This is a genomic window from Streptomyces sp. P9-2, from assembly GCF_051903975.1.
Taxonomy (GTDB): domain Bacteria; phylum Actinomycetota; class Actinomycetes; order Streptomycetales; family Streptomycetaceae; genus Streptomyces; species Streptomyces cellulosae.
The window spans coordinates 3,683,465-3,737,427 of record NZ_CP192633.1 but is presented as its reverse complement, the minus strand read 5'-3'; the positions used below and the strand labels follow the sequence as shown (position 1 = coordinate 3,737,427).

Here is a 53,963-nt window from a genome sequence, read left to right as displayed (position 1 = left end):
TCGCCGATCGCCTCGCTGACGCCCTCGAACAGCTCGGGGTGCTTGTGCACGAGGTGCTTCGCGCCGTACGTGCCCCCGGCCTCCTCGTCGGCGAGGAAGGCGAGGACGACGTCCCGCGGGGGCTTGCGGCCGCTGCGCATGCGCTCGCGGACGACCGCGAGGGTCATCGCGTCCATGTCCTTCATGTCGACGGCCCCGCGCCCCCACACGCACCCGTCGGCGATCTCGCCGGAGAAGGGGTGGTGGGTCCAGTCGTCCGCGTTGGCGGGCACGACGTCGGTGTGGCCGTGGATGAGCAGGGCGGGCCGCGACGGGTCCTCGCCCTCGATCCGGGCGACGGTGGAGGCGCGTCCCGGGTGGGACTCGAAGATCTGGGGCTCCAGGCCGACCTCGGCGAGCTTCTCGGCGACGTACTCGGCCGCCTTGCGCTCGCCGGGGCCCGAGTGGTCGCCGTAGTTGCTGGTGTCGATCCGGATCAGCTCGCGGCAGAGGTCCACGACCTCGTCCTCACCGGTGACGCCCTTGGCCGTGTCCGTCTCGCTCACGTGCTTCCTCCCGCTGCTGGTGTTCCCGCTGGGTTCCCCCTCATCCTCCCTCCCCGGCGCCCCGGCCCCAAGACCCGCCCCGGCCCGTCACACGCCGTTCACGCGACGGCGCGCCGGGGGTGATCGGCCACCCCGGAACACCTGGTAATGTTTATGTCGTCGCCGCGGGGGGAAACCCGCGCGACAGACACCTTGTCCGGGTGGCGGAATGGCAGACGCGCTAGCTTGAGGTGCTAGTGCCCTTTATCGGGCGTGGGGGTTCAAGTCCCCCCTCGGACACGTGGAACCGAGGGCCGCGACCGTGAGGTCGCGGCCCTCGGGCGTTGTACGGAAGGTGCTCCCCCATGACGTCTCGCACGCCCTGCCCCTGCGGTCTCCCCGGGACCTACGAGGAGTGCTGCGGCCGCTTCCACTCCGGCGCGGCCTCCGCGCCCACCGCCGAGCGGCTGATGCGGTCGCGGTACGCGGCGTTCGTGCGGCGGGACGGGGCGTACCTGCTGCGGACCTGGCACCCGCGGACCCGGCCGGCCCGCCTGGACCTCGACCCGGCGATGCGGTGGACCGGACTGGAGATCCTCGCCACGGAGGACGGCTCCGCCTTCCACTCCACCGGCACGGTGACCTTCCGCGCCTCCTACCAGGGCGGCTCCCTGCACGAGCGCAGCCGCTTCGAACGGGTCGGCGGGGCCTGGGTGTACGTGGACGGGGACTTCCCGAGCTGATCGCTCAGGCGGGCAGCCGGGTGTCGACGACGAAGGCGATCTCGACGAGCTGACCGGGGAGGGTCAGTCCGGTGACGCCGAGGACCGTGCTCGCGGGGCGGTGACCGTCGAAGTACGCCAGGTTGGCCTCGGCGGTGGCGGCGGCGTGGCGCCCGAGGTCCACCACGCAGAGGGTCTGCGAGACGATCTGGCGGCGGGTGGCCCCGTAGTGGGCGAGGACCCGGTCCATGTTCGCGTGGGTGCGCTTCAGTTGGGCGGCGAAGTCGCCGGGGTGCGGGAAGCCGCCCGCCTCGTCGAAGGCGAGCTGGCCCGAGACGTGGATCAGGTCGCCGGAGCGGATCGCCTGTGCGTAGCCGAAGTCGCTCTCGGCAGGGATCCCGTAGGTGAAGACGTCACTGGTGGAGGCCATGGGTCGGTTCGTCCTTTTCCTATCGCTCTCTTGTGGTTACCCAGGAACTGTAGGAGAGTGAGCGCCGGCCTGGAAGAACGCACCTTTTCGTAACTGGGGAACCCGATGGTGACCAAGCGTGTGCTGGCGGGACTGCCGGAGGACGCCGATCTGCGGCGCGCGGACTCCCTCGCGCGGGAGATCTTCTCGGACGTCGCCAACAAGTGGGCGCTGCTGATCATCGAGGCGCTCGGCGAGGGCACCCTGCGGTTCAGCGAGCTGCGGGACGAGGTCGAGGGCGTGAGCCACAAGATGCTCACTCAGAATCTGCGCATGCTGGAGCGCAACGGCCTGGTCGAGCGGACGGTGCACCCCACCGTGCCGCCGCGGGTCGAGTACACCTTGACCGAGCCGGGCAAGGCGCTGCGCATCGCCGTGGACGCCATCTGCGGCTGGACGCACGAGCATCTGGACCACGTCGAGCGGGCGCGGGAGCGGTTCGGCGAGCGGTGACCACGGCCGGCCGGGCCGGTCAGGGGGCCAGGATGTCGAGTTCCTGGAGGGCGCCCTCGGTGATCTCGCGGGTGAGTTTCTCCGCGCGGGCGGCGTCGCGGGCGCGGACGGCCTCCGCGAGCTGGACGTGGAGGGTGACGGCGGCCGGGTCGGGGTCCTCGAACATCACGTCGTGGTGCGTGCGTCCGGCCAGCACCTCGGCGACCACGTCGCCGAGGCGGGCGAACATCTCGTTGCCGGAGGCGGTCAGGATGACGCGGTGGAACGCCACGTCGTGGAAGAGGTAGCCCTCCAGTTTGTGGCCGCGTGAGTTCGCGACCATCCCCAGGGCGCACTCGGTGAGTTCGGCGCACTGCTCGGCCGTGGCGTTGCGCGCGGCGAGGCTCGCGGCGACCGGTTCGATCGCGGAGCGCAGCACGGTGAGGGAGCGCAACTGGCGGGGGCGGTCGGCGCCGGCCAGGCGCCAGCGGATGACCTGCGGGTCGTAGACGTTCCACTCGTGGGACGGGAGGACCGTGACGCCGACGCGGCGGCGGGACTCCACCAGGTGCATGGACTCCAGGACACGGACCACCTCGCGCATCACCGAGCGCGACACGTCGAAACGCTGGGCGAGCTCGTCGGTGCGCAGCACGCTTCCGGGCGGATACTCGCCTGCGGTGATCTCGGGGCCGAGGGTGTCCAGTACGCGGCCGTGCAGCCCCCGGCCCGTGGTGCTCATGCACTCAGCGTACGGGGCGGATCACAGGAATAAAAAGTCAGATTTATTCGTCACAGCCTCTTGAAGTTGTCGTACTTATAAGTTTCAGTTGCCGTCGGCATCATCGGCAAGGTGTCGACGAGGACAGCAGACAGTGAGGCAGCGATGAACACCCCCCACGTCGTCGTGGTCATGGGCGTCGCCGGAACGGGCAAGACCACCATCGGTCCCCTGCTCGCGGCCCGCCTCGGCGTTCCGTACGCCGAGGGCGACGACTTCCACCCGCAGAGCAACATCGCCAAGATGTCGGCGGGCACCCCGCTCACCGACGACGACCGGTGGCCGTGGCTCGACGCCATCGGCGACTGGGCGCAGGGGCGCGCGGGTCTGGGCGGTGTGGTCAGCTGCTCGGCGCTGAAGCGGTCGTACCGCGACCGGCTGCGGGCCGTCGCGCCCGGCGTGATCTTCGTCCACCTCACCGGCGACCGCGCCCTCATCGAGGACCGGATGTCGCACCGGCAGGGGCACTTCATGCCCACGGCACTGCTCGACTCCCAGTTCGCCACGCTCCAGCCGCTGGAGCCGGACGAGGCCGGGGTCGCCGTGAGCGTGACGGGCAGCCCCGAGGAGATCACCGGACGGGCGGCCACCGCCCTGACATCGCTCTCCGAGCCGGCCCCGTAAGACCCCACCCCCCACCGGCCCCCATTCCCCCGGGGCCGCACTCTCCCCCGACCCCGTACACCCTAGGGATCCACCGTGACCAGACTCAGCGTCGAGATGCTGGCAGCGGACGTACCCGAGCCGATCACCTCGGCCGGCCACGCTCAGCTGGGCATCGCCGTCCTGGCGGGCATAGCCGTCATCGTCCTGCTCATCACCAAGTTCAAGCTGCATGCCTTCCTGTCGCTGACCATCGGGTCACTGGCGCTGGGCGCCTTCGCCGGCGCGCCGCTGGACAAGGTCATCACCAGCTTCAGCACCGGGCTCGGCTCCACCGTCGCCGGTGTGGGCGTGCTGATCGCCCTGGGCGCGATCCTCGGCAAGATGCTCGCCGACTCGGGCGGCGCCGACCAGATCGTCGACACCATCCTCGCCAAGGCCAGCGGCCGCTTCATGCCGTGGGCGATGGTGCTGATCGCCTCGGTCATCGGTCTGCCGCTGTTCTTCGAGGTCGGCGTGGTGCTGCTGATCCCGGTGGTGCTGATGGTCGCCAAGCGCGGCAACTACTCGCTCATGCGCATCGGCATCCCGGCCCTCGCCGGCCTGTCCGTGATGCACGGCCTGGTGCCCCCACACCCCGGCCCGCTGGTCGCGATCGACGCGGTCGGCGCCAATCTGGGCGTGACGCTGGCGCTCGGCGTGCTCATCGCCATCCCCACCGTGGTCATCGCCGGTCCGCTGTTCTCCAAGTACGCCGCCCGCTGGGTGGACGTCCCGGCGCCCGAGCGGATGATCCCGCAGCGTCCCTCCGAGGAGCTGGAGCGGCGCCCCGGCTTCGGCGCGACGCTGGCCACGATCCTGCTGCCGGTCGTGCTGATGCTCGCCAAGGCGCTCGTCGACATCGTGATCGACGACCCCGAGCACAACGTGCAGCGCGTCTTCGACGTGATCGGCTCCCCGCTGATCGCGCTGCTCGCCGCCGTACTCGTCGGCATCTTCACCCTCGGCATGCCCGCGGGCTTCAGCAAGGAGCGCATCTCCTCCCTGGTGGAGAAGGGCCTCGCCCCGATCGCGGGCATCCTGCTGATCGTCGGCGCGGGCGGCGGCTTCAAGCAGACGCTGATCGACACCGGCGTGGGCCAGATGATCCTGGACATCTCCGAGGACTGGTCGATCCCGGCGCTGCTGCTGGCCTGGCTGATCGCGGTGGCGATCCGGCTGGCGACGGGCTCGGCGACCGTGGCGACCGTCTCGGCGGCCGGTCTGGTCGCGCCGCTCGCGGCCGACATGTCGACCACGCACGCCGCGCTGCTGGTGCTGGCCATCGGCGCCGGTTCGCTGTTCTTCAGCCACGTCAACGACGCCGGCTTCTGGCTGGTGAAGGAGTACTTCGGTCTGAACGTCGGCCAGACGATCAAGACCTGGTCGATCATGGAGACGATCATCTCGGTGGTCGCGGGGGCGCTGGTGCTCCTGCTGTCCCTGATCATCTAGCCGGATCGCGGCTCACGGCGGCCCGTCCGCCCCTCGTCGAGGGGAGGGCGGGCCGCCGTCGTGTAAGGGGCCGCGTGTGTTCAGGGCCGCGTGTGTTCAGGGCCGCGTGTGTTCAGGGCCGCCAGAGGGAGTGTTCGCGCTCGGCCCACTCCCGGCGGACCGAGCCCGTGCGCAGGCCGCGGCGGGCCTCGGGGTCGGCGAGGGCCATGCCGATGTGCCCGGCGAGGACGACGCCGACGGTCAGCGCCAGCCAGTCGTGGACGAAGGTCGCGGCGGTGCGCCGGACCACGGGGGTGAGATGGGTGAACCACATCAGCAGCCCGGTGCCGAGCATCACCAGCGTGGCCCCGGCGATCCAGGCCGCGTACAGTTTCTGCCCCGCGTTGAACTTCCCCGCAGGCCGGGACCCGGGGCGGCGGTCGCGGCGCAGGGCGGCCCGCAGCCAGACCCGGTCGTGCGGGCCGAAGCGGTTGAGCCGGCCCAGGTCGGCGCGGAACGCGCGCGAGACCAGCGCGGCCAGCACGGGGAGGGGCAGGAGCAGTCCCGACCACTGGTGGAGGGTGACGACCAGGGCGCGGCGGCCCACGAGCTGGGCGAGCTGGGGGACGTAGAGGCAGGCGGCGGTGGCCACGCAGACGCCCATGAGCAGGGCGACGGACCGGTGCGCCCGGCGCTGGACGGGGGTGAAGCGCCGTACGGTCGTGGCGGCGGGCGGGGCGTCAGCTCGTGGGGGCATCGTCGCGTCCGTTCGAGCGGCCGACCCAGGCGTCGACGTCGTAGCCGCGCAGTTCCCAGTAGCCCGGTTCGACGTCCTCGGTGACGGTGATGCCGGAGAGCCACTTGGCCGACTTGTAGAAGTACATGGGCGCCACGTAGAGGCGTGCCGGGCCGCCGTGGCCGTGGCCGATGTCCTCGTCCCGCATGCGCAGGGCGACCAGGACGTCCGCGCGGCGGGCCTGGTCGAGGGTGAGGCTCTCGGAGTACGTCCCGTCGAAGCAGGTGAAGCGCACCGCGCGGGCGGTGGGACGCACCCCGGCCGTATCCAGCAGCCGGGACAGCCGGACGCCCTCGAACGGCGTCCCGGGCACCCGCCAGCCGGTCACGCACTGGACGTCCCGCACGATGCGGGTCTGCGGCAGCGCCTTCAGGTCGGCGAGGGCGTAGGAGGCGGGGCGGTCGACGAGGCCGTCGACGGTGAGCCGGTAGGTGCGGGCGTCCTCGCGCGGGACGGACGCGGCGACCGAGTAGTAGCGGAAGCCGCCGCCGTTGGGGAGGAGTCCGGTCAGGCCGGTGGGGTCGCGGTCGGCGGCGCCGGCGAGGAAGGACTCCAGGCCGCGCTGGAGGGAGGGCGCGGCGGCCAGGCCGAGCGCGCCGAGGCCGAGGGTGCCGAGCAGGACGCGGCGGCCGACGGGCGCTCCGCGCGCGTCCGGGTCGCCGGCGCCCGGGACGTCCCGGCCCTGCGAGGGGTGTTCGGGTTTCACCCCCTCATTCGAGCACCCGCGGCCCCTGGGAGACCAGGGAACGCGGGCGCTCGTCAGACTTCGGTAAGGCGCGGGGGCGGAGCTACGGGGTGCGCTCGGCCTCCTTCTCCAGCTGGAACGCCTCGTTGCCCAGGCCGATGCGGGCGTGCGTCTCGGGGGCGCGGGCGCGCAGAACCGCGCCCTGGACAAGTCCGATCACGAGGGCGAGGCCGATGACGCCGGGCAGGATCCAGCGCAGGGCGGAGTCCGGGCCGGCGCCGACCAGCACGTCGAAGTCCTTGACCGTGTACCCGGCGATCACCACGAGGGCGATGCCGGCGACCGCCGAGGTGGCCAGGCGCCAGGCCTGGGCGCTCGCGGCGCCGCGCCGTACGAAGAAGACGACGACGGACAGCGAGGCGATGGCCATCAGGACGATGACGCCGAGCGCGCCGATGTTGCCGCCCCAGGTGAACAGGTGCAGCACGGGCGCGGTCGGGTCGCCGGTCGGCTTGTCGTCGGTGAGCGCGAAGACCAGCACCAGCACCACGGCGATGCCGGTCTGGAGCAGGGAGCCGGTGCCGGGGGCGCCGCTGGAGCCGGTGGTGCGGCCGAAGGCGGCGGGCAGCAGGCCCTCGCGGCCCATGGCGAAGGCGTAGCGGGCGACGACGTTGTGGAAGCTGAGCATGGCGGCGAACATGCCCGTCACGAACAGCACGTGCAGCACGTCGGTGAAGGTGGAGCCGAGCCGGTCCTCGGTGAGGAAGAACAGCAGGCCCGCGCTCTGCTCCTGGGAGGTGGCCACGATCGAGGCGGGGCCGGTGGCGACGGTGAGCGCCCAGCTGCTGAGGGCGAAGAAGACGGCGACACCGGTGACGGCGAGGAACATCACGCGCGGCACCAGGACGTGCGGCCTGCTGGTCTCCTCCGCGTAGACCGGCGCCTGCTCGAAGCCGAGGAAGGCCGCGATGCAGAAGCACAGGGCGGTGCCGACGCCCGCGCCGGTGAGGGTGTCCGGGTTGAAGGCGTGCAGCGACAGGCCCTCGTTGCCGGGGTCGGCGACGGCGGCGATGTCGAAGACGACGACCAGCAGCACCTCGATGACCAGCAGGACGCCGAGCACCTTCGCGTTGACGTCGATCTTCAGCCAGCCGAGCACGCCCACGGCGAGCGCGGCGGCGAGCGCCGGTATCCACCAGGCGACCTCGAGGTCGGCATAGGTGGCGAAGAGGCCGGAGACCTCGAAGCCGAAGATGCCGTAGATGCCGACCTGCAGGGAGTTGTAGGCGACGAGGGCGACCAGGGCCGCGCCCGCGCCGGCGGTGCCGCCCAGTCCGCGGGAGATGTACGCGTAGAAGGCGCCCGCGTTGTGGACGTGACGGCTCATCTCGGCGTAACCGAGGCTGAACAGCACCAGCACGGCGCCCAGGACCACGAAGAGCAGCGGCTGGCCGACGATGCCCATCACCGCGAATGTGGTGGGCATGACACCCGCGACGACCATGAGCGGGGCGGTCGCGGCGAGCACGGAGAGCAGCAGGCCCCCTGTGCCGAGGCGGTCGGCCCGCAGGGCGCGTTCCTGGCCCTTGAAGGTGCTGATCCCCTCGGCCGGGGCTCTGTTGGTGCTCGAACTGTCCGTCGTCATCTCGAGACCGTCCTTGGGTCGGTGGTGGGTGCGGGGGGCGTTTCGGGGTGGGGGTCAGGCCGTGCCCAGGGCGGCGGCGCGTGCGGTACGGAAGGCGGTGAGGCCGTCCCGGTCGGGATACGACCAGGGGGCGGGGGTGGCGTGCTCGCCGATGCGGTGGAAGAGGGCGGCGGCCTCGGCGCCCCGGCCCTCGCACACCTTGGCGTGCGCGAGGAAGTTGAGGTCGACGAGCCGGCGCGGGTGGTCCTCGTGCTCCCACTCCAGCCACCAGTCGAAGGCCGCCTTCATCACCTGCCGGGCGCGGCGTCCGACCCAGTGGCCGGAGGCGGCCGGGTCGGCGGGCTCGTGCCCCGCGGCGGCCAGGGAGCGGTAGCGCTCGGCGTGCGCGATGACCGGCAGGATGGCCAGCGGCGAGTCGGCGGGGGCCTGTTCGGCGGCCCAGTTGGCGAAGTCGTACACCTCGTGCAGCGGGTCGGGGCCCGCCTCCACGCGGCGCTCGGCGAGCCAGCCGACGACCAGGTGGTGGGCGTGGTGGTGTTCGGCGTGGCGGGTGCGGACCTGCTCGAAGATCCGGATCACGTCGCCCTCCGCGCCCAGGGAGCACTCCAGCATCAGCAGCCCGAGCCAGGGCGTCGGGTCGTGCGGCAGCTGCTCGGCGGCCTTGCGGCAGGCCTCGCGGACCCGGGCCGGCTTCTCCTTGCCGCGCAGGGCGCGCCGTACCTGGGCCATGGCCAGCAGCACGGTCGCGTCACCGGAGTCGGGCTCGGCGAGCAGCCACTCGCGGGCCCACGCGGCGCAGTACGACTCCTTCGCGAGCACCGCGATCCGGTGTCCGCGGCGGTCCCAGTCGTCCCCCGTCCTGACCAGCAGCGAGCGGGTGCTCTGCCATCGCCCCTGCGCCAGTGCGGCCCGCGCGGCGACGAGTTCGGCGTCGTCGAGGGCCTCGTCGTAGGACTGTGCCGCTCGCTTGCGGGCACGGCCGAGGGGAGGCGGGGGTGGGGACACCGCGGAACTTCCTCACGCGCTTCTCTTGTCGTCCGGCTCGGGCGAGTGGTCGGTGGCAGTGGTCGGCTGCCGATCGCCACGAGCTGATCACGGACAGCAAACCGTCAGCCAACGGATCACGTCAAGGGCACCCGGCCCTTTACACGCGTCAACTGCGGTCACGAACAGGCAACTTGTGTCGCCGGTGAACGACCTCGCGGGCCTTGACGGTGCAGGTGGGCGGCGCCCGGGGCGGGGCGGACGCTGCTTTGATGGCGGTATGAGCGAGAGCGGAACGAGTGGGACCGGCAGGAAGGCCGTCGGCGGGAGCGAGGCCGGCGGCAGCGACGTCGGCCGGAACGCGGACGAGATCCTCGACATCGTCGACGAGCACGACCGGGTGGTCGGACAGGCGCCGCGCGGCGAGGCGTACGCACGGGGGCTGCGCCACCGCTGCGTCTTCGTCCTGGCCCGGGACGCCGAGGACCGGGTCTTCGTCCACCGCCGCACCCCGACGAAGCTGGTCTTCCCGTCCCTGTACGACATGTTCGTCGGCGGGGTGGTCGGCGCGGGCGAGACGTACGACGAGGCGGCGCTGCGCGAGGCCGAGGAGGAGCTGGGCGTGAGCGGTCTGCCCGCGCCCTCGCACCTGTTCACCTTCCTGTACGACGACGGCGCCACCCGGACCTGGTGGTCGGCGGTGTACGAGGTGCGCTGCGAACTGCCGGTGCGGCCGCAGGCCGAGGAGGTGGCCTGGCACGCCTTCCTGCCCGAGGAGGAGGTTCGGCGGCGGCTCGGCGCGTGGGAGTGGGTGCCGGACGGGCTCGCGGCGTACGAGCGGTTGCGGGCGTATCGGGCCGGGCGGACGGACCGGACCTGACGGGTAAGGTCGCCCCCGTGATCGACTTTGTACGGAACGTCCGGTTGTGGTTCGCCCCCGCCGAGGTGCGGGACGACGGGGTGACGCCCGACTACCGCTTCTCCCTGGCGAACGAGCGGACGTTCCTCGCCTGGCTGCGGACCGCGCTCGCGCTGATCGGCGGCGGGTTCGCGGTGGACCAGTTCCTGCCCGGCCTGCGGTGGGGCTGGCGGGTGGGCCTGGCCCTCGCCCTGCTGGCGTCGGGTGCGCTGTGCGCGCTGCGGGCGGTCAACCACTGGGTGCGCTGCGAGCGGGCGATGCGGCGGGGGGAGGATCTGCCGGTGTCGCGCTTCCCCGCGCTGCTGGGGGTGGTGGTGGCGGGGGTGGCCGTGGTGATGGTCGTGGTGGTGCTGGTGGGGTGGGAAGGGTGACGCCCGGAGTGCTCGGGGAGCGTGATCCCGGGCTGCAGCCCGAGCGGACCCGGCTGGCGTGGCGGCGGACGACGTTGGCGGGGACGGTGGTGGCCGTGCTGGCGGGGAAGGCGGGGGTCGCGGGCGGGGCGTCGGGGAGTGTGCTGGCGGCGGGGGCGGTGTGCTGTGTGGGGTGGGTGGGGGTGTTGACGGTCGCCCATCGACGGATTCGGCGGTTGGCGGGGGACTCACGGGAGCCGGAGCGGCTGGCGGTCCGGTGGGCGGTGGGGGTTGTGGTGTGCGTCCTGTTGACGGCGGGGGGTGGGGTGGGGGTGGTGCTGGGGTAGGGGGGTTCCCGCCCCCGCCGCCCTTCCCTCCCCAACCCGGGGCTCCACCCCTGACCCCGCTCCTCAGACGCCGGACGGGCCACAAGTGGCCCGTCCGGCGTCTGAGGACGAGGCCCGCCAGGGCCGATGAGGGGGTCTGGGGGCGCAGCCCCAGGGACGGGAAGGGGCGGCGGGGGCGAACCCGACCTGCCCCCAGGCGCGCCCTACGAGCCGACCGTCACCACGATCTTGCCCCGTACGTGCCCCTCCTCGCTGCGCCGGTGCGCGTCCGCCGTCCGTTCCAGGGGGAACGTCTCCTCGACGTGGATGTCCAGCACCCCCTGGTCCGCCAGCTCCGACAGCTTGCGGAGGTCGGAAGGGTCCGGCCGGACGAACCAGTACGCCCCGCCGTACCCCGTCACCCCCGGATCCACGATCGACGCCAACCTCCCCTCCGGCACCACCAGATTCGCCGACGCCTTCAGCGCATCCCCGCCCACCGTGTCGAAGACCGCGTCCACCCCCTCGGGGGCGAGCCCCCGCACGCGTTCGGCGAGGCCCTCGCCGTAGCTCACCGGCTCCGCGCCCAACCCCCGCACGAAGTCATGGTTCCGTTCGCTCGCCGTGCCGATGACGCGCGCGCCGACATGCGCGGCGAGCTGGACCGCGACGGACCCCACCCCGCCGGCCGCCGCGTGCACCAGCACCGTCTCGCCCCGCCGCACACGCAGCACCCGGTGCAGCACCTGGTACGCCGTGAGTCCCGCGAGCGGAATCCCCGCAGCCTCCTCGAAGGAGAGCCGGCTCGGCTTGGGCGCGAGGGTGCGGACCGGGGCGGCCACCAGCTCCGCGCAGGTGCCGGCGGAGAGGACGTCCTCGCGGACGTACCCGATCACCTCGTCGCCCTCGGAGAACTCGGGGACCGCGGGCCCGGGGCGGACGACGACGCCCGCGAGGTCCCAGCCGGGGATCACCGGGAAGACGGCCGGGAGGATCGCGTCGAGATGGCCCTGGCGGGCCTTCCAGTCGACCGGGTTGACGGACACCGCCCGGACCTTCACGAGCACGTCGTCGGGGCCCAGCTTGGGGTCGTCGGCCTCGCCGTACTCGAGTACCTCGGGGCCGCCGTACCGTGCGTAGCTGATCGCCTTCATGCGTCGACCCTCCGGGGTCGGCCCCCGGCGTGCAAGCCGAATGACCCGATGTACGCCATTCGCGTCACCGGAGCAGCCGACCGGGGGCCGACGGGGGCCGACCACCACAGGGCGCTCCCCCTATCGTGGACCCGATCACGTTTCGCTCCCGGTCTGGACGGCATACCGACCGGTCGGCATCATGGGCGGGTACTGTCCGCCTGCCCACAGGAGCGACGATGAGTCCCGATCACCCGCCCGGACTGGATCTCGACCGGCTGCGCGAGCTGCTCGAACGCGAGCGGCCTGGTCTGCTCGGCGGCCCGCTCTCCGGCCGGCTGATCGAGGGCGGCAGGTCGAACCTCACCTACACGGTCACCGACGGCGCGTCGACGTGGGTGGTGCGCCGCCCGCCGCTCGGCCATGTCCTCGCCACCGCGCACGACATGAAGCGCGAGCACCGGGTGATCAGCGCCCTGCACCCGACCAGCGTGCCGGTGCCGCGTCCGGTGCTGCTGTGGGAGGACGAGGAGGTGCTGGGCGCGCCGTTCTACGTCATGGAGTACGTCGAGGGCACCCCGTACCGCACCGCCGGGCAGCTCGCCCCGCTGGGCCCCGAGCGCACCCGGAAGGCCGTGCTGAACCTGGTCGACACGCTGGTCGACCTGCACGCCGTCGACCCCGCCGAGGTCGGGCTCGAGGACTTCGGGCGTCCCGAGGGCTTCCTGGACCGGCAGCTGCGGCGCTGGGGCAAGCAGCTCGACGCCTCCCGCAACCGCGAGCTGGCCGGCATCGACGAGCTGCACGCGGCGCTCGGCCGTGAGCTGCCCGTCTCCCCCGCGCCCACCGTCGTGCACGGCGACTACCGCCTCGACAACGCGCTGATCAGCGACGACGAGTCGGTCCGCGCGGTCCTGGACTGGGAGATGTCCACGCTGGGCGACCCGCTGACGGACCTCGGTCTGCTGGTGATGTACAGCAGCCCGCTGGGGATGCCGGACTCCCCCGTGTCCACGACCGCCGAGGCCCCGGGCCATCCGACGCCGGCCGAGCTGATCGAGCGGTACGCCGCGCGGTCGGGGCGGGACGTGGCGGCGGTGTCCTGGTACACGGCGTTCGCGTGGTACAAGCTCGCCGTGATCCTGGAGGGCATCCACTACCGGTACACGCTGGGCCAGACGGTCGGAGCCGGGTTCGACCGCATCGGCGATCTGGTCCCGGTCTTCATCGAGCACAGTCTGACCACCCTTCAGGAAGGCTGACGAGACATGGACTTCGCGTTCGACGCGCGCACCGAGGAGCTGCGCGCCCGGCTCCTCGCCTTCATGGACGAGCACGTGTACCCGGCCGAGGAGGTCGTGCACGAGCAGCGGCAGCGGCTGTCCTCACTGTGGGAGAACCCGCCGGTGGTGGAGGAGCTCAAGGCGGAGGCGCGCCGGCAGGGCCTGTGGAACCTGTTCCTGCCGGACGCCGAGTACGGCGCGGGACTCACCAACCTCCAGTACGCGCCGCTCGCCGAGATCACCGGCCGGTCCCCGCAGCTCGCGCCGACCGCGACCAACTGCGCCGCGCCCGACACCGGGAACATGGAGGTGCTGGCGCAGTTCGGCGACGAGCGGCAGAAGAAGCAGTGGCTGGAGCCGCTGCTGGCGGGTGAGATCCGTTCGGCGTTCGCGATGACCGAGCCGGAGGTGGCCTCCTCGGACGCCACCAACATCACCACGCACATCCGGCGGGAGGGCGACGAGTACGTCGTCTCGGGCCGCAAGTGGTACATCTCCGGGGCCATGCACCCGGACTGCAAGATCTTCATCGTGATGGGCAAGACCGACCCGGACGGGCCGGACATCCGCCGCCAGCAGTCCATGGTCCTGGTCCCGCGGGACACCCCGGGCGTCACCGTGAAGCGGGCGATGCAGGTCTTCGGCTACGAGGACCACTACCACGGCGGCCACGCCGAGGTGGTCTTCGACGAGGCGCGGGTGCCGGTGTCGAACCTGATCGGTGAGGAGGGCGGCGGGTTCGCCATCGCCCAGGCACGGCTCGGTCCGGGCCGGATCCACCACTGCATGCGGCTGATCGGCATGGCCGAGCGGGCGATCGAGCTGATGTGCCGCCGCGCGGTGTCCCGGGAGGCGTTCGGCAAGACGCTCGCCCAGCAGGGCGTGGTGCAGAACTGGATCGCGGACGCGCGGGTCGCGGTGGAGCAGCTGCGGCTGCTGGTGCTGAAGACGGCCTGGATGATGGACACCGTCGGCAACCGGGGCGCGCACACCGAGATCCAGGCCATCAAGATCGCCACCCCGCGCACGGTGGTCGGCATCCTCGACCGGGCGATCCAGCTGTACGGCGCGGGCGGTGTGAGCCAGGACTTCCCGCTGGCCGAGCTGTACGCGGGCGCGCGCACGCTGATGCTCGCGGACGGCCCGGACGAGGTGCACCAGCGGTCGCTGGCCCGCCGGGAGATCAAGAAGTACCTGTAGGGCCTTCGACCGGCTCGTCGGGTGCCGTGAGGCGCCCGGCGGGCCGGTGACGCGTCCAGGGCCTGTCCGGCGGATCAGGTCGGGGGAAAGGCGCGGCGCCTTGCAACCCAGGTGAGCGGGGTCTGGTGCGTCCAGCCGCAAGGCGGAGGAGGGAGTCGGCGCGATGGGGGTCCCTCCCGCGCGAGCGACGCCGAGCGCGGGGGAGTCGGCGAGCGACGACAACGCCGCTGGGGGCACCCCCACGCCCGTTCAGGGCAGTGGGGGGGAGGGCGTGCCGGACCCCGCGTCCCCGGCGTGATCCGCCGGACAGACCCTAGGGACGCAGGGCGCGCAGCAGGAGGTCGGCGAGGTGGTCGGCGACCTGCTGGGGGCTGAGCGGGCCGTCGGGGCGGTACCAGGTGGACAGGTGGTGCACCGAGCCGAAGTGGTAGTCGACGACCAGGTCGGCCGGGGTGGCCGTGGAGAAGACGCCCTCGCGCTGGCCCTCCTCGATCAGCGCGCGGAACCGCTCGTGGTAGCGGCGCCGCTCGGCGCGGACCTGCTTGTTCTTCTCCGGGCTGAGGTGGTGCATGGAGCGGAAGAAGATCGACGCGTCGTCGAGGTTCTCGATGGTGGTGACGACGACGTCGGCGGCCGCGCCGCGCAGCCGCTTCTCGATGGGCTCGTCGGCGTCGGCGAACTGGTCCAGGCGCTCCTGCTGGAGGCGCAGCACGCGCGCGTAGACCTCGTGCAGCAGGTCGTCCTTGGAGCCGAAGTAGTGGTACAGCGCCCCCTTGGTGACGCCGGCCGCCTCGACGATCTCCTGCACCGAGGTGCGGTCGTAGCCCTGCTCGGCGAAGAGCCGGGTGGCGGCGGCCAGCAGCCGCTGCGGCACGGGGGTCCCGTCACCGTCCGTCGTTCTGGGCACTGCCGCCACCCGCCTTTCCGTGTTGCTGTCGGTCGTCGTGCGTCCAGGGAACGCCGTCCCCGCCGGGAGATCTTCCCACTTCACGGAACCGCCGCCGAGGGCACCGCCTCCCCGCCCAGTTTCTCCCCCGGTTCGGGGGGAGGTGCGGGCGGGTCCGTGCCGGAACCCGCCCCGTGGGGGCGGGCGGGCGCCGGCGGGCGTCAGCGGGTGGCCTCCCACTGCCGCTGGACGCGGTTCATGCCGCCGAGCCAGCGTTCGGGGTCGGTGGCGCGGGCGCGGTAGTACTCGGCGACCTCGGGGTGCGGCAGGATCAGGAAACGGTCCTGTTCGATGCCGTCGAACAGGGCGTCGGCCACGTCGTCCGGCTCGATCGCGGTGGGCTTGAGCACCAGGTCGCCGGCGCTGCCGCTGGCGTCGAGCATGTCGGTGCGCACGCCCTGCGGGCAGATCGCGTGCACCTTCACCCCGCGGTGCCGGTACGTGAGCGCCAGCCACTCGGCGAAGGCGTAGGCACCGTGCTTGGTGACGCTGTAGGGGGCGGTGCCGATCATGGTGAGGAGTCCGGCGGCGGAGACGGTGGAGACGAAGCGGCCGCTGCCGCGCTCCAGCCACTCGGGGAGCAGCGCGTGCGCCGCGCGGACGTGCGCCATCACGTTGACGTCCCAGGACAGCGCCCAGTCCTCCTCGCGGAGCGGCTCGCCGGGCTCCCCGCCGTCGCGGCCGACGCCGGCGTTGGCGCACCAGACGTCGACCGTCCCGCCGAGGGCGTCGCGGGCCTCGTCGACGATCGAGGAGGCGTCGCCCGCCACCGCGTGGCCGCCGATCTCCTCGGCGACGGCCTTGGCGCGGGCGGCGTCCAGGTCGTTGACCACGACCCGTCCCCCCTGCGCGGCGAAGCGGCGGGCGAGCGCCGCTCCGATGCCGCCCCCGGCTCCCGTGACGACCACCTTCGCACCCTGCACGGCTTGCACCATCGGTCTCCTCCGACGCGGCTCACGAACGTCCGACCGCGCCAGACTAACCGGTCGGTATGCCGGGAGGAAGGGGCGTTCCGCGCTCCGTCGGTCCGGCTCGTTCCCCGGGGCGGTCAGGCGCGCTAGCGTGCGTGGTCATGACATGTACCGCGATCACGGAGGTCACCGCATGAGGCTGTCCCGACGGAGCCTGCTCGCCACCACCACGGCCGCGGTCGCGGCCTCCGCCGCTCCGGCAGCGGCCGCCGCGGGGCCGGGTTCCGGGCACGGCGGCGGCCGCACGCTGCGCACCGGGTTCGACCGGCTCGCTGCGGACGGCTACGCGCTGCTCGACGGCCGCCGGGTGGGCGTGGTCACCAACCCGACCGGCATCACCCGCGACGTGCGGCACATCGTCGACGTCATGCACGGCGACGACAGAGTGAACCTGACAGCGGTGTTCGGCCCGGAGCACGGCTTCAGAGGCACGGCGCAGGCGGGCGGCTCGGAGGGCCGCTACGACGACCCGGCGACGGGCCTGCCCGTCTACGACACCTACCTGAAGAGCGGTCAGGCCCTCGCCGACATCTTCACGGCGTCCGGCGTGGACACGGTCGTCTTCGACATCCAGGACGCCGGCGCCCGCTTCTACACGTACATCTGGACCCTCTACGACTGCATGGAGGCGGCGCAGCTCGCCGGCCTGTCGTTCGTGGTCCTGGACCGCCCGAACCCGGTGACCGGGCGGGCGGCGCTGGGTCCGGTGCTGCACAAGGAGTTCGCCACCTTCGTCGGACGGAAGCCGATCTCGCAGGCGCACGGGATGACGGTGGCGGAGCTGGCGCTGCTGTTCAACGCGGAGTTCCTCGAGAGGCCCGTCGCCCTGGAGACGGTGAAGATGTCGGGCTGGAAGCGGTCGGACTTCTACGACGCGTCCGGGCTGCCGTGGGTGCCGCCGAGCCCGAACATGCCGACGCCGGAGACGGCGCTGGTGTACTCGGGGACATGTCTGTTCGAGGGTACGAACCTGTCGGAGGGGCGCGGCACGACCCGGCCGTTCGAGCTGCTGGGCGCGGAGGGCGTCGACGGGCGCTGGGCGGCCGCGGCGAACGAGCTGGAGCTGCCGGGCGTGCGGTTCCGTGAGGCGTACTTCGCGCCGACGTTCTCGAAGTTCCAGGGGAAGACCATCGGGGGCGTGCAACTGCATGTGCACGACCGGGAGCGGTTCGACCCGGTGCGGACCGGCATCGGCCTGCTGATCACGGCGAAGCGGTCCTGGGACGGCTTCGCCTGGCGCGCGGACAACTGGATCGACAAGCTGACCGGCTCCACCCAGGTGCGCACGATGATCGACGCGGGCGCGGACACCGACGAGGTGGTGGCGGGCTGGCAGAGCGAGCTCGCGGCGTTCCGCCGGAAGCGGCGGGAGCACCTGCTGTACCGGTGAACGAGGAAGCACCTGCTTCGGCGGTGAACCACGGCAGGTCGACGGGCCTCAGCCGACCTGGGCACGGAAACGGCGGCGGATCGCGGGACGGCGATCCGCCGCCGTCGTGTTCACGCCCCCTTTTCCGCCCCGCCCGCCCCCATGACCTGCGTTTTCACCGCCCCGCGCCGTGCGATGCGGGGTTTATCGGCCGCCGGACCGGTGATCGGTGTGCATATCGGCGGAGCGTTCAGGAACCCGTGGAAGCCGCGGGGAGTTCTCAGAGCGTCGGGAAAGGGCCGCTCCTCCGCCGGGAGGGACAGGAGGCCCGTTACCGCCGGTATCCCCGCGACGACGACAACTGAAGCGCGGGCCAGGGCAGTTGGCCCGGCGTTCCCGCGGCCGGCTGAGGGGGCCATCGGAAAAAGGATGGAGCCGAATCGCGTGCCGACACGTCTATTCGACGACGTCCGTTCGACGACGCCGAAGTGACCGGATTACAGGTGCAGGTGTGACGGAGGTGCAGGACGATGGCCGGTTTCCGGAGTCTGGCGAGACAGGTCCGAGATCCCCGGTGCGATCTGGCGCTGCGGCGCTACTCGCTGCGCAAGTGCCTGGAGCGGTTCGCCCCCTACGGGCACCGCGCGACCTGGGACCACTTGTGCTCGCGGGCCGGGTTCGATCCCGAGGACCGCTCCGTCGACCCGGCGCGGCTCGTGGCCGCACTGGACGAGCTGGAGGAGGCCCGGGCGGTCTGGCTGGCGTACGAGGTGGAGTTCGCCGAGCGCCGCAGGAAGGAGAAGCACGACGGTCTGCGCAGGCCGGGCACTGTGGACGACTGGCACCGGATGACCTGGGGAGGTTTCGGGGTCGCGTGGTGCGACGACCCCAAGGTGCACCCGAGGGAGCCCCTGGCGGAGGTGCTGCGGCGGCTGATCGCCGCGCTGGAGCGCGAGCCGGGTTCGTCCTGCCCCGTGTGCGGGGGTGAGCGGCTCGTCTGGCGCCACGACCTGGATCACGAGCCCTCGGCGGGCCCGGTGTGCACGGAGTGCGGCATCCTGGTCCCGCGTCCCGTGCTGACCCCGGCGGCCCTCGCGGAGTCCCGCCGCGCGAGGCTGCTGGTCTCCGCCTGACCCGGCGGAAGACGAGGGCGACAGGAACGGCAGGACCGACCAGAGCGGCGAGAGCCGTGAGCGACAGCCGACGACGGTGACGAGCGACGACCGGAGCAACGGGGGCACGGGGGTGCGCGCCAAGGACGCCGCACCCCCCGGAGCCCCTGGACGGTAGCAGGCGGTAAACCGGTCGTTCCACGGCTTTGTTCTCAGGACAGTGGGGGCCGATGAGACCCACCTGAGAACCCTGGGAGCCGTCCCGATGTCGACGCTGCGCGTCACCGCCGAGATCCTGACCGTCCATCCGCACCCGAACGCCGACGCCCTGGAGCTGGCCCAGGTGGGCCTGTACCGGGCCGTCGTCGCCAAGGGCGCCTACCGCACGGGCGACGCCGCCGTGTACATCCCCGAGCAGTCCGTGCTGCCGCCCGCCCTGATCGACGAGCTGGGCCTGACCGGCCGGCTGGCGGGCGGGAACCACGACCGGGTCAAGGCGGTCCGGCTGCGCGGCGAGCTGTCGCAGGGCATCGTGTGCCGCCCGAAGGCGCTCGCGGACGTCGACCTGGTGCGGGCCGCCGCGGACGGCACCGACTTCGCGGAGCTGCTCGGCGTCACCAAGTGGGTGCCGCCGGTCCCGCCGGCCATGGACGGCGAGGTGGAGTCCGCGCCGGCCCTGCTGCCCTGGGTCGACATCGAGAACCTCCAGCGCCACCCCGGCATCTTCTCCCCCGGCGAGCCCGTCGTGGTCACGGAGAAGCTGCACGGCACGGCCTGCCTGCTGACGTACTCCGTGGACGAGGACAGGGTCTACGTCTCCTCGAAGGGCTTCGGCGCGAAGTCCCTGGCACTCGGCGAGGACCCGCGCAACCTGTACTGGCGCGCGGTACGGGGTCACGGCGTCGCCGAGGCGGCCGCCGAGCTCGCGGCCCGGCTGGGCGCGCGGCGGGTCGGGATCTTCGGCGAGGTGTACGGCGCGGGCGTGCAGGACCTGTCGTACGGCGCGGACGGGCGGCGCGACACGCTCGGGTACGCCGTGTTCGACGTCTCGGCGGAGATCGACGGCCAGGTGCGCTGGCTGGACGCGGCGGAGCTCCTCGAGGGCCGCCTGCCGCTGGTGCCCCGCCTCTGGACCGGCCCGTACGACAGCGAGCGGGTGCTGGAGCTGGCGGGCGGCCGCGAGACGGTGTCCGGCAGGGAGCTGCACATCCGGGAGGGCGTGGTGATCCGTCCGGTGACCGAACGGCACAGCCCGGTGACGGGCGGGCGGGCCATCGCGAAGGCGGTGAGCCCGGCGTATCTGACCCGCAAGGGCGGCACGGAGTACGAGTGAGGCACGGGCGGGCGGCTCGGAGCCGCCCGCCCGCCGTCACTCGCCGGACTTCCTCCTGCTGCTCTCCGCCATGAGCCGGGAGCCGGTGAGGCGCTCGCCGAAGACGTCGTCGGGGTTGGAGAGCACGCAGCCCTCCAGGGAGAGACACCCGCAGCCGATGCAGTCGGTGAGGTGGTCGCGCAGCCGGTTCAGCTGGCGGATGCGCTCGTCGAGCTCGGAGCGCCACGCCTCGGAGAGCCGCGCCCAGTCGTCGCGGGTGGGTGTGCGCTCCTCGGGCAGCTCGGCGAGGGCCTCACGGATCGTGGCGAGGGGGATGCCGACGCGCTGGGCGGCGCGGATGAAGGCGACGCGGCGGAGGGTGTCACGGGTGTAGCGGCGCTGGTTGCCCGAGGTGCGCCGGCTGCGGATCAGCCCCTTGGACTCGTAGAAGTGCAGGGCCGACACGGCGGCCCCGCTGCGGGCGGAGAGCTGGCCGACCGTGAGCTCGTGGATCTTCTCTGGAATCCGGTGCACTCCTCGAAGCCTACCGACCTCGTCCGGCGGCCCGTCCGTTGACAGGGGCCGCACGGCCGACCATGCTAAGCAGTTGCTTAGGCATGCGCACGCGGATGCGCCTGCGACTACGTGACGCGAGAGGCCGGGACATGGCAGAGCCGAGGATCTTCACGTCCGTCGACGACCTGAAGGCGGCGGTGGGCGAGCAGTTGGGGTACACCGACTGGCTGGAGATCGACCAGAAGCGGATCGACCTGTTCGCCGAGGCCACCGGTGACCACCAGTGGATCCACGTGGACCCGGAGAAGGCCGCGGCGGGCCCGTTCGGCACGACGATCGCGCACGGCTATCTGACGCTGTCGCTGCTGCCCCTGTTCGGTCCGCAGCTGCTGACCGTCGAGGGCGTGAAGATGGGCGTCAACTACGGCACGAACAAGGTGCGGTTCCCGGCTCCCGTGCCGGTGGGCTCGCGGCTGCGCGCCACGGCGAAGATCAGTGCCGTGGACGAGGTGCCGGGCGGGGTTCAGGTGGCCACCGCCTTCACCGTGGAGCGCGAGGGCGGGGACAAGCCGGTGTGCGTGGCGGAGTCGGTGGCCCGGTACTACCTCTAGGCGGACCTGGCGTTCCTCGCGCCCACCATGCGGAGCACGAGGTCGGCGTAGAGCGCGCCGACCTCCTCCGGGGTGCGGGGGCCGTCGACGTTGAACCAGCGGGCCACGTCGATGCAGAGCGACAGCACGGCGAGGGTGGTGCCCGGCACGTCCGGGACGTCGAACTCGCCGGAGCGGACGCCGTCCTCGATGATGCCGCGCACCTCGGCGTCGACCTGGCGGCGCAGGCCGACGATCTCCGCGCGGGCGTCGGGGCCGAGCGAGTCGAGCTCGTACTGCACGACACGGGCGGTCGTACGGCCCCGCGCGTGCCAGCGGACGAAGGAGCTGACCGCGTCGGCGAGCCGCTCGGTCGCGGTGCCCTCGCCGCGGGACGCGGTGCGCAGGATGTCCAGCGCCTTCTCGTGTCCGATGCGGCTGATGCGGTGGAGCAGCTCTTCCTTGGTCTTGTAGTGGATGTAGAGCGCGGCCGGGCTCATGCCGGCGCGGCCCGCGATGTCGCGGGTCGTCGTGGCGTGGTAGCCGCGCTCCGCGAAAGCCTCCACGGCGGCGAGCAGCAGCCGCCGGGCCGCGTCGGGCGTGACCTCACCCCACGGCTGCGTGTCACCGCCGGCCGTCTCCTCCGCCGTACTCATCGCTCACCCCATTCGCTGGCAGGGTCGTCATCCTACCGGCAAGGGTGAGCGGGCGCTTAGCACGGGCGGGGGGGTGGGGAGTGTTTTCGCACCCCGGTGCGTGGGATGTGGCCGGTGCGGGTGCCGGCCGGGGGTGCCGGCGCACCTCGGCGCCGACGAGGTCCGCCGTGCCCACCCTCGCCCATCGCCCCAGCGACACGCATGTCCGCAGTTGACGGCAGCGGGCCGTGACGGAAGCGCCCTGAAGGGGCACGGGGAACTGCGCGACCAGCCACCGACCACCCGCACCCGGCACCGCAGAGGTGCCGCTGCGCCCACCCGTGCCGCCCTAGCGGCACGAATGCCCGCAGTTGACGGCAACAGGCCAGGGCGGAGGCGTCCTGAAGGGGCGCGGGGAACTGCGCGGTCAGCCACCGACCACCCGCACCCGGCACCGCACACGTGTCCCCTCAGAGCTTCTGGAGCGGATCGTAATCCGCCAGCATCTTCTCCAGGCGCGCCTGGTCGACCCTGTTGACGATCTGGCCCGCCTCCTGGCGGTCCCGGATCACCTTCGCCAGGGTGAACGCCGACGTCACCAGATAGAGAACCGCGATGCTCAGAAAGCCGCGGACCCAGGCGTCCGTCTCCAGGTTGTAGATGCCGACGGCGGTGGCCCCGAGGGCCAGGGCGAAGGACGCGACGGCCTGACCGTAGAAGGCCGCCGTGCTCTGCTGCTTGACCGGTGTCTCGCTCATGCCGACAAGAATCGGCGGATGCGGCCGCGCCCACATCCGCCCGCGTACTCAGGCGGTACTCAATCCTCACCGAGTCTCAGAACGCCGAAACCCCCGTCAACGCCCGCCCGATGACCAGCTTCTGTATCTGGCTGGTGCCTTCGTACAGCGTCATCACGCGCGCGTCGCGCAGCAGCTTGCCCGCCGGGTACTCGTCGATGTAGCCGTACCCGCCGTACACCTGCAGGGCGTTGTTCGCGGCCCGTACCGCCGCCTCCGAGGCGAACAGCTTCGCCTTGGAGGACTCCACGGCGAACGGCTTGCCCCGGTCGATCAGATCCGCGACCCGCCAGGTGAGCAGCCGGGCCGCGTCCACGTCGACGGCGATGTCGCTGATCAGCTCCTGGACCAGCTGGTGCCCCGCGATCGGCTTGCCGAACTGCTCCCGCTCGCCCGCGTAGGCCACCGCCGCGTCGAGCGCGGCCTGGGCGATCCCGACGCAGCCCGCCGCGACCGACATCCGCCCCTTCGCCAGGGCGGACATGGCGACCGAGAAGCCCTTGCCCTCCTCGCCCAGCATCGCGGACGCCGGCACCCGCACCCCGTCCAGCACCAGCTCGGCCGTGGCCTGCCCGCGCAGACCGAGCTTGCCGTGGACCGCGCGGCGCGTCAGACCGGGGGTGTCCGTGGGCACGAGGAACGCGGAGACCCCCTGGTGCCCGGGCGCGTCCGTGGACCGCGCGAACAGCAGCACCACGTCCGCCCACGTCCCGTTCGTGATGAACATCTTCGAGCCGTCGATCACATACTCGTCGCCGTCCCGCACCGCCCGCGTCGCGAGGTTCCCCGCGTCGGAGCCGGTGCCCGGCTCGGTCAGGCCGAAGCAGCCGACGTACGCGCCGGAGGTCAGCCCCGGCAGCCAGGTCCGCTTCTGCTCCTCGCTCCCCCAGGCGGCGATCGTCTTGGCGACCAGGCCGAGGGAGACGGAGACGATGCCGCGCACGGACGAGTCGCCGCGCCCCAGTTCCTCGGTGACCAGGCAGTACGCGAGATGGCCGCCGCCGGAGCCGCCGTACTCCTCGTCGATCGTCAGACCGAGGAAGCCGAGCTCGCCGAGCTTCTTCACGATGCCCCGGTCGACCTCCTCGGCGCGGTCCCAGGCGGCGGCGTACGGCGTGACCTCGCGCCGTACGAAGTCCCGGGCGAGCCGGCGAACCGCCTCCTGCTCGTCACTCAGCTCCAGGTTCATCCCGAGTCACCCCATGTGAATGTGAGACGCGCGTGATCGTGCGATCGCGTAACCGTGTACGGGTAAATTAGCACTGCTAGTTTAGGATCGCAGCCCTACTATGTGCGCCATGGCCCGACCGCGCAAGCCCTTGCTCAGCACCGACCGGATCGTGGAGGCGGCGCGTGCGCTGGTGGACGCGGAGGGGCTGGCGGCGGTCTCCACACGCCGCCTCGCCGCCGAGCTGGGGGTGAGCGGGCCGTCGCTCTACAACCACTTCCGCACCAAGGACGAGATCCTGGAGGCGGTGGCGGACTCGGTGAGCGCGCAGGTCGACCTGTCGATGTTCGAGGACGGCAGGGACTGGCGGACGGCGCTGCACGACTGGGCGGTGTCGTACCGCAACGCGCTGCGCGACCACCCCAACATCGTCCCGGTGCTGGCTCGCGGCCCCGGCCGGCGCCCGGCGGCGCTGCGGCTGGCCGACGCGGCCTACGGCGCGATGGTCGAGGCGGGCTGGCCGCCCGCGCAAGCCACGTCCATCGGCGCGCTGATGCGGTACTTCATCATGGGCTCGGCGCTCGGCTCGTTCGCCGGCGGCTTCGTGGACGACGCGAGCGCCTACGACCCCGCGGACTATCCGCACCTTGGTCAGGCTCATCTCCTCGCGGAACAGCAGGAGAAGATCGACGAGCGCGCCTTCGAGACGGGCCTGACGGCGCTGCTGGACGGGCTGGCCCTGCAGTACGAGCAGGTACGGCAGCACGCCTGACGGCGCCTGGCGCCGCACGCCAGGCAAGCCGGACGCGTCACCCTCCGTGCCATGCGGGGCTGCACCCAGCACCGTGCGGCCCGGCGGGGACCGCTCGCGCAGTTCCCCGCGCCCCTCGAAGGGCGACCCCGACGCCCCGCGCGCCGGATCGGCACCGGTCCTACGCCCGCGTCCCCGGACACTTCGGTGAGCGCCGAACCGTCCCTGCCGCATGCTGGAGGGCATGACCTCCAAGGACCCGAGGGCCGGCGCGCTGGCGCGGCTCGCCTCCCTGGCCGCCGACGAGACGCGGGCCGCGTGTCTGCTCGCGCTGCTGGACGGGCGGGCCTGGACGGCGGGTGAGCTGGCCCGGCACTGCGGGGTCGCCGCGTCCACGCTCAGCGAGCACCTGGGCAAGCTGGTCGGCGGCGGGCTGCTGGCCGAGGAGCGGCAGGGGCGGCACCGGTACGTGCGGATCGCGGACGCCCGGGTCGCCCAGCTCGTGGAGGACCTCACGGCGCACATCGCCCCGGACGCCGCCGAACCGCCGCGCGGGCTGCGGCAGTCGGGCGCGGACTCCGCGATGGCACGCGGTCGCACCTGCTACGACCATCTCGCCGGGCGGCTCGGGATCGCCGTCACCGACGCCCTCACCGCGCGCGGACTCCTGCTCCAGGACACCGGGTTCGCGCTGACCGACGCGGGGCTGGACTGGTTCGGCGCGCTCGGCGTGGACCTCGGCGGGCGGGGCCGGCGTCCGCTCGCGCGCGCCTGTCTGGACTGGACGGAACGCCGTCCCCACTTGGCCGGGGCGGCGGGCGCGGCCCTGTGCCGGCACCTGCTCGACCAGGGCTGGTGCGTACGGATCGGCTCCGGGCGCGCCGTGAAGGTGACCGGCGCCGGGGAGCGGGCGCTCACCGACCTGCTGGGGATCGACGCGGCGGCGCTGCGCTGAGGCGGCCGGGACATCCGGCCTGCGGTCAGTCCAGCGCGTGCGCCGGGCACGTCCGCACGATCTGGTCGGACAGTTCCGGCTCGACGTGCCGTACCGCCCGCGCCGGCACCATCGCGCCGACCATCCGGCTGAGCAGCAGCACCGCCCGCTCCCGCGCCTCCTCCGGGGTGACATCCCCTTCTCGCTCGAACTCGCCTCCGAAACCGGCGAGATGTCCCTCCACCCCGGCCGCGTACGACCGCTGCGCCGCCTCGGTGTGCCGGCGTCGATGACCAGGGAGGCGGAGGGGCAGCCACCGTCGGGGGCGTCGCGGTGTTCGGCGGAGAGGTTCCCGCGCGAGCAAGAACCGGCGGCGGGTGCCGCGTCATCGGGGCTGGTCGCGCAGTTCCCCGCGCGCCCCTGGGGGGTGCACCTGCACGCGGCCGGGGCACGCACCCCACGGGTGGCGGACGACCGCCGGAGCCGCCCCGGCGTCTCTGAGGGGTCAGAAGACCACCAGGGCTCGGCCTCCCTTGCCGGCGGTCATCGTGTCGAAGGCGGCCGGGATGCCGTCCAGGGTGATGCGGTCGGTGACCAGGGCGGTCAGGTCGAAGGCGCCGGAGCGGATGTGGGCGGCGAGGACCGGGAGGTCTCGAGCCGGGTCGGAGTTGCCGTAGACGCAGCCGGCGAGGGTGCGGCCCCAGTGGAAGATCTCCAGGGCGTTGAAGGTGACCTGCTCGTGCTTGCCGCCGATGCCGACGACCGTGGTGCGCCCGCCGCGGCGGGTGGACTCCCAGGCGGTGCGGATGGTGCTCGCACGGCCGACGCACTCCACCGCGACGTCGACGCCCTGCTTCCCGGTGAGGGCGCGGATCTGGCGGGCGGTGGTGTCGGAGGCGACGACGTACTCGGTGGCGCCGGCCGCGCGGGCCAACTCCTCCTTCTCCGGGGAGACGTCCACGGCGACGATCGTGGAGGCGCCCGCGATGCGGGCCGACTGGAGCGCGGCCAGGCCCACTCCCCCGACGCCGAAGACGGCGACCGTCTCACCGGCGCGGACGCGGGCGGAGTGGTGGACCGCGCCGTAGCCGGTGAGGACGGCGCAGCCCAGGAGGGCGGCGTCGGCGAGGGGGACGCCGTCCGGGGCGGGCAGCACGCAGGCGCCGGGCACCACGGTCTCCTCTGCGAACGCGGCCACGTTCAGACCCGGGTGCAGGGCGGTGCCGTCGTCGGCGCGGTGGGCGTGCACGCGCGCGGCGCCGTCGAGGGCGTGCGCGCACAGCCACACCTCGCCGCGCCCGCAGGCGGGGCAGGCGCCGCAGGAGGGCGCCCAGTTGAGGACGACGTCGTCGCCGGGCGCGACATGGGTGACGTCCTCGCCGACGGCGACGACGGTGCCGGCGCCCTCGTGACCGAGAATCGCCGGGACGGGCACGCGCATGGTTCCGTCGGACAGGGACAGGTCGGAGTGGCACACCCCGGTGGCGGCGAGGCGGACGCGCACCTCGCCGGGTCCGGGGTCGGGCAGGTCGACGCCGGTGATCTCCAGCGGGGCGCCGACGGCGGGCAGAACGGCGGCTCGTACGGCCATGAGGGTTTCGACTCCCCTAGAACTGGAGGGACTTGGTCTGGAGGTACTCGGCCAGGCCGTGGACGCCGAGTTCGCGGCCCACGCCCGACTGCTTGTAACCGCCGAACGGGGCCAGCGGGTTGAACCGGCCGCCGTTGATGTCGACCTGGCCGGTGTCCATGCGGCGGGCGAAGGCGACGGCCTCCGCCTCGTCACCGGCCCAGACGGCTCCGGCGAGGCCGTAGACGGTGCCGTTGGCGATGCGGAGGGCGTCCTCCTCGTCCTCGTAGCGCAGGACGCACAGCACGGGGCCGAAGATCTCCTCCTGCGCGACGGTCATCTCCGGGGTGACGTCGGCGAGGACGGTGGGGCTGACGTACCAGCCCTGGGGGCGCGGGGCCTCGGGGCCGCCCGCGACGAGGCGGGCGCCCTCGGCGACGCCCTTCTCGATGTAGCCGCGCACGCGGTCCCGCTGGCGGGCGCTGACGAGGGGGCCGATGCGGTCGCCGTACTTGGCGGCGGCGGCCGCGGCCAGCTCCACGGCCTCGTCGTACCGGTCGCGGTGGACCAGCATGCGGGTCCAGGCGCTGCACGTCTGGCCGGAGTTGGACATCACGTTGGCGACGCCGACGTTGACGGCGCGGGCCAGGTCGGCGCTGGGCAGGATGACGTTGGCGGACTTGCCGCCGAGTTCCAGGGCGACCCGCTTCACCATGCCGGCGGCGATCGCGCCGATCCTGCGGCCGACGGCGGTGGAGCCGGTGAAGGACAGCAGGTCGACGTCGGGGTGTTCGGCGAGCGCCTGCCCGGCCACCGGGCCGAGGCCGGTGACCAGGTTGAACACGCCCGCCGGTACGCCCGCTTCGTGCACGCACTCGGCGAAGATCCGGGCGACCAGCGGGGTGTTCTCGGCGGGCTTCACCACGATGGCGCAGCCGGCGGCGAGGGCGGGGGCGGCCTTGGCGACGATCTGGTGCAGCGGGTAGTTCCACGGGGTGATCGCGCCGACCACGCCGACCGGCTCGTGGAACACGGTGGAGTTGCCGATCTTCTCCTCGAACTCGTACGTCGCGGCCAGCTCGGCGTACGAGCCGGCCACCGCGACCGGCACGCCCGCGTGGACGGTCTGGGAGAGCTTCTCGGGGGCGCCGAGTTCGGCGGTGACCGTGGCGGCGATCTCGTCCCGGCGCGCGAGCAGCTGGTCCCGCAGCGCGGTGAGGCGGGCCGCGCGCTCGGCGGGCGGGGTGGCCGCCCAGGCCGGGAGGGCGGCGCGGGCGGCGCGCACGGCGGCGTCGACGTCCTCCACGGTGCCCGCGGGGACGGTGGCGATCACCTGCTCGTCCGCCGGGCCGACGACCTCGATCACGTCCCGCCCGGCGGCGGGGCGCCAGGCGCCGTCGATGTACATGCCGTCGTATGCCTTCATCGCGGTTCCTCCGGAGCGGGGGCGTCCTGTCCGGCTTCCAAACTAGCGATGTTAGTTTTTCCGCGCCAGGGGTTCGGCCGCGTGCCGCCGCTCACTCCTCCAGGTCGGGCAGCCGCTCCGGGCTGGGGCAGATCCGCCGGCCGTGCTGGTCGAAGACGAAGAGGTGGGCGAGGTCGACCAGGAGCGGCACCTGCATGCCGTGCCGGAGGCGGATGTCGGGCGTGGTGCGGACGATGAGGTCGCCGGGGAGCCGGGGCTCGGCGGAGGCGGGGGCGGACGACACGACGGTGGGGTCCGGCCGGCCGGGGCCGTCCAGCGTGGCCACGGCGCCCGGGCGCTCGGCGCCCGTACGCTCGGCCCCCGCGCGGAGGGCGCCGGCGCGTTCCCGGAGGCGTTCCAGCACGGTGCCGCCCTCGCGGCGGCGGCGCCGGACGCCCGGGCGGGCGGGGGCCGGGCGCGGGGCCTCCAGCTCGGGGACGACGGCGGGGCGGGAGCCGGTGTTGAAGTGCACCAGCACCTCGTGGCCCTGGAACTCCAGGTGTTCCACCAGACCGGTGAGGGGCATCTCGCCGGGGCGCGCGGCGGACGGCTTGGCGATCCGCACGGCCTCGGAGCGCAGGCCCACGATGACCTCGCGGCCTTGCTGCACGCGGAGCAACTGGTGGTCCAGGGACAGAGGTTCGGGCAGCCGCAGGAACTGCTTGCCGAGGCTGATGGTCATCGCGCCGTCCAGCGGGGCGCGGACCAGGCCGCAGAGCAGGTTGATGCGCGGGGTGCCGATGAACGCGGCGACGAAGACGTTCTCGGGCAGCGAGTACACCGCGCGGGGCGTGCCGACCTGCTGGAGGACGCCGCCGCGCAGCACGGCGACCCGGTCGCCGAGCGACATCGCCTCCGACTGGTCGTGGGTGACGTAGACGGTGGTGACGCCCAGCTTCCGGGTGAGCAGGGAGATTTCGGCGCGGACGTGGTTGCGGAGCTTGGCGTCGAGGTTGGACAGCGGCTCGTCCATCAGGAACGCGGAGGGGCGGCGGGCGATGGCCCGGCCCATCGCGACGCGCTGGCGCTCACCGCCGGAGAGCTGGGCGGGGAAACGGTCGAGGAGGTCCTCGATGCCCAGCATCCGGGCGGTGGCGTCCACCTTGGGCGACGGGTCGTCGCCGGGGGCCTCGATACGGAGCGGGAAGCCGATGTTGTCCCGGCTGGTCATGCTCGGGTACAGCGCGAAATTCTGGAACACCATCGCCATGTCCCGCTCGGACGGCGGGAGTTCGTTGGCGTACTCGCCGTCGAGGAACAGGCTGCCCTCGTCGATCTCCTCCAGGCCCGCGATCATCCGCAGCACGGTGGACTTGCCGCAGCCCGACGGGCCGAGCAGGACGAGGAACTCGCCGGGGGTGATGGCCAGCGACATCCGGTCGACCACGCGAGCACCTCGCGTGTAGGACTTGCTCACGTCGTGCAGGGTGATGGCGCGTGTCATGAAAGTGCCCCCGGGGGCTCATCAGGGCGCTGCGGCTCCGCGGTCGGACGCCTCGTGCGGGTCGTACGGGGCGTGTGAGTCACGGAAGCTAACGGAAAGTAGGCGGCCAGGGAAGACAACGGACGCGATCGGGGGCGTTCCGTCCGCCTGGTGAGAAACCGGAAGGAAGCATTCGGCGCGGAGGGTCGCGTGCGGGCGCTTCCGGGCCCTCGGCCCGGGGTCGTGCCCTGGGGTCAGGACGAGCCGCCGTCGTCGGGGTTCGAGCCGCTGCGGGTGCCCGAGCGGCCGGGGCGGAGGAGAACGCTCGCCGCACGGCCGGCGGCCACGGTCGCCTTCGCCACCGCATGGGTCCAGCGGGGGCCGCCGCGCGCGGCCCAGAAGACGCAGGCGTAGCCGGCGAGGACGAGAAGCAGGACGGCGATCAGGACGGTCAGGATCATGCGGGCCCCCTCGGTACGCGGGACCTGTCAGGGCCCGGTTGCAACGGGGTCATCCTGCCAGGGTCACCGCGGCCTACGCGCCTCGCACCGGCGCTTCTCGTACGAGGCGGGCGCGTCCCCCGCCGCCCCCTCCGGCGCCGGCCCCGCCGGTGTCCGTACCGCCACCCCCGCCGACGCCAGCAGCAACGCGCCCAGCATCACGAACGGGGCCGCCACGCCCGCCACTCCGGCGATCAGGCCCGCCGTCGCGGGGGCCGCGACCTGGCCCAGGCGGTTGCCCGTCAGGCGGAGGGCCAGGGCGGTGGAGCGGGCGGCAGCGGGGGCCGCTTGGACGACCGTCGTCATGGAGAGTGGCTGGCCCACGCCCAGGCAGAAGCCGAGGGCGGCGAGGACGAGCGCCAGGACCGGCACCGGCAGCGGCAGCGCGACCGCCGCGCACAGCAGTGCCCCCAGCAGGCACGTCACCGTGAGCAGGGCCCGGCGGCCGAGGAGCCGCAGCAAGGGCGTGAGAACCAGCCGGCAGGCGATCGTCGCCGCCGCGCGCAGGCTGAGCAGCAGGCCGACCACGGCCGGGTCGATCCCCCGGTGCTCGCCGACCACCGGCAGGTACGCCGTGAGGATGTCGGTCGCCGACAGCACCGCCACGCTGATCAGCATTCCCCGCCGGCACCCCCCGCGCCCGCAGGATGATCCCTACCGGCACCCGGTCGCCGCGCGCCGTACCGGGTTTCACCGCCCCCGGTTTCTCGATGCGCCACAGCGAGGTGAGCGCGACCGCCCCGCCCGCGCCCGCCGCGAGCAGCGCGACCGCGCTGGTCCGGGCCATGTCCGCGCCGATCAGCGCGCCCGCCGCGATGGGCCCGGCGAGCTGCCCCAGCGAGGCGCCGATGGTGAAGTGCCCGAAGTTGCGGTCCTGTTCGTGCGGCGCGGACTGGCGGGCGACGAGCGACTGCGCGCCGATCACGAAGCACAGGTGCCCGAGACCCATCACCCCGCTCCACAGCGCCATGGTCCACAGCGACCCGGCGACACCGCTGAGCGCGCAGCCCGCGGAGATCAGCACGACGCCCGTCGGCAGCAGCGGGGCGCAGCGGCCGTGGTCGGTGCGCCGCCCGAGCGGGACGGCGACGAACAGCGGCAGCAGCGCGTAGACGCCCGCGATGACGCCGACCGCCCGCTCGTCCGCGCCGAGGGCCAGCGCCCGGTAGGAGACTGCGGGCCTGGCCATCGACACGGCCGCCTGCGCGAAGCCGAAGGCGATGACGAGCCGGAGCAGCCAACTGCGGTTCCCGCCGGGCGTCATGACACATTCCTCTCCAAGAAGCGGCGCCTGTTCAGATCGTGCCGAACAGAATCCCGGCCGCCAGGATCAACAGGCACGTCAGCGCAGCCCACTTGACCACGAACCGCGTGTGGTCGCCGAACTCGACCCGGGCCATGCCGACGAGGACGTACACCGCGGGGACGAGCGGGCTCGACATGTGCAGCGGCTGACCGACGAGGGAGGCGCGGGCCATTTCCAGCGGGGTGACGCCGTGCGCCGCCCCGGCCTCGGCGAGCACGGGGAGGACGCCGAAGTAGAAGCCGTCGTTGGACATGAAGTAGGTGAGCGGCAGGCTCAGCACGCCGGTGACGAGCGCCATGTGCGGGCCGAGGCCCGCGGGGACGGTGTCGACCAGCCAGCCCGCCATGCTGTCGACCATGCCGGTGCCCTGGAGGACGCCGGTGAAGACGGCGGCGGCGAAGACCATGCCGGAGACGTTGAGGACGTTGTCGGCGTGGGCCGCGATGCGGGCCTTCTGGTCGGGCAGGCGCGGGTAGTTGACGGAGAGCGCGAGCGCGGCGCCCAGCAGGAACAGCACCGGGATGGGCAGCAACTCCAGGATCATCGCCGTGATCAGGGTGCCGGTGAGCAGCGCGTTGAACCAGTACAGGCGGGGCCGCAGGGTCGGCCGGTCCGGGTCGAGGCCCTTGAGCAGGTCCCCGTCGTCGTCCCCGCCGTTTCCATCGCCGTCCACGCCGTCCGTGCCTCCGACGGGCCGCTTCTCCAGACGCCCGCCGCCGGCATCCGCGCCCGCACCGACCAGCACCGCTTCCTTCGTCTCGACGGACTCCTCGTCCGAAGGATCCGGAAGACGCAGCGCGCCGATCCGCCTCCGCTCCCGCAGCCCCAGCACGTACGCGAGGCCGAAAACACCCAGCAGGCCGACCAGCAGCGCGGGGATCATCGGGACGAAGATGTCCGCGGCGTCGAGCTTCAGCGCGGTGGCCGCGCGGGCCGTGGGGCCGCCCCAGGGGACGGTGTTCATGACGCCGTTGGCCATGGCGGCGACGCCGGTCATCACGACCAGGCTCATGCCCAGCCGCTTGTACAGCGGGTACATCGCCGACACGGTGATCATGAAGGTGGTGGAGCCGTCGCCGTCCAGCGACACGATCGCGGCGAGCACGGCGGTGCCCACGACGACCCGCATCGGGTCGGCCTTGCAGAAGCGGAGGATTCCGCGCACGACCGGGTCGAAGAGCCCGACGTCGATCATGACGCCGAAGTAGACGATCGCGAACATCAGCATCGCCGCCGTGGGGGCGAGGCTGGACACTCCGTCGATGACGTAGTCGCCGAGGTGGGCGCCCTTGCCGACGGCCACACAGCACAGCGCGGGAATCAGCACGAGCGCCGCGATCGGCGACATCTTCTTCGTCATGATCAGGACCAGGAAGGTCGCGATCATGGCGAAGCCGAGGATGGTCAGCATGAATGGGACACCTAACGTTCGCCCTTGAACATCCGGCCGAGGGCCGGCGGTGTGACGACGTTAGGTACGTCCGGGCGGCGTCAACAAGACGTCGGACCGTGAGCAATAAGCGCAAAACCCCAGGTCAGACGTTTGCTCAGGTCAGCGCGGTGACCGTTTCCGGCTCCTCGGCGTGCTCCGGGGACACCTCGACGGGTACGCCGTTGAGCACCGCGTTGCCGGACAGCGGATCGAGCAGACTGCCGTCGAGGAGCTGGTTGACGTTGACGCCGGGGTTCGCGGAGGCGTGCCGGGTGCGGGTGCCGGGCCGGTCGTGGCCCCAGCCGTGCGGGAGGCTCACCACTCCGCGGCGCACGGCGTCGGTGACCTCTGCGGAGACGGTCACCTCTCCCCCGGCGCCCTTGATCCGCACGGGCTGCCCGTCCCGTACGCCGAGGCGTTCGGCGTCGTCGGGGTGGAGGTGCAGGGTGCAGCGGTTGGAGCCGCCGGTGAGGGCGGGGACGTTGTGCAGCCAGCTGTTGTTGGAGCGCAGATGGCGGCGGCCGACGAGGACGAGTCCGTCGGGGCGTTCGCGCAGGGCGGCCCGCAGCCGGGGCAGGTCGGCGGCGATCGGGGCGGGCAGCAGTTCCACCTTGCCGCTGCGGGTCTTCAGCGGCTGGGGCAGGCGGGGGCGCAGCGGGCCGAGGTCGATGCCGTGCGGGTGGGCGAGGAGCTTGTCCAGGGTGAGCCCGTCGGGATCGGCGCCGAAGCCGTCGCCGTAGGGGCCGAGGCGGAGCATCATGTCGAGGCGCTTCTCGGGGCCGTTGTCGCCGGTGAGCAGGCCGGCGAGTTCCTTCGGGTCGCGGCCGTGCACCGGGGAGTGGGGTTCGGTGACGGCCTTGCCGAGGGTCTGCCGGATCACCAGGTCGTCCACGGCGGACGGGTCGGCGCCGTGCATGCCGGTGGCGGCGAGGACGAGCCGGGCGAGGATCTCGGTCTCGGCCATGCGGCCGGGTTCGAGGGGCGCTGCGGGGCGCGTGTAGCGGACCTGGTTGCGCACGGCGAGGGTGTTGAAGGCGAAGTCGTGGTGCGGGCTCTGCGACGGCGGGGGCGGCGGCAGGACGACGTGCGCGTGCCGGGAGGTCTCGTTGAGGTACGGGTCGACGCTCACCATGAAGTCGAGGGAGGCGAGCGCCTTGTCCAGCCGGTCGCCGTCGGGCGCGGAGAGCACCGGGTTGGCGCCGACGGCGACGACGGCGCGGACCGGGGCGCCCTCCTCGGTGGGGGTGTCGATCTCCTCGGCGAGGGCGGACAGCGGCAGCTCGCCCTTCGCCTCGGGGTGGCGGCCGACGCGCGAGTGCCAGCGGCCGAGGGCGAAGCCGCGGCCGGGTCCGGCGGGGCGCGGTGTCTTGTCGGTGGCGGCCTGCGGGAAGAGCGCGCCGCCCGGCCGGTCGAGGTTGCCGGTGAGGGCGTTGAGGACGTCGACGAGCCAGCTGGCGAGGGTGCCGTGCGGGACGGTGCAGCTGCCGATGCGGGCGTAGACGGCGGCGGTGGGCGCGGCGGCGAGTTCGCGGGCGAGGGCGCGGATGACGTCGGCGTCGACGTCGCAGGCGTCCGCGACGGCCTCGGGGGTGAAACCGGCGAGGGCGTCGGAGAGTTCGGCGACGCCCTCGGTGTGCGGTGCGGCGGCGCCGAGGTCGACGAGGTCCTCGTCGAAGAGGGTGCGGGCGATCGCGGCGAGCAGCAGCGCGTCGGTGCCGGGGCGGACGGCGAGGTGCCGGTCGGCGAGGCGGGCGGTGCGGGTGCGGCGCGGGTCGACGACGGTGAGGGTGCCGCCGCGCGCCTTGAGCGCCTTGAGCCGGCCGGGGAAGTCGGGCGCGGTGCACAGGCTGCCGTTGGACTCGAGCGGGTTGGCGCCGATCAGCAGCAGATGGTCGGTGCGGTCCAGGTCGGGCACGGGGATGAGGTTGGCGTCGCCGAAGAGGAGCCCGCTGGAGACGTGCTTGGGCATCTGGTCGACGGTGGACGCGGTGAAGAGGCTGCGGGTGCCGAGCCCGCCGACGAGCAGCGGCGGGTAGAGGGCGCCGGCCATGGTGTGGACGTTGGGGTTGCCGAGGACGACGCCGACGGCGTGCGGGCCGTGCCGCTCGACGACGCCCCGCAGTCCGGCGGCGACGGCGTCGAAGGCCTCCTCCCAGGTGGCCTCGCGCAGTTCCCCGTCGACGCGGACGAGCGGGGTGCGCAGCCGGTCGGGGTCGGAGTCCACCTCCGGGAAGGCGGCGCCCTTGGGGCAGACGAAGCCCTTGCTGAACACGTCGTCGCGGTCACCGCGGGCGCCGGTGACCTTGCCGTCGTCGACGGTGAGGACCAGGCCGCAGGTGGCCTCGCACAGGGGGCAGATACGCAGGGCGGTGCGGGACACGGGTCCTCCCGGTACGGCGGCGGTGACGCACGGACGGGCCGAGCATACCGACCGGTACGCATGGAGGGGAGGGCGTGCGGGAAACCGGGCGGGAACCGGGGATCAGTCCAGGACGCGGGCCAGATACGCCCTCAGCAGCGCGCGCAGTTCGGCGATGACCTTCTCGTCCCCCTCGGGCGCCACCCGGAACGCCAGGTCGACCAGGGCGTCGGCGGTCTCCACGGCGACCAGGAAGGTGCGGCGCAGGTCGTCGTCGGCCGGGCGGCCCAGGTAGCCGGAGAGCATCGCGGTGAGCCGGTCGGCGACGCGGTGGTTGGGCTCGGCGCGGCGCGCGCCGACGGGGATCTGGTTGCCGAAGTCGACGAGGGAGAAGCCGGGGGCGGTGCGCTTCATGTCCAGGTAGGTGTCGAGCACGACGTCCATGGCGTGCCGCCAGCCGCGGTCGCCGGTGACGGTCAGCCGGTCGGTGACACGGTCGGTGAAGCGCTCCAGGTTGCGCTCGGCGAGCGCGTCGGCCATCTGGCGTTTGTTGGAGAAGAAGCGGTAGACGGAGCCGATGGGCACCCCGGCGCGCTCGGCGACGGCGCGGGTGCTCAGGTCGTCGTAGCCGACCTCGTCGAGGAGGCCGGCGCAGGCGTCGAGGATCCTGGCCAGCCGTTCGGCGCTGCGCCGCTGCACCGGCGCCCGGCGGAGCGATGGCGTGTGGGACACGGCCCTCATCATGCCTGCCCGGGCCCGCCGGGTGAACCGGGCCCCTCGGCGAGCGGCGCCACGCTCTGCTCGGTGGTCGGCTCCTGCCCGGAGACGGTGATGTCGGCGGTGCTCTCCACGGGCTCGCCGTCGACCGCCCAGACGGACCCGTCGTCGGCGTACAGCCGCGCGGTGACCTGGTGGGTGCCACGCGGGAAGGCGCCGGCGGCGAGGTGGTACTCGGGGGTGCGCAGCACGGCGACGCGACGGCCGTTCACCTCCAGGTGCGCCACGCCCCGGCCGGCCTCGGCGCGGCGGCCCGTGCCGTCGGGCGAGAAGCGGAAGTCGCGCACCCGCAGCCGTACGTCCCAGCCGCCCTCGGCGTCGGGGGCGACCTCCACGGTGACCTGGGGCGCGCCCTCCTCGTCCACCTCCCGGTAAGGGCTGCCGTCCTCGGAGCGCTCGTCGAGGAGCCGGCCCACGGGTGAGGACGACACCTCGTCCGCGCACTGGCCGCCCGGGGTGTCGCAGCCCGCGGGTCCGGCCAGCACGACGACACAGACCGCGAGCGCGGGGATGACCGCCGTCCGCCTCCACGTCATGCCGGGGAGCGTAGAACAGCGGTCCGAACGCGCGAATCCCCCTGGAGTCCGGTTCCCGGTCCTCCGTGAAGGGGAGGGGAGGTCCGGCCCCGGAAGGAGACCGCGCGGCACCCTTGCGCCCGGGTAACCGCAATCCTACGGTGTCCCATAGGAATCGGCTCGGTGCAAGGGAGCAGCGGACATGAGCGACGGGGCCACCGCCCGCGGGAGCGCGACGGAACGCGAGGAGGCGCGCAAGATCGCCGAGGGGCTGGAGCACCTCTCCGGCTTCGGCAACGAGCACAGCTCGGAGGCGGTCCCGGGAGCTCTGCCCGTGGGCCGCAACTCCCCGCAGCGCGCGCCGCTCGGGCTGTACGCGGAGCAGCTGAGCGGGTCGGCCTTCACCGAGCCGCGGGCCCACAACCGCCGCTCGTGGCTGTACCGGATCCGCCCGTCGGCCGCACACCCGGCGTTCACCCGCACGGGCAACGGCGCGCTGCGCTCGGCGCCCTTCACCCAGACCGTGCCCGACCCCAACCGGCTCCGCTGGAACCCGCTGCCGGAGCCGGCCGAGGACACCGACTTCCTGGCCGGTCTGTGGACCCTGGGCGGCAACGGCGACGTGACCCAGCGCAGCGGCATGGCGGTGCACCTGTACCACGCCAACGCCTCCATGCGGCGGGTGTTCAGCAGCGCCGACGGTGAGCTGCTGATCGTGCCGGAGCGCGGCGGACTGCTGCTGCGCACGGAGTTCGGCATGCTGCATGCGGAGCCGGGACACATCGCGCTGATCCCGCGTGGGGTGCGGTTCCGTGTGGAACTGCTGGACGAGACCGCCCGCGGCTATGTGTGCGAGAACTATGGTGCGCCGTTCCGGCTGCCCGACCTCGGCCCGATCGGCGCCAACGGGCTCGCGAACGCACGGGACTTCCGCGCCCCGGTCGCCGCGTACGAGGACGTCGAGGGCCCGGTGGAGGTGGTGAACAAGTTCTGCGGCAACCTGTGGTCGGCCACCTACGACCACTCCCCGCTGGACGTCGTCGCCTGGCACGGCAACCATGTGCCGTACGCCTACGACCTGCGCCGGTTCAATGTGATGGGCACCATCTCCTACGACCACCCGGACCCGTCGATCTTCACCGTGCTGACCTCCCCCAGCGACACCCCGGGTCTCGCGGGCGTGGACTTCGTGGTGTTCGCGCCGCGCTGGCTGGTCGGCGAGGACACGTTCCGGCCGCCGTACTTCCACCGGAACGTGATGAGCGAGTACATGGGCCTGATCGAGGGCGCGTACGACGCGAAGGCGGCCGGGGAGGGGGGCTTCGTGCCGGGCGGCGGCTCGCTGCACAACATGATGTCGGCGCACGGCCCGGACCGGGAGACGTTCGACCGGGCGAGCGCGGCGGAGCTGAGGCCGCAGAGGATCGACGACGGTCTTGCCTTCATGTTCGAGACCCGCTGGCCGGTGTCCCTCACCCCTCAGGCGGCACGCGCGGAGCACCTGCAGCAGGGGTACGACGACGTGTGGCAGGGCCTGGAGCGTCACTTCCGGCCATTGCACTGACCGTTCTCCGACCGGTACGGATAGCGCGTGACCTCCTTCGCTCCGGACTCGATCGTCCTCAACCGCAAGCTGCCGCTCTGGTATCAGGTGTCGCAGTCGCTGCGCGCCTCGATCCTCGGCCGCTCGCCCCACGACCCGCTGCGCCTGCCCACCGAGGAGCAGCTGGCCGGGCACTACGGGGTGAGCGTGCTGACCATGCGGCAGGCGCTGAAGGAGCTGGAGGACGAGGGGCTGATCACCCGGCACCGGCGGCGCGGCACGTTCATCGAGCCGGGCGCCCGCAGGGGCGCGCCGGTGCGGCTGCTGGGCTCGGTCGACGCGATCGTGGCCCAGCAGTCCGGCATGACGACGGAGCTGCTGGAGCACGGCCCTGCGCCGGTGCCGTCCGAACTCGCCGAGCACTTCCCGGATCTGACGGAGACGGCCGCCTACCACCGGCTGCGCAGCGACGAGAAGACGGGCGAGCCGACCAACCACGCCCGCAACTACGTCCGTCCGGAGCTGGCCGGGCGGATCGATCCGCAGGATCTGGTGCGGTGGCCGATGACGAAGGTGCTGCGGGACGTCGTCGGCGCGGACATCAGCCGCATCACGGACACCGTGGAGGCGCGGATCGCGGACCCGGAGACGGCGCGGCTGCTCCGGGTCCCGCTGCTCAGCCCGATCCTGCACTACACGGGCGTCACCTACGACTCCGCCGGAAAGGCGCTGGACGTGGCCGTGATCCACTACCGGGGGGACCGTTTCTCCTTCACGGTGACCCTGGACGCCACCTGATCCACGCCCGCCGTCAGGTCGTACGATGCCCGGCGTGACGCACGACGACGCTCCGCTGCTGGCGGACCTCATGCCGTGGTCCGTCGCACCGCCGCGGCTCGGCCGGGGGTGGCCGGCGGCCCCCGACGCGGCGTCCCTGAAGGCCCGTTGGGACGCGCTGGTGAAGGCCGAGGGCCCGGACCGTGAGGCCCTGTTCCAGCCGACGCGGTCCCGTACGCCGCACACGGCGGTCGGGCAGCTGCCCGGGCAGGACGGCGGCACCGAGCGGCTGGCCCGCGCCTCGGGGCCGTGCCCGGAGCCGGTGCGGGTGCTGCGCGGGCCGTTCGACGAACAGTGGCTGATCCCCGACCAGCGGCTGATCGACGCGCCCCGGCCGGAGTTGTGGCGGGTGGCGGACGAGCACCAGATCTTCGCCGTGGAGACGTCCGGCGAAGGGCCGCCGCTGCTGGCGACTTCCCTCTTCCCGGTCCTGCGCACGGGCCGGATCCGCCCGCTGTACCGCCGTCCGGGCGCCGCCGAGCCCAATCTGGCCCCCGGTCTGACGGACCACCTCGCCGCCCGGCTGGGGCTCGAGGTCTGCCCCGTCGACGTCCTCGCCTGGGCGACGGCCGTGGCGCGCCCCTCGCCGGACGGGCCCGCCGTGCCGCTCACCGGTGACCCGGACGCGTGGCAGCGCGGTGTGGCGCTGGGCCGCCGCATGCTGTGGCTGATGCGCCGGGACGGGGAACGCCCCAAACTCCCCGGCGGCCGCCGCCCGTACGTCCGCGCCCCGCTGCCGTCCCGCCCGCCCGCGATGGCCTACGACCGCGACGAGGAGGCGCTGCTGCTGGGCGGGGGCCGTATCTCCCCGGTGCCGGTGGAGGCGTGGGAGTTCGAGTCGGGCGGGGTGCGGGTGCTGGAGGAGTGGTTCGCGTCCCGGACGGACCCGGCCGAGCCGGGCACCCTGGAGGCGATCCGCCCGGGCGCCTGGCCGCAGCCCTGGACGTCGGAGCTGCTGGAACTGGTCACGGTCCTCACCCTCCTCGCCGAGACTCGGCCCCTCCGCGAGGAACTGGTGACTGGCGTCCCGTCACCGGTCGCCCCGTCCGACCTGCGCGCGGCGGGCGTCCTCCCCGCCCCCGCCTGGGCCCGCCGCCCGGCATCGGTCCTGGACGCCCACGAGGAGGGCCCGGAGGGGCAGTTGGCGCTGCTCTGAGCGGAGGGGCTCCGTCCGGCGCGGGGGGGGCGACGCGCACGGCCGACTGGAGGCCGCGCTCGGGGCATCCGCCCGGAAACCCAGCCTCCCGGCGGGGGCGCCGCCCCCGTGCGGAAGCCGGCCCGCACCCGCGACTCACGCCGCCCCGAGACCGCGGGGCCGCCGCCGCGGGACGCACGCCCCCCGCAGGGCTCACTTCTCCGGGTCGAAGCCGTCCAGCACCCGGTTGAGGGCCCGTTCGAAGACCGCCTCCAGGTCGATCGGGCCCTCGTCCTCCATGAACGCCCTCGCCATCCTCGGGTACTCCCCCGTCGCGATGCGGGACTGGAGGTAGGCGATGCGGACCGCGTTCTCCTGCTCCTGCGACCAGGGCAGGGAGCGGGTGCGTTCGGCGGTGGCCAACTCGTTGCTGACGTAGGTCGTCACGATGCCGTTGAGCATCGCGATCAGCTCCATCTTGACGCCCTGCGGACCCGGCAGCGGGTCAAGACAGGCCAGGCAGTGCTCCAGGTAGCGCAGCGCGTTGGGGCTGAAGCCGTAGACCGCTGACATCAGCCGCGGCAGCCACGGGTGCCGGTGCATCAGGTCCCGCGTCTGGTGGGCCACCCGCAGCATGTCGGCGCGCCAGTCCCCGCTCGGCTCCCACAGCTCGTGCTCGCCGGCGACCGCGTCCGCCATCAGCTCGTGCAGATCCTCCTTGCGGGGGACGTAGTTGTACAGCGACATGGTGCCGCAGCCCAGCTCGGCCGCGACGCGGCGCATGGACACCGCGTCCAGGCCCTCCGCGTCCGCGATCCGCACGGCCACCGCGGCGATGTCGGCGCGGCTGTACGCCGGCCTGGGCCCTCGGCCGCTGCGCTCGGGGCGCGCCCAGATCACATGGGGTTCGGCCGCTCGGCCCGCCATCGGTCATCACCTCACCCACCATCGTAGTTACGTACACCGTACGTAGTGCGCTATGGTCACCCCCATGACTACTACGTACGCTGTACTCAGTGAGGGTCTGGAGAAGCGCTTCGGCGCCGTGCACGCCGTGCGCGGACTGGATCTGGCGGTGGCGCGGGGCACGGTGTGCGGGCTGCTCGGGCCCAACGGGGCGGGCAAGACGACGGCGGTGCGGCTGTTGACCACGCTGCTGCGGCCCGACGCGGGGTCGGCCAGGGTCGCGGGGCTCGACCTGGTGCGCGAGGCGGCCGCCGTACGCCGGCGGATCGGCGTCACGGGGCAGGACACCTCGATCGACGGAGACCTCACCGGCCGCGAGAACCTGCGGCTGTTCGCGCGGCTGCACCGCACGCGGGACGCGGCGGCCCACGCCGACGAACTGCTGGACCGGTTCGGGCTGACGGAGGCGGCCGGCCGTCCCGCGTCCACCTGGTCGGGCGGGATGCGGCGACGGCTCGATCTGGCGGTGAGTCTGGTCCGCAGGCCTGAGGTGCTCTTCCTGGACGAGCCGACGACCGGTCTCGACCCGGCCGGACGCGGGCTGATCTGGGAGGTGGTCCGGGAGCTGACCGGCGAGGGCACGACGGTGCTGCTCACCACCCAGTACCTGGAGGAGGCCGACCGGCTGGCCGACGACATCACGCTGGTCGACCGGGGCCGGGTCGCGCACACGGGCTCGCCGGCCGAGCTGAAGGCCCTGGTCGGGACGCACGCGGAGGTGGTGGTGGCGGACGGCGCCACGCTGGAGGCGGCGGCCGGGGTGCTGGACCGGCTCACCGGGTCGCACCCCACGCTGGACCGGGAGCGGCTCGCGGTCGGCGCGGTCACCCGGGACCCGACCCTGACCCTCCCGCACCTGGTGCGCACCCTCGACGCGGCGGGCGTGCCGCTGGTCGACGCGAGCCTCAGGCCGCCGACGCTCGACGACGTGTTCCTGCGGCTGACCGAGCGGCCCGCGGAACCGGTGGCGGACCTTCCCTACGGCGACGAGGAGCGTGCCGCATGAGCACGTTGGCGTACGACGGCACGGTGATGCTGGGCCGGCAGCTGCGGCGGATGCGGAACAACCCGGGGCTGCTGATCCTCACCCAGTCGATGCCGGTGAGCATGCTGCTGTTCTTCGGCTACGTCTTCGGCAGCGCGCTCGCCGTGCCGGGGTCCGGGTACCGGTCGTTCCTGGTGCCGGGGCTGCTGGTGGCGACGGCGGCGGGCGGCGTGATGACCGGGATGTTCCAGTCGGCGCAGGACGTGCACCGCGGGGTGACGGACCGGTTCCGGACGCTGCCGATGAGCCGGGCGGCCGTGCCGGCGGGGCAGGCGGTCGCGGACCTGCTGGTGACGACGGCGGGGGCGGTGCCCCTCCTGCTGGTCGGGCTCGCGGTGGGCTGGCGGGTGGAGGGCGGCGCGCCCGCGGCGGCGGGCGGCTTCGGCCTGCTGCTGCTGTTCCGGTTCGCGTGCGTGTGGGCGGGGATCTACCTGGGGCTGCTCACGCGGAACGAGGAGGCGGCCGGCCAGCTGGGCGGGGCGACCTTCCTGCTGCCGCTGCTGTCGAGTGCGTACATCCCGACGGCGGGGCTGCCGGACGGCGTGCGCACGGCGGCGGAGTGGAATCCGATCAGCGCGGTGGCGACAGCGCTGCGGGACCTGTTCGGCAACGGGCCGGTGCCGGAGGGCGCGGCCTGGCCGATGGCGCATCCGGTGGCGGGGTCGCTGGCCTGGTGCGCGGTGCTGCTGGCCGTGTTCGTGCCGCTGGCGGTGCGGCAGTACGCGAAGGGGGCGCGGTAGGCGACCCGGGCCTCGGCAGGGGCGAGCGGGGTGGAGGTGCTCCTGCGGGGGACCCCGGGTGGGATCGGGGTCGGCAGGGTGAGGGCCGGTGTCGCGGGCCGACGGGGTAGGGCCGTGTGCCGTGGGGCGGACGGGCGGGCGGGGCGCCGCGCCGGGACGGGTGGGACCGTCCGGCGCGGACGCTACCGGCTGCCGAACAGGGAGCGGCGCAGTCGGCGCAGCGGGGCGAAGAGCGAGACGCGGCTCGCGCGGGCCCGTGCGCCCCTGGCGCCGTGGTGCGCGTTGTCACGCGCGGTCAGCTCGCGCATGAGCGACGTGGCCTCGGCCGTCTCGCGCTGCGGGACGGCCGGTCCCGCGAGGACCGAGAGATGGCGGTCGAGACGCGAACTGCTCGCGCTGCTTCCACAGGTGATCGCAGGGACCCTGGCCCTGCTGCGCACTGTTATCTGTTCCATGTCACTCCCCACCCGTACGACTCCACCCGGCCCGGGCAGGGTAACCCTATCGCCCCGTACGGGCACCCGTGTATCGAGCTCACAGGATTCACCTTCCCCGTAAGGGTGTTGACGAACACGCGACGATTACTCTCCGAATCCGACCGTTTCCAGGGCGAGTTGGACGATGGGCTGGCCGGTGGGTTGTGGAGAGCCGCCGTCCGGTTCCACGGTCACGGCGAGTGACGTCGACGCGGGATCGAGACCGGACGCCACCAAGGGCGTGTCGCCCTCGAAGAGCCCGAGGGAGCGGGGCCGGCCCTCCTCGTCCATGAGCCAGAGCTGGCGCACCCGGCCCTCCGGAGGGTCGTCGTATCCGCCCAGAGTGACGACCGCCCCGCGGGCCGAAACGGAGGCGATCACTCCGATCGTGCGGCCGCGGGCGTCCCGGCCGCTGCTCGCACGGGCGTCCGGCGCGGCCAGAACGTGGGCGATCTCACGTGCCCGGTCGCGCTCGGCGGCGAGTTCGTCCTGCGTGCGGTCGGCCTGGACGGCGAACAGCGAGGCGACGACGAGCGCCGCGGCGGCGGTGGCCGTCGCGAACGGCACGAGCAGCACCGCCCGGCGGCGCTCCCGCACGCGGGGCGGGGGCGCGGCTCCCCAGACGTGGGGCGGCAGTTGGGGTTCGCGGGCGCGCGCCCCTTCCTGCGGGGCGGGTTCCTGGGCGGTGGTGCGCACGGCGGCCAGGACCCGGTCGCGCAGGGCGGGCGGGGCGGGCGCGGCGGTGGACCAGGCCAGCCGGACGGCGTCCTCGGCGAGGTCGCGCACCTCGGCGGCGCACCGGTCGCAGGACTTCAGATGCCGCTCGAAGCGGACCCGCTCGGCGGGCTCCAGCGCGTCGAGGGCGTAGGGGGCGGCCAGCGAGTGGAGGTCGTCGCGGGGGAACAGCCGGCGGAACACGCTCATGCCGCGCCTCCCAGACAGTCGCGCAGGCGGGTGAGCCCGTCCCGCATACGGGTCTTGACGGTGCCCAGCGGCAGTCTGAGCCGCTCGGCCACCTCGCGGTAGGTGTAGCCGTCGTAGTAGGCGAGGGTGACCGACTGGCGCTGGAGCGCGGTGAGGCGGTCCAGGCAGCGGCGCACCCATTCGCGTTCGAGGCCGGCCTCGACCTCCTCGGCGACCTGGTCGAAGGCGGGTCCGTGGCCGCGCCGCGCCTCCCGCTGCTCGCGCTCGCCCGCCGCGCGGGCGCTGCGCACCCGGTCGACAGCCCTGCGGTGGGCGAGGGTGAGCACCCAGGACAGGGCGCTCCCCCGGCCGGGGTCGAAGCGGGCGGCGGAACGCCAGAGTTCGAGCAGCACCTCCTGGGCGACCTCCTCGGACTGGGCCGGGTCGCGCACCACGCGCCGCACCAGTCCGTAGACCGGTCCCGAGACCAGTCCGTACAGGTCCTCGAAGGCCTTCTGGTCGCCTCCGGCCACGCGGATCAGCAACTGGTCCGCCTCCAACGCTCGTCCCCCTCTCCCGGTCCTGCCGGACCGTCCGGTCGCACAAGACATTCGCAGCGAGCGCGCCTCCGGATGGGAGGTACGGATCACCGGGCCGAAAACGCGGGTCGGCGCGGAGAAATGCTAAGCGGGTACGAGCCGTTGGGGACCGGCGGGAACACAGCCCCGTCGTCGCGGGGTGCGAGGCCGCTGAAAAATTCGTCCGCGCCTCGACCAATCCGGTCCGCGGAACGCTCCGAATCCCAGTGCGTCAAGGCAAGTCGGCACTGAGGACGGACGGCATGACTACTGACTCCAGGACCGGTTCGAGGCGCAGGAGCCTCGCGACCCTGATCTGCGGTGCGCTGGCCGCCGGGGGGCTCGCGGCCGCCGGCGCGTCCGCGCTGGAACCCGAGGCGGCCTCGGCCTCCTCCCACCGGGAGGCCCCGCTGATCTCGGGCACCCCGCAGTTCGACAACACGGACCTGTACGCGTTCGTCAGCCCCGACAAGCCGGACACGACGACGATCATCGCGAACTGGATCCCGTTCGAGGAGCCGGCCGGCGGGCCGAACTTCTTCACGTTCGCCGAGGACGCGCAGTACGACATCCACATCGACAACAACGGCGACGCGCAGGGCGAGCTGCTGTTCCGCTACACCTTCAAGACGCACGTCAGGAACGAGAAGACGTTCCTCTACAACACCGGCCCGGTCACCAGCCTGGACGACCCGGACCTCAACGTCACGCAGACCTACGACATCGAGATGCTGAAGCTGAAGGACCAGCACGAGGTGTCCCGCACGAAGATCGCGGACGACGTGCCGGTGGCGCCGTCGAACGTCGGCAAGGCGTCCATGCCGCACTACGGCACGCTCCGCAAGCAGGCGGTGCACGAACTGGCGGGCGGCGCCACCACGTTCGCGGGGCAGGCCGACGACCCGTTCTTCCTGGACCTGCGCGTCTTCGACCTGCTGTACGGCGGGAACCTCTCGGAGGTCGGCAACGACACGCTCAAGGGCTACAACGTCAACTCCGTGGCGCTGCAGGTGCCGACGCATCTGATCACGGAGTCCGCGGAGCAGCCGGTCGTCGGCATCTGGTCCACGACCCAGCGCAAGAACGCCGAGGGGCACTTCGTGCAGGTGTCGCGGCTGGGCATGCCGCTGGTGAACGAGGTCGTGAACCCGGTCGGCGACAAGGACACGTTCAACGCGTCCGCGCCGTGGGACGACGCGCAGTTCCTGAAGAACGTCACCGAGCCGGAGCTGCCGAAGCTGATCGAAGCGATCTACAAGATCCCTGCGCCGAAGGAGCCGCGGAACGACCTGGTCGACGTGTTCCTCAAGGGGGTCGAGGGCCTCAACCAGCCGCCGCATGTGCGCCCCTCGGAGATGCTGCGCCTCAACACCTCGATCGCGCCGGCCGCGAAGCCGAAGCGTCTCGGCGTCCTGGACGGCGACACCGCCGGCTTCCCCAACGGGCGGCGGCTGACGGACGACGTGGTGGACGCCGCGCTCCAGGTGGTCGAGGGCGAGCTGGTCGGGGCGGAGAACGACCTGGGCGACGCGGTCGACGAGAACGACAAGAAGTTCGGCGCGTCCTTCCCCTATCTGGCGAACCCCACGGAGGGCTCGCGCGGCCCTCTCGCCAAGGGCGTCGACAGCGGCAACGACGTGCGCAGCCAGCTCGGTGACGCGCTGCGGCCCGCCGGGGCGGCCGGCGCCGACGACACCACCCTCATCGCCGCGTCCGCGGGCGCGGGAGCGGGCGGACTGCTGCTGATCGGCGTGGCGCTCATGTGGTGGCGCCGCATGCGCCGCCGCGCCTACTGACCCACCCGGCGGCCGGCGCCCCCGGCCGCCCCACCGACCGGCGCGGCCCTCTCCCGTCCCCCACGGCAGGGCCGCGCCCCCATCGACGAAGGAGCCCCATGTCCCCGCGCACGAACGACAGCACCCGCGGGAGCGGGCGGGAGACGAGGCCGCCCGCCGAGGCGGCGGCGGGTACGGAAGCGGCAGCGGCGGCCGAGGCGCCGTCGGGTGCGGAGGCAGCACAGGCCGCCGAGGCACCGTCGGGCACGGAGGCGACGCAGCCTGCCGATGCACCGTCGGGCACGGAGGCGACGCAGCCTGCCGATGCACCGTCGGGCACGGAGGCAGCACAGGCCGCCGACGCACCGTCGGGCACGGAGGCAGCACAGGCCGCCGAGGCGGCGGCGGGTACGGAAGCGGCAGCGGCCGCCGAGGCGCCGTCGGGCACGGAGGCGACGCAGCCTGCCGACGCACCGTCGGACGTGGCGGCAACGCAGCCTGCCGACGCACCATCGGACGTGGCGGCAACGCAGCCTGCCGACGCACCATCGGACGTGGCGGCAACGCAGCCTGCCGACGCACCATCGGACGTGGCGGCAACGCAGCCTGCCGACCCACCGTCGGAGGTGGCGGCAACGCAGCCTGCCGACGCACCGTCGGGCACGGAGGCGACACGGTGCGCCGAAGCCCGGGCCACCGCGAAGGTGCCGGCCGCCTCCAAGGTGCCGACAGCCTCCAAGGTGCCGGCCACCTCCAAGGCGCCGGCAGCCGCAGCGGCCCCGCGAACCGCGTCCTCCGCCGACCGCGTCGACGCCCTACGCCGCTTCGCCGCCGCCGTCCGCCGTGGACGGGGGCTGCACGTCGCGTCGTGCGCCGTGCTGCTGGCCGTGGCGATGACCGCCGGGGCCGTCGCCGTGGGCGGGGACGGGCAGGACGCGGCGCGGGCCCTGCCCGGGGTGTCCCGGGCGGTGAACGCGGATGTGCTGGTCCGGGGGGACCTGGACACGGCGATACGGTCGCTGCACGAGCATGTGCGCCTGCAGCCACGGGACTTCGCGGCCTGGGCGACGCTCGGGCTCGCGCAGGTCGAGCGGGCGCGGACCGACGGGGACCCTTCCCGCTACGACCGGGCCGAACGCGCCCTCGCCCGCTCCCTCGCCCTGCGCCCAGGCAACGACCAGGCGCTCGCCGGGCAGGCCGCCCTCGCCGCCGCGCGTCACGACTTCGCCGCCGCCCTGGCCCACGCCGACCGCGCCCTGGAGGCGAACCCGTACAGCGAACGCGCCCTCTGCTCCCGGATCGACGCCCTGGTGGAGCTGGGCCGGTACGCGGAGGCCGTGCGGGCGGCCACCGACGCCGACCGCAGGCGTCCGGGCGTCCCCGTGTTCACGCGGTACGCGTACGTCCACGAGCTGCGCGGAGACGTGCGCACCGCCCGCCGGGTGCTGCACCAGGCCCTCGTCAGTGCGACCGGCCCGGCCGACGTGGCGTACGTGGCGACCGCGCTCGGCAACCTCGAACGCGGCCAGGGCCGTTACGGCACCGCCCTGCGCCACTACGCCCGCGCCCTCGCCGCGGACGACGCCTACCTCCCCGCCCTGGAAGGCCGCGCCCGCGCCCAGGCGGCGGACGGCGACCGCGCGGGGGCGATCACCACGCTGGAGCAGGTCGTCGACCGCTCCCCGCTGCCCGGCCCGCTGGTCGCGCTCGGCGAGCTGTACGAGGAGCGGGACGCCCCCGGCGACCGTGCGAAGGCCCGCGAGCAGTACGCCCTCGTCTCCGCCTGGACCGCGCTGGCCCGGGCCGGCGGTGTGGACGTGGACCTCGACACCGCGCTCGCCGCGGCCGACCACGGGGACACCGCCGAGGCGCTGCGCGCGGCCCGCGCCGAGTGGGAGCGCCGGCGAACGGTGCACACGGCGGACGCCCTCGCCTGGGCGCTGCACCGGGCGGGCCGTTCCGCGGAGGCGCTGCCGTACGCCCGCCGGGCCACGGCCACCGGCTACCGCGACGCCACGTTCCTCTACCACCGGGGCGTGATCGAGAAGGCCGCCGGGCACGACCGCGCCGCCCGCGCCTCCCTCACCGCCGCCCTGGAGCTGAACCCGGGCTTCTCCCCGCTCGGCGCCCGCGCGGCACGGGCCGCCCTGAAGGACCTGGAGGCGGCACGTTGAACCTCCTGCGTCCCGCCGCGCTTCTCGTCACCGCGACCGCGCTCGCCCTGCTCCCGGCCACGGAGGCGAGCGCGCACCCGCTCGGCAACTTCACCGTCAACCGGTACGACGGCCTGGTGGCCGCGCCCGGCGAGCTGCGCGTGCACCACGTCGAGGACCTCGCCGAGATCCCCGCCACCCAGGCCGCGCCGGACCTCGCCGACCTGGGCCGCGACGCCTGGGCCCGGCAGCGGTGCGCGACGGCCGCCCGGGAGAGCGCGGTCCGTGCCGACGGGCGTCCGGCGCCGCTCACCGTGCGCGCCGCCCGCGTCCAGGTGCGTCCGGGCCAGGCGGGGTTGGACACCTTGCGCGTGGAGTGCCGGATGACCGCGCCGCTCTCCCGGGGCCGTACGGTCGCCGTGGACTTCCGCGCGGCGGGCGCCGGCTCGGGCCCCGGCTGGCGGGAGATCACCGCGCAGGGGGACCGTACGACGCTCGCCGCCTCGGACGTGCCCGAGGCGTCCCTCTCCGCCCGGCTGACCCGCTACCCGGAGGACCGGCTCGCGTCCCCGCCCGACGCCCGGACCGCGTCCCTGCGCGTCCGCCCCGGCGGCCCCGCGCTGGCGGCGGGCGGGACGGACCAGGCGGACGCGCCCGCCTCCGCGATCCTGCCCCGGGGCGCCGACCGCTGGACGCGGGCCCTGGACGACCTGGTCGCCCGGCGCGACCTGACCGTCGGGTTCGCCGCGCTCGCCCTGCTGCTCGCGGTCTTCCTCGGCGCGATGCACGCGCTCGCACCGGGTCACGGCAAGACCCTGATGGCCGCGACCGCGGCGGCGCGCGGCGGCCGGGCGCGGATGCGGGACGTGCTGCCGATGGCCGCCTCCGTGACGGTCACCCACACCCTCGGCGTGGTCGCCCTGGGCCTGCTGGTCACGGCCGGTTCCGCCGCCGCGCCCTCCGTCGTCGCCTGGCTGGGCATCGCCAGCGGCGCCCTGGTCACCCTGGCCGGCGCCCAGCTCGTACGCCGCGCCCTGCGGCAGCGCCGCCACCACACGCATCCGCACCCCCACGAGCACGAGCACACCCCCGACCACGGACACGAGCACCCCCACGATCATCCCCACCCGCACGACCACGATCACCCGCACCCCCACTCCCACGACCTCACCCACACCCACGGCGGCCGCACCCACACCCACGCCGTCGCGCCCACGCTGCGCGGCACGGTCCTGCTGGGGTTCGCGGGCGGTCTGGTGCCCAGTCCGTCCGCCGTGGTGGTGCTGGTGGGGGCCGCCGCCCTGGGTCACGCCTGGTTCGGGCTGCTGCTCGTCGTCGCGTACGGCGTGGGCCTGGCGCTCACCCTGACCGCCGCCGGGTACGCGGTGGTGCGGGCGGGCGGGGGCGTGTCGCGGCTGCTCGCCCGGCGCCCGCGCTGGACGAGCGCGCCGTGGGCGGCGCTGGTGCGCCGGAGCGCGCCCCTCGGGTCGGCGTGCGTGGTGCTGGTCCTGGGGGCCGGATTGGTGTTCAGGGGGGCCGCATCCGCACTCGGCTGAGCTACTTTCATGAGGAAAGGGCGAATTCGCCCCGACGCGATGGGGGGCGCCGTGTCCGAAGAACCGGGCGGTGAGCGGGTGGTCGCGGGACGCTACCGGCTGCTGTCGCCGCTGGGCGAGGGCGGCATGGGCACCGTGTGGCGGGCCCGGGACGAGGTGCTGCACCGCGAGGTCGCGGTGAAGGAGGTCCGCGCCCCGGCGGGACTGCCGGCGTCCGACGTGGAGCGGATGTACGCGCGCCTGGAGCGGGAGGCGTGGGCGGCGGCCCGTATCGCCGACCGCGGCGTGGTGACGGTGTACGACGTGGCCACGGAGGACGGGCGTCCGTGGATCGTGATGGAGCTGGTGCGCGGTCTGTCGCTGGCGGAGGTGCTGGACGCGGAGGGCCCGTTGGCCCCGCAGCGGGCCGCGCGGATCGGCGCGGAGGTGCTGGGCGCGCTGCGCGCCGCCCACGCGGCCGGGGTGCTGCACCGGGACGTGAAGCCCGCCAACGTGCTGATCGCGAACGACGGCCGGGTGGTCCTCACCGACTTCGGGATCGCCATGGTCGAGGGCAGCTCGGCCCTGACGATGACCGGGGAGGTCGTCGGCTCGCCCGAATTCCTGGCGCCGGAACGGGCGTTGGGGCGTACCCCCGGTCCGGAGTCGGACCTGTGGTCGCTGGGCGTGCTGCTGTACGCGGCGGTCGAGGGGTACTCCCCGTTCCGGCAGGACACCCCGCTGTCCACGCTGCGGGCGATCGTGGACGAGGAGCTGCCGCCGCCGCGCCGGGCGGGCCCGCTCGCGCCGGTGATCGAGGGGCTGCTGCGCAAGGATCCGGTCGAACGCCTGCCCGCGGACCGGGCGTCGGAGGACCTGCGCGTGGTCGCCTCCGGGGGCGCACCGGGCGCGGATCCGGCGCGTACGGCCTCCTCGTACGCGCCCACGGTGGCCGCGCTCCCCACACCGCCGCCGACCGACCCGTACCAGCAGCCCGTGACCGCCCACCAGCCGTCCGGCGGAGCGCCCACAGCACCCACGGCGACGACGAACCCGTCCCCGCGCGGCCGGAGGGGCGCCGCGCTGTTGATCGCGGGGGTGGTGCTGCTGGCGCTCGCGCTGGCCGGGCTGACGTACGCGCTGCTGGACCGGGACGGCGGTGAGCCGGAGTCCGGGAACGGCGGGGCGAGCTCCCCGGCCACGACGGGCGACAAGGGCGCCGGAGGGACGGAGACGACGGAGGACGACCCGTCACCGTCTGCCTCCGCGACGGACGACGCGACCGGGGACGAGGGCGACGACGGCGGGCACGAGGAGGAGCCCCCCGCCCTCACGGTGTCGGTCGAGGTGACCGGGACGCGCACGGAGTACTCCGGAGCCTGCCCGCCCGTGCACGACGAGGCGCCCTCGTTCACGGCGACGTTCACGGTGAGCCGGCTGCCGGCCGAGGTGCGCTACCGCTGGGCGACCGAGGACGGCTCGGCGGCGGACCGGAGTTGGCGCACGCTGTCGTTCCCGGCGGACGGCGGCCGGACCAAGCAGGACACGGTGGTGGTGACGACGTACTCGGAGAGCGGGGAGCTGCACGGCCGGATCGGCGTGGAGGTGCGGGAGCCGGTGCGCGCGACGTCCGGGACGGTGCCGTTCTCGGTGGTGTGCGAGACGGAGACCCCGTCGGGCGGGGCCTCCGCTTCCGCTTCCGGTGCGGACGGGGACGGCTACTGAACCACGGGGGTCAGGCCACCGAGTTGAGCACCGGGAGGTAGCCGCCCGACTGTCCGGCGGCCTTCGGGTGGTACGAGTTGCCGATGTTCAGCCAGTCCACGCTGTGCAGCCAGGAGTCGCCGGAGCAGATCTCGTGGCCGGTGAACGTGGAGCGGACGTCGCCGAACGTGTAGCCGTACGCGCGGGCGCGGGCGGCGATGGCGCTGTTGAGGTGGTCGGAGGCGTCGTTGATGGCCTTCCGCTTGGTCTCGGAGAGGCCGATGCAGGTGGTGCCGAGCCGGTAGAAGCGGGGGTAGCCGAGCACCACGACACGGGCGTTGGGCGCGCGGTCCCGGATCGCCGTGTAGACGCCGTCGAGCCTGCCGGGCAGCGTCGAGTCGACGAAGGCCCGGGCGGTGGCGATGCGGGACAGGCAGGAGCTGTCGGACTGGAGCACACAGGTCGTCATGACGTCGGCGAACCCGGCGTCGTTGCCGCCGATGCTGATGGAGACGAGGGCGGTGCTCGCGGAGAGCGGGCCGAGCTGCCCGGAGAGAACATCACCCGTACGGGCGCCCGAGCAGGCCGTGAAGGAGAAGGACGAGGGTGAGTTCGCGGCCGCCCAGAGGTACGGGTGGGCCTTCGTGCTGCGCTTGCAGTCGCCGCTGGAGGAGATGTAGCTGCCGGCGCCGACACCCGAGGAGTAGGAGTCGCCCAGGGCCACGTACGGGCCGGGGGCCGCCTGTGCGGACGCTTGCGCCGCGGTCGCCCCGGTGAGGGCGGCGGTGACGGCGAGGACCAGAGTGGTGAGGAAGAGGGCAAGTCGGGAACGTCTCATGGAACCTCCCTTTAGCAGGATCTCTGCCTCAACCGTCGTACCAACTACGCGTGTTGAGCGGAAGTGTTCATGTCAAAAGTATTACCGTTGAGTACCGGACAAAATCCCGGACGGTGCGACTTTCCGGCACTTCACGCGGAGAAACCGGACACGGGGGCGACGCGACGCGTGCGGGCGCACCCGGCAAATCGGGTGCACGGGGGGCTCGCGTGACCGATCATGGGCGGCATGTCCGCGCACCCACACGACGCCCTGCCGATCCGGCTCAACGTCGACGACAACGACTCCCCGTCCGACGTCGTCGACGCGCTGTTCCTCGGCCGCTTCGCGACGGGCGAGCAGCCTTACTCGCACGCCGTCAACATCGAACGCGTCCGCTCCGGTGCGACGCTCCTGCCCGCGGACGCGCGGGTGCTGCGGCTCGCCAGGGACGACGACCGCAGCGCCACCCTGGCCGAGGGGGACGGCTGGACGCTGCTGATCTCGCGCTGGAGCCGGGGCGCCGACGTCACGGTGACCGCGACCAGCGCCGACCTGGCGAAGCGGATCCTGGACGAGGCCACCGACGGCGCGGCCGACGAGCCCGAACCGCAGCCGGAGAACGTCACCATGGGGTTCTGGTACGTCTCCCCGCGGCGCGGCCCGCACCGCACCACCCGGCAGATCACGGCCGGCACCTGGGAGGAGATCCGGCCCAACTACACCGCCCCGGTCGCGGACGCGATGGACCGTCTGATGAAGACCACCCCGGAGGACATCTCGGGGCGGCTGCTCCTGCTGCACGGTCCGCCGGGCACCGGCAAGACCTCCGCGCTGCGCACGCTCGCCCGGTCCTGGCGCGACTGGTGCCAGGTCGACTGCGTCCTCGACCCCGAGCGGCTCTTCTCCGACGTCGGCTATCTGATGGACATCGCGATCGGCGAGGAGGACGCGTCCGGCAAGAACCGCTGGCGGCTGCTGCT

At 73.3% G+C, this 53,963-nt stretch carries 53 protein-coding genes, 1 tRNA gene and 1 pseudogene (2 of these 55 running past the window's edge); 26 read left to right on the top strand and 29 right to left on the bottom strand.

The window, feature by feature from the left end; all coding sequences use genetic code 11:
* Nucleotides 1-545: the 5' end (the start) of a M20/M25/M40 family metallo-hydrolase gene (locus tag ACQY0Z_RS17110; protein ID WP_347225939.1), read on the bottom strand. The gene continues 781 nt to the left of window position 1, outside the view; only the first 545 of its 1,326 coding nucleotides appear in the window; its start codon is at nt 543-545; its stop codon lies beyond the left edge, outside the window.
* Nucleotides 546-739: 194 nt separating this feature from the next.
* Here ACQY0Z_RS17110 and ACQY0Z_RS17105 point away from each other — a divergent pair.
* Together ACQY0Z_RS17105 and ACQY0Z_RS17100 are read left to right on the top strand one after the other, a co-directional pair.
* A tRNA-Leu gene (locus ACQY0Z_RS17105) sits at nt 740-824 on the top strand.
* A gap of 65 nt (nt 825-889) precedes the next feature.
* The gene (locus ACQY0Z_RS17100; RefSeq protein WP_347225940.1) at nt 890-1,267 is read left to right on the top strand and encodes a YchJ family protein; all 378 of its coding nucleotides are present in this window, start codon (nt 890-892) and stop codon (nt 1,265-1,267) included.
* Nucleotides 1,268-1,271: 4 nt separating this feature from the next.
* Here ACQY0Z_RS17100 and ACQY0Z_RS17095 read toward each other — a convergent pair whose 3' ends face one another.
* On the bottom strand, nt 1,272-1,676 hold the full coding sequence (locus ACQY0Z_RS17095) for a RidA family protein (protein ID WP_347225941.1): 405 nt from the start codon (nt 1,674-1,676) through the stop codon (nt 1,272-1,274).
* A 105-nt stretch (nt 1,677-1,781) separates the two neighbouring features.
* Here ACQY0Z_RS17095 and ACQY0Z_RS17090 point away from each other — a divergent pair, with 105 nt between their 5' ends.
* Nucleotides 1,782-2,168 carry a winged helix-turn-helix transcriptional regulator gene (locus ACQY0Z_RS17090; protein ID WP_189902581.1) on the top strand — a complete coding sequence of 129 codons (387 nt, stop codon included), beginning with the start codon at nt 1,782-1,784 and terminating at the stop codon, nt 2,166-2,168.
* Nucleotides 2,169-2,187: 19 nt separating this feature from the next.
* Here ACQY0Z_RS17090 and ACQY0Z_RS17085 read toward each other — a convergent pair whose 3' ends face one another.
* Complete coding sequence (locus ACQY0Z_RS17085) at nt 2,188-2,889, bottom strand: FadR/GntR family transcriptional regulator (protein WP_019522732.1); 702 nt, start codon at nt 2,887-2,889, stop codon at nt 2,188-2,190.
* 144 nt (nt 2,890-3,033) lie between these two features.
* On the opposite strand from ACQY0Z_RS17085, the gene ACQY0Z_RS17080 reads away from it, so the two are divergent.
* Nucleotides 3,034-3,552, top strand: a complete 519-nt coding sequence (locus ACQY0Z_RS17080) for a gluconokinase (protein ID WP_254587822.1) — start codon at nt 3,034-3,036, stop codon at nt 3,550-3,552.
* A gap of 75 nt (nt 3,553-3,627) precedes the next feature.
* The gene (locus ACQY0Z_RS17075) at nt 3,628-5,025 is read left to right on the top strand and encodes a GntP family permease (RefSeq protein WP_189902577.1); all 1,398 of its coding nucleotides are present in this window, start codon (nt 3,628-3,630) and stop codon (nt 5,023-5,025) included.
* A 112-nt stretch (nt 5,026-5,137) separates the two neighbouring features.
* Here the strand turns inward: ACQY0Z_RS17075 and ACQY0Z_RS17070 are convergent, their stop codons facing one another.
* The 4 genes from ACQY0Z_RS17070 to ACQY0Z_RS17055 form a co-directional block, all read right to left on the bottom strand.
* Entirely contained in the window at nt 5,138-5,761 is a 624-nt protein-coding gene (locus ACQY0Z_RS17070) for a cytochrome b/b6 domain-containing protein (protein WP_189902575.1), read from the bottom strand.
* Entirely contained in the window at nt 5,745-6,506 is a 762-nt protein-coding gene (locus tag ACQY0Z_RS17065; RefSeq protein WP_439812489.1) for a molybdopterin-dependent oxidoreductase, read from the bottom strand. The genes ACQY0Z_RS17070 and ACQY0Z_RS17065 overlap by 17 nt, the downstream gene beginning before the upstream one ends.
* Before the next feature lie 82 nt (nt 6,507-6,588).
* Nucleotides 6,589-8,130, bottom strand: a complete 1,542-nt coding sequence (locus ACQY0Z_RS17060; RefSeq protein ID WP_254588529.1) for an APC family permease — start codon at nt 8,128-8,130, stop codon at nt 6,589-6,591.
* A 54-nt stretch (nt 8,131-8,184) separates the two neighbouring features.
* The gene (locus tag ACQY0Z_RS17055) at nt 8,185-9,135 is read right to left on the bottom strand and encodes a hypothetical protein (RefSeq protein ID WP_347225942.1); all 951 of its coding nucleotides are present in this window, start codon (nt 9,133-9,135) and stop codon (nt 8,185-8,187) included.
* Between the two features lie 259 nt (nt 9,136-9,394).
* Here ACQY0Z_RS17055 and ACQY0Z_RS17050 point away from each other — a divergent pair, with 259 nt between their 5' ends.
* The 3 genes from ACQY0Z_RS17050 to ACQY0Z_RS17040 are packed head-to-tail and all read left to right on the top strand — an operon-like array spanning nt 9,395 to nt 10,730.
* Complete coding sequence (locus ACQY0Z_RS17050; RefSeq protein WP_254588531.1) at nt 9,395-9,994, top strand: NUDIX hydrolase; 600 nt, start codon at nt 9,395-9,397, stop codon at nt 9,992-9,994.
* Between the two features lie 17 nt (nt 9,995-10,011).
* On the top strand, nt 10,012-10,404 hold the full coding sequence (locus ACQY0Z_RS17045) for a YidH family protein (protein WP_189902569.1): 393 nt from the start codon (nt 10,012-10,014) through the stop codon (nt 10,402-10,404).
* Nucleotides 10,392-10,730, top strand: coding sequence for a DUF202 domain-containing protein (locus ACQY0Z_RS17040; protein WP_439812488.1), 339 nt, complete (start codon nt 10,392-10,394; stop codon nt 10,728-10,730). The genes ACQY0Z_RS17045 and ACQY0Z_RS17040 overlap by 13 nt, the downstream gene beginning before the upstream one ends.
* Before the next feature lie 203 nt (nt 10,731-10,933).
* On the opposite strand, the gene ACQY0Z_RS17035 is transcribed toward ACQY0Z_RS17040, so the two are convergent.
* Nucleotides 10,934-11,863, bottom strand: a complete 930-nt coding sequence (locus ACQY0Z_RS17035; RefSeq protein ID WP_189902567.1) for an NADP-dependent oxidoreductase — start codon at nt 11,861-11,863, stop codon at nt 10,934-10,936.
* Between the two features lie 218 nt (nt 11,864-12,081).
* Here ACQY0Z_RS17035 and ACQY0Z_RS17030 point away from each other — a divergent pair, with 218 nt between their 5' ends.
* Together ACQY0Z_RS17030 and ACQY0Z_RS17025 are read left to right on the top strand one after the other, a co-directional pair.
* Nucleotides 12,082-13,104, top strand: coding sequence for a phosphotransferase family protein (locus tag ACQY0Z_RS17030; protein ID WP_439812487.1), 1,023 nt, complete (start codon nt 12,082-12,084; stop codon nt 13,102-13,104).
* 6 nt (nt 13,105-13,110) lie between these two features.
* Entirely contained in the window at nt 13,111-14,325 is a 1,215-nt protein-coding gene (locus ACQY0Z_RS17025) for an acyl-CoA dehydrogenase family protein (protein WP_439812486.1), read from the top strand.
* A 313-nt stretch (nt 14,326-14,638) separates the two neighbouring features.
* Here ACQY0Z_RS17025 and ACQY0Z_RS17020 read toward each other — a convergent pair whose 3' ends face one another.
* Nucleotides 14,639-15,232 (bottom strand): TetR/AcrR family transcriptional regulator, encoded by a 594-nt coding sequence (locus ACQY0Z_RS17020; RefSeq protein WP_019522745.1) that lies wholly within the window; start codon nt 15,230-15,232, stop codon nt 14,639-14,641.
* 200 nt (nt 15,233-15,432) lie between these two features.
* Nucleotides 15,433-16,206, bottom strand: a complete 774-nt coding sequence (locus tag ACQY0Z_RS17015) for an SDR family oxidoreductase (protein WP_189902561.1) — start codon at nt 16,204-16,206, stop codon at nt 15,433-15,435.
* Between the two features lie 169 nt (nt 16,207-16,375).
* Here ACQY0Z_RS17015 and ACQY0Z_RS17010 point away from each other — a divergent pair, with 169 nt between their 5' ends.
* From ACQY0Z_RS17010 to ACQY0Z_RS17000, 3 genes are all read left to right on the top strand, one after another.
* The gene (locus tag ACQY0Z_RS17010; RefSeq protein ID WP_347225944.1) at nt 16,376-17,632 is read left to right on the top strand and encodes an exo-beta-N-acetylmuramidase NamZ family protein; all 1,257 of its coding nucleotides are present in this window, start codon (nt 16,376-16,378) and stop codon (nt 17,630-17,632) included.
* A 509-nt stretch (nt 17,633-18,141) separates the two neighbouring features.
* Entirely contained in the window at nt 18,142-18,744 is a 603-nt protein-coding gene (locus ACQY0Z_RS17005) for a hypothetical protein (protein WP_189902558.1), read from the top strand.
* A 244-nt stretch (nt 18,745-18,988) separates the two neighbouring features.
* Entirely contained in the window at nt 18,989-20,056 is a 1,068-nt protein-coding gene (locus tag ACQY0Z_RS17000) for an RNA ligase (ATP) (protein ID WP_439812485.1), read from the top strand.
* Between the two features lie 36 nt (nt 20,057-20,092).
* On the opposite strand, the gene soxR is transcribed toward ACQY0Z_RS17000, so the two are convergent.
* On the bottom strand, nt 20,093-20,569 hold the full coding sequence (gene soxR, locus ACQY0Z_RS16995; protein ID WP_189902554.1) for a redox-sensitive transcriptional activator SoxR: 477 nt from the start codon (nt 20,567-20,569) through the stop codon (nt 20,093-20,095).
* 131 nt (nt 20,570-20,700) lie between these two features.
* Between soxR and ACQY0Z_RS16990 the strand changes: the two genes are divergently transcribed.
* The gene (locus ACQY0Z_RS16990) at nt 20,701-21,162 is read left to right on the top strand and encodes a MaoC/PaaZ C-terminal domain-containing protein (RefSeq protein WP_189902552.1); all 462 of its coding nucleotides are present in this window, start codon (nt 20,701-20,703) and stop codon (nt 21,160-21,162) included.
* Here the strand turns inward: ACQY0Z_RS16990 and ACQY0Z_RS16985 are convergent.
* From ACQY0Z_RS16985 to ACQY0Z_RS16975, 3 genes are all read right to left on the bottom strand, one after another.
* Nucleotides 21,159-21,797 (bottom strand): TetR/AcrR family transcriptional regulator, encoded by a 639-nt coding sequence (locus tag ACQY0Z_RS16985; RefSeq protein WP_381730435.1) that lies wholly within the window; start codon nt 21,795-21,797, stop codon nt 21,159-21,161. The genes ACQY0Z_RS16990 and ACQY0Z_RS16985 overlap by 4 nt on opposite strands.
* Before the next feature lie 449 nt (nt 21,798-22,246).
* Entirely contained in the window at nt 22,247-22,534 is a 288-nt protein-coding gene (locus ACQY0Z_RS16980; protein WP_048459099.1) for a YiaA/YiaB family inner membrane protein, read from the bottom strand.
* Nucleotides 22,535-22,610: 76 nt separating this feature from the next.
* On the bottom strand, nt 22,611-23,762 hold the full coding sequence (locus ACQY0Z_RS16975) for an acyl-CoA dehydrogenase family protein (RefSeq protein WP_439812484.1): 1,152 nt from the start codon (nt 23,760-23,762) through the stop codon (nt 22,611-22,613).
* Between the two features lie 109 nt (nt 23,763-23,871).
* On the opposite strand from ACQY0Z_RS16975, the gene ACQY0Z_RS16970 reads away from it, so the two are divergent.
* On the top strand, nt 23,872-24,513 hold the full coding sequence (locus tag ACQY0Z_RS16970; protein WP_189902547.1) for a TetR family transcriptional regulator: 642 nt from the start codon (nt 23,872-23,874) through the stop codon (nt 24,511-24,513).
* A 223-nt stretch (nt 24,514-24,736) separates the two neighbouring features.
* Complete coding sequence (locus ACQY0Z_RS16965) at nt 24,737-25,447, top strand: ArsR/SmtB family transcription factor (protein WP_254588251.1); 711 nt, start codon at nt 24,737-24,739, stop codon at nt 25,445-25,447.
* 25 nt (nt 25,448-25,472) lie between these two features.
* Here the strand turns inward: ACQY0Z_RS16965 and ACQY0Z_RS16960 are convergent, their stop codons facing one another.
* The 10 genes and pseudogenes from ACQY0Z_RS16960 to ACQY0Z_RS16915 form a co-directional block, all read right to left on the bottom strand.
* The gene (locus ACQY0Z_RS16960) at nt 25,473-25,670 is read right to left on the bottom strand and encodes a hypothetical protein (protein WP_439812483.1); all 198 of its coding nucleotides are present in this window, start codon (nt 25,668-25,670) and stop codon (nt 25,473-25,475) included.
* Nucleotides 25,671-25,931: 261 nt separating this feature from the next.
* Nucleotides 25,932-27,017 carry a Zn-dependent alcohol dehydrogenase gene (locus tag ACQY0Z_RS16955; protein ID WP_254588249.1) on the bottom strand — a complete coding sequence of 362 codons (1,086 nt, stop codon included), beginning with the start codon at nt 27,015-27,017 and terminating at the stop codon, nt 25,932-25,934.
* A 16-nt stretch (nt 27,018-27,033) separates the two neighbouring features.
* Nucleotides 27,034-28,422: an aldehyde dehydrogenase family protein gene (locus ACQY0Z_RS16950; RefSeq protein ID WP_189902541.1), complete on the bottom strand. Its 1,389-nt coding sequence runs from the start codon at nt 28,420-28,422 to the stop codon at nt 27,034-27,036.
* Nucleotides 28,423-28,513: 91 nt separating this feature from the next.
* Complete coding sequence (locus ACQY0Z_RS16945; protein ID WP_439812482.1) at nt 28,514-29,905, bottom strand: ABC transporter ATP-binding protein; 1,392 nt, start codon at nt 29,903-29,905, stop codon at nt 28,514-28,516.
* Between the two features lie 233 nt (nt 29,906-30,138).
* Nucleotides 30,139-30,345, bottom strand: coding sequence for a hypothetical protein (locus ACQY0Z_RS16940; RefSeq protein ID WP_189902537.1), 207 nt, complete (start codon nt 30,343-30,345; stop codon nt 30,139-30,141).
* Nucleotides 30,346-30,408: 63 nt separating this feature from the next.
* A pseudogene (locus ACQY0Z_RS16935) lies at nt 30,409-31,648 on the bottom strand (MFS transporter).
* Nucleotides 31,649-31,679: 31 nt separating this feature from the next.
* Nucleotides 31,680-33,101, bottom strand: a complete 1,422-nt coding sequence (locus ACQY0Z_RS16930) for a CitMHS family transporter (RefSeq protein ID WP_439812481.1) — start codon at nt 33,099-33,101, stop codon at nt 31,680-31,682.
* 136 nt (nt 33,102-33,237) lie between these two features.
* Nucleotides 33,238-35,502 (bottom strand): molybdopterin oxidoreductase family protein, encoded by a 2,265-nt coding sequence (locus tag ACQY0Z_RS16925; protein ID WP_189902532.1) that lies wholly within the window; start codon nt 35,500-35,502, stop codon nt 33,238-33,240.
* 102 nt (nt 35,503-35,604) lie between these two features.
* A complete protein-coding gene (locus tag ACQY0Z_RS16920) occupies nt 35,605-36,222 on the bottom strand; it encodes a TetR family transcriptional regulator (protein WP_189902530.1) in 618 nt (205 codons plus the stop codon).
* The gene (locus ACQY0Z_RS16915; RefSeq protein ID WP_439812480.1) at nt 36,222-36,794 is read right to left on the bottom strand and encodes a hypothetical protein; all 573 of its coding nucleotides are present in this window, start codon (nt 36,792-36,794) and stop codon (nt 36,222-36,224) included. Before ACQY0Z_RS16915 ends, ACQY0Z_RS16920 begins: the two co-directional genes overlap by 1 nt.
* Before the next feature lie 181 nt (nt 36,795-36,975).
* On the opposite strand from ACQY0Z_RS16915, the gene hmgA reads away from it, so the two are divergent.
* Genes hmgA through ACQY0Z_RS16900 form a run of 3 tightly spaced genes read left to right on the top strand, consistent with a single transcriptional unit; the run spans nt 36,976 to nt 40,309 of the window.
* The gene (gene hmgA / locus ACQY0Z_RS16910) at nt 36,976-38,337 is read left to right on the top strand and encodes a homogentisate 1,2-dioxygenase (protein ID WP_254588082.1); all 1,362 of its coding nucleotides are present in this window, start codon (nt 36,976-36,978) and stop codon (nt 38,335-38,337) included.
* A 27-nt stretch (nt 38,338-38,364) separates the two neighbouring features.
* Nucleotides 38,365-39,114 carry a GntR family transcriptional regulator gene (locus tag ACQY0Z_RS16905; RefSeq protein WP_439812479.1) on the top strand — a complete coding sequence of 250 codons (750 nt, stop codon included), beginning with the start codon at nt 38,365-38,367 and terminating at the stop codon, nt 39,112-39,114.
* Between the two features lie 25 nt (nt 39,115-39,139).
* Entirely contained in the window at nt 39,140-40,309 is a 1,170-nt protein-coding gene (locus ACQY0Z_RS16900) for a type ISP restriction/modification enzyme (protein ID WP_254588080.1), read from the top strand.
* Between the two features lie 192 nt (nt 40,310-40,501).
* Here the strand turns inward: ACQY0Z_RS16900 and ACQY0Z_RS16895 are convergent, their stop codons facing one another.
* On the bottom strand, nt 40,502-41,215 hold the full coding sequence (locus tag ACQY0Z_RS16895; RefSeq protein ID WP_347225954.1) for a TetR/AcrR family transcriptional regulator: 714 nt from the start codon (nt 41,213-41,215) through the stop codon (nt 40,502-40,504).
* A 64-nt stretch (nt 41,216-41,279) separates the two neighbouring features.
* Here ACQY0Z_RS16895 and ACQY0Z_RS16890 point away from each other — a divergent pair, with 64 nt between their 5' ends.
* Nucleotides 41,280-42,260 carry an ATP-binding cassette domain-containing protein gene (locus tag ACQY0Z_RS16890; RefSeq protein ID WP_439812478.1) on the top strand — a complete coding sequence of 327 codons (981 nt, stop codon included), beginning with the start codon at nt 41,280-41,282 and terminating at the stop codon, nt 42,258-42,260.
* The gene (locus ACQY0Z_RS16885; protein WP_439812477.1) at nt 42,257-43,039 is read left to right on the top strand and encodes an ABC transporter permease; all 783 of its coding nucleotides are present in this window, start codon (nt 42,257-42,259) and stop codon (nt 43,037-43,039) included. Before ACQY0Z_RS16890 ends, ACQY0Z_RS16885 begins: the two co-directional genes overlap by 4 nt.
* 182 nt (nt 43,040-43,221) lie before the next feature.
* Here the strand turns inward: ACQY0Z_RS16885 and ACQY0Z_RS16880 are convergent, their stop codons facing one another.
* From ACQY0Z_RS16880 to ACQY0Z_RS16870, 3 genes are all read right to left on the bottom strand, one after another.
* The gene (locus tag ACQY0Z_RS16880) at nt 43,222-43,494 is read right to left on the bottom strand and encodes a hypothetical protein (protein WP_439812476.1); all 273 of its coding nucleotides are present in this window, start codon (nt 43,492-43,494) and stop codon (nt 43,222-43,224) included.
* A 126-nt stretch (nt 43,495-43,620) separates the two neighbouring features.
* Nucleotides 43,621-44,439, bottom strand: a complete 819-nt coding sequence (locus ACQY0Z_RS16875; RefSeq protein WP_189902514.1) for an anti-sigma factor — start codon at nt 44,437-44,439, stop codon at nt 43,621-43,623.
* Nucleotides 44,436-44,978 (bottom strand): sigma-70 family RNA polymerase sigma factor, encoded by a 543-nt coding sequence (locus ACQY0Z_RS16870; protein WP_028961874.1) that lies wholly within the window; start codon nt 44,976-44,978, stop codon nt 44,436-44,438. The genes ACQY0Z_RS16875 and ACQY0Z_RS16870 overlap by 4 nt, the downstream gene beginning before the upstream one ends.
* A gap of 281 nt (nt 44,979-45,259) precedes the next feature.
* Between ACQY0Z_RS16870 and ACQY0Z_RS16865 the strand changes: the two genes are divergently transcribed.
* The 4 genes from ACQY0Z_RS16865 (at nt 45,260) to ACQY0Z_RS16850 (ending at nt 52,184) form a co-directional block, all read left to right on the top strand.
* Nucleotides 45,260-46,792, top strand: coding sequence for a DUF4331 domain-containing protein (locus tag ACQY0Z_RS16865; RefSeq protein ID WP_439812475.1), 1,533 nt, complete (start codon nt 45,260-45,262; stop codon nt 46,790-46,792).
* Between the two features lie 719 nt (nt 46,793-47,511).
* Complete coding sequence (locus tag ACQY0Z_RS16860; protein ID WP_439813366.1) at nt 47,512-48,945, top strand: tetratricopeptide repeat protein; 1,434 nt, start codon at nt 47,512-47,514, stop codon at nt 48,943-48,945.
* Nucleotides 48,942-50,480 carry a nickel transporter gene (locus ACQY0Z_RS16855; protein ID WP_439812474.1) on the top strand — a complete coding sequence of 513 codons (1,539 nt, stop codon included), beginning with the start codon at nt 48,942-48,944 and terminating at the stop codon, nt 50,478-50,480. The genes ACQY0Z_RS16860 and ACQY0Z_RS16855 overlap by 4 nt, the downstream gene beginning before the upstream one ends.
* Nucleotides 50,481-50,519: 39 nt before the next feature.
* On the top strand, nt 50,520-52,184 hold the full coding sequence (locus tag ACQY0Z_RS16850; protein WP_347225975.1) for a serine/threonine-protein kinase: 1,665 nt from the start codon (nt 50,520-50,522) through the stop codon (nt 52,182-52,184).
* A gap of 10 nt (nt 52,185-52,194) precedes the next feature.
* On the opposite strand, the gene ACQY0Z_RS16845 is transcribed toward ACQY0Z_RS16850, so the two are convergent.
* Nucleotides 52,195-53,001 (bottom strand): SGNH/GDSL hydrolase family protein, encoded by an 807-nt coding sequence (locus ACQY0Z_RS16845; protein ID WP_439812473.1) that lies wholly within the window; start codon nt 52,999-53,001, stop codon nt 52,195-52,197.
* A 228-nt stretch (nt 53,002-53,229) separates the two neighbouring features.
* Here ACQY0Z_RS16845 and ACQY0Z_RS16840 point away from each other — a divergent pair, with 228 nt between their 5' ends.
* Nucleotides 53,230-53,963 carry the 5' portion of a DUF5925 domain-containing protein gene (locus tag ACQY0Z_RS16840; RefSeq protein ID WP_189902507.1) on the top strand. It continues 361 nt past the right edge of the window, so the window shows 734 of its 1,095 coding nt (coding positions 1-734); the start codon lies at nt 53,230-53,232; its stop codon lies off the right edge, out of view.

What these genes read in the sequence shown, in the direction of transcription:
- ACQY0Z_RS16880 (WP_439812476.1), bottom strand. Translation starts at nt 43,494, where the DNA reads ATGGAACAGATAACAGTGCGCAGCAGGGCCAGGGTCCCTGCGATCACC.
- ACQY0Z_RS17035 (WP_189902567.1), bottom strand. Translation starts at nt 11,863, where the DNA reads ATGAAGGCGATCAGCTACGCACGGTACGGCGGCCCCGAGGTACTCGAG.
- ACQY0Z_RS16990 (WP_189902552.1), top strand. Translation starts at nt 20,701, where the DNA reads ATGGCAGAGCCGAGGATCTTCACGTCCGTCGACGACCTGAAGGCGGCG.
- ACQY0Z_RS16850 (WP_347225975.1), top strand. Translation starts at nt 50,520, where the DNA reads ATGGGGGGCGCCGTGTCCGAAGAACCGGGCGGTGAGCGGGTGGTCGCG.
- ACQY0Z_RS16955 (WP_254588249.1), bottom strand. Translation starts at nt 27,017, where the DNA reads ATGGCCGTACGAGCCGCCGTTCTGCCCGCCGTCGGCGCCCCGCTGGAG.
- ACQY0Z_RS16915 (WP_439812480.1), bottom strand. Translation starts at nt 36,794, where the DNA reads ATGACGTGGAGGCGGACGGCGGTCATCCCCGCGCTCGCGGTCTGTGTC.
- ACQY0Z_RS16970 (WP_189902547.1), top strand. Translation starts at nt 23,872, where the DNA reads ATGGCCCGACCGCGCAAGCCCTTGCTCAGCACCGACCGGATCGTGGAG.
- ACQY0Z_RS16875 (WP_189902514.1), bottom strand. Translation starts at nt 44,439, where the DNA reads ATGAGCGTGTTCCGCCGGCTGTTCCCCCGCGACGACCTCCACTCGCTG.
- ACQY0Z_RS16900 (WP_254588080.1), top strand. Translation starts at nt 39,140, where the DNA reads ATGCCCGGCGTGACGCACGACGACGCTCCGCTGCTGGCGGACCTCATG.
- ACQY0Z_RS17095 (WP_347225941.1), bottom strand. Translation starts at nt 1,676, where the DNA reads ATGGCCTCCACCAGTGACGTCTTCACCTACGGGATCCCTGCCGAGAGC.
- ACQY0Z_RS16930 (WP_439812481.1), bottom strand. Translation starts at nt 33,101, where the DNA reads ATGCTGACCATCCTCGGCTTCGCCATGATCGCGACCTTCCTGGTCCTG.
- ACQY0Z_RS16945 (WP_439812482.1), bottom strand. Translation starts at nt 29,905, where the DNA reads ATGACACGCGCCATCACCCTGCACGACGTGAGCAAGTCCTACACGCGA.
- ACQY0Z_RS17080 (WP_254587822.1), top strand. Translation starts at nt 3,034, where the DNA reads ATGAACACCCCCCACGTCGTCGTGGTCATGGGCGTCGCCGGAACGGGC.
- ACQY0Z_RS17070 (WP_189902575.1), bottom strand. Translation starts at nt 5,761, where the DNA reads ATGCCCCCACGAGCTGACGCCCCGCCCGCCGCCACGACCGTACGGCGC.
- ACQY0Z_RS17050 (WP_254588531.1), top strand. Translation starts at nt 9,395, where the DNA reads ATGAGCGAGAGCGGAACGAGTGGGACCGGCAGGAAGGCCGTCGGCGGG.
- ACQY0Z_RS16890 (WP_439812478.1), top strand. Translation starts at nt 41,280, where the DNA reads ATGACTACTACGTACGCTGTACTCAGTGAGGGTCTGGAGAAGCGCTTC.
- ACQY0Z_RS16845 (WP_439812473.1), bottom strand. Translation starts at nt 53,001, where the DNA reads ATGAGACGTTCCCGACTTGCCCTCTTCCTCACCACTCTGGTCCTCGCC.
- ACQY0Z_RS16975 (WP_439812484.1), bottom strand. Translation starts at nt 23,762, where the DNA reads ATGAACCTGGAGCTGAGTGACGAGCAGGAGGCGGTTCGCCGGCTCGCC.
- ACQY0Z_RS16865 (WP_439812475.1), top strand. Translation starts at nt 45,260, where the DNA reads ATGACTACTGACTCCAGGACCGGTTCGAGGCGCAGGAGCCTCGCGACC.
- ACQY0Z_RS17030 (WP_439812487.1), top strand. Translation starts at nt 12,082, where the DNA reads ATGAGTCCCGATCACCCGCCCGGACTGGATCTCGACCGGCTGCGCGAG.
- ACQY0Z_RS17000 (WP_439812485.1), top strand. Translation starts at nt 18,989, where the DNA reads ATGTCGACGCTGCGCGTCACCGCCGAGATCCTGACCGTCCATCCGCAC.
- ACQY0Z_RS16980 (WP_048459099.1), bottom strand. Translation starts at nt 22,534, where the DNA reads ATGAGCGAGACACCGGTCAAGCAGCAGAGCACGGCGGCCTTCTACGGT.
- ACQY0Z_RS17005 (WP_189902558.1), top strand. Translation starts at nt 18,142, where the DNA reads ATGGCCGGTTTCCGGAGTCTGGCGAGACAGGTCCGAGATCCCCGGTGC.
- ACQY0Z_RS17090 (WP_189902581.1), top strand. Translation starts at nt 1,782, where the DNA reads ATGGTGACCAAGCGTGTGCTGGCGGGACTGCCGGAGGACGCCGATCTG.
- ACQY0Z_RS16950 (WP_189902541.1), bottom strand. Translation starts at nt 28,422, where the DNA reads ATGAAGGCATACGACGGCATGTACATCGACGGCGCCTGGCGCCCCGCC.
- ACQY0Z_RS16965 (WP_254588251.1), top strand. Translation starts at nt 24,737, where the DNA reads ATGACCTCCAAGGACCCGAGGGCCGGCGCGCTGGCGCGGCTCGCCTCC.
- ACQY0Z_RS17010 (WP_347225944.1), top strand. Translation starts at nt 16,376, where the DNA reads ATGAGGCTGTCCCGACGGAGCCTGCTCGCCACCACCACGGCCGCGGTC.
- ACQY0Z_RS16895 (WP_347225954.1), bottom strand. Translation starts at nt 41,215, where the DNA reads ATGGCGGGCCGAGCGGCCGAACCCCATGTGATCTGGGCGCGCCCCGAG.
- ACQY0Z_RS17085 (WP_019522732.1), bottom strand. Translation starts at nt 2,889, where the DNA reads ATGAGCACCACGGGCCGGGGGCTGCACGGCCGCGTACTGGACACCCTC.
- ACQY0Z_RS16940 (WP_189902537.1), bottom strand. Translation starts at nt 30,345, where the DNA reads ATGATCCTGACCGTCCTGATCGCCGTCCTGCTTCTCGTCCTCGCCGGC.
- ACQY0Z_RS17060 (WP_254588529.1), bottom strand. Translation starts at nt 8,130, where the DNA reads ATGACGACGGACAGTTCGAGCACCAACAGAGCCCCGGCCGAGGGGATC.
- ACQY0Z_RS16885 (WP_439812477.1), top strand. Translation starts at nt 42,257, where the DNA reads ATGAGCACGTTGGCGTACGACGGCACGGTGATGCTGGGCCGGCAGCTG.
- ACQY0Z_RS16985 (WP_381730435.1), bottom strand. Translation starts at nt 21,797, where the DNA reads ATGAGTACGGCGGAGGAGACGGCCGGCGGTGACACGCAGCCGTGGGGT.
- ACQY0Z_RS17025 (WP_439812486.1), top strand. Translation starts at nt 13,111, where the DNA reads ATGGACTTCGCGTTCGACGCGCGCACCGAGGAGCTGCGCGCCCGGCTC.
- ACQY0Z_RS17015 (WP_189902561.1), bottom strand. Translation starts at nt 16,206, where the DNA reads ATGGTGCAAGCCGTGCAGGGTGCGAAGGTGGTCGTCACGGGAGCCGGG.
- hmgA (WP_254588082.1), top strand. Translation starts at nt 36,976, where the DNA reads ATGAGCGACGGGGCCACCGCCCGCGGGAGCGCGACGGAACGCGAGGAG.
- ACQY0Z_RS16920 (WP_189902530.1), bottom strand. Translation starts at nt 36,222, where the DNA reads ATGAGGGCCGTGTCCCACACGCCATCGCTCCGCCGGGCGCCGGTGCAG.
- ACQY0Z_RS17100 (WP_347225940.1), top strand. Translation starts at nt 890, where the DNA reads ATGACGTCTCGCACGCCCTGCCCCTGCGGTCTCCCCGGGACCTACGAG.